This is a genomic window from Streptomyces sp. NPDC001678 (genome assembly GCF_042892945.1).
Lineage (GTDB): Bacteria > Actinomycetota > Actinomycetes > Streptomycetales > Streptomycetaceae > Streptomyces.
On sequence record NZ_JBIAUP010000007.1, the window covers coordinates 1 to 56,495 of the forward strand.

At 73.3% G+C, this 56,495-nt stretch carries 49 protein-coding genes (1 of these 49 running past the window's edge); 29 read left to right on the plus strand and 20 right to left on the minus strand.

The annotated features are described in order from the left end of the window. Window positions 1–140: 140 nt before the first annotated feature. The gene (locus ACFYZR_RS16595) at window positions 141–1,250 is read right to left on the minus strand and encodes a DegT/DnrJ/EryC1/StrS family aminotransferase (RefSeq protein WP_391910720.1); all 1,110 of its coding nucleotides are present in this window, start codon (window positions 1,248–1,250) and stop codon (window positions 141–143) included. Window positions 1,251–1,453: 203 nt separating this feature from the next. On the opposite strand from ACFYZR_RS16595, the gene rfbA reads away from it, so the two are divergent. After that, entirely contained in the window at window positions 1,454–2,353 is a 900-nt protein-coding gene (rfbA, locus tag ACFYZR_RS16600) for a glucose-1-phosphate thymidylyltransferase RfbA (RefSeq protein WP_391910722.1), read from the plus strand. On the opposite strand, the gene ACFYZR_RS16605 is transcribed toward rfbA, so the two are convergent. After that, entirely contained in the window at window positions 2,342–3,067 is a 726-nt protein-coding gene (locus ACFYZR_RS16605) for a class I SAM-dependent methyltransferase (protein ID WP_391910724.1), read from the minus strand. The genes rfbA and ACFYZR_RS16605 overlap by 12 nt on opposite strands. Window positions 3,068–3,243: 176 nt before the next feature. Here ACFYZR_RS16605 and ACFYZR_RS16610 point away from each other — a divergent pair, with 176 nt between their 5' ends. From ACFYZR_RS16610 to rfbB, 5 genes are all read left to right on the plus strand, one after another. Next, a complete protein-coding gene (locus tag ACFYZR_RS16610) occupies window positions 3,244–3,696 on the plus strand; it encodes a nuclear transport factor 2 family protein (protein WP_391910726.1) in 453 nt (150 codons plus the stop codon). 8 nt (window positions 3,697–3,704) lie between these two features. After that, entirely contained in the window at window positions 3,705–4,493 is a 789-nt protein-coding gene (locus ACFYZR_RS16615) for an SDR family NAD(P)-dependent oxidoreductase (RefSeq protein ID WP_391910728.1), read from the plus strand. Window positions 4,494–4,558: 65 nt separating this feature from the next. Further along, window positions 4,559–5,851 (plus strand): P450-derived glycosyltransferase activator, encoded by a 1,293-nt coding sequence (locus tag ACFYZR_RS16620; protein WP_391910730.1) that lies wholly within the window; start codon window positions 4,559–4,561, stop codon window positions 5,849–5,851. Window positions 5,852–5,856: 5 nt separating this feature from the next. Beyond that, window positions 5,857–7,128, plus strand: a complete 1,272-nt coding sequence (locus ACFYZR_RS16625) for an activator-dependent family glycosyltransferase (RefSeq protein WP_391911321.1) — start codon at window positions 5,857–5,859, stop codon at window positions 7,126–7,128. Window positions 7,129–7,205: 77 nt separating this feature from the next. After that, window positions 7,206–8,177, plus strand: coding sequence for a dTDP-glucose 4,6-dehydratase (rfbB, locus tag ACFYZR_RS16630; RefSeq protein WP_391910732.1), 972 nt, complete (start codon window positions 7,206–7,208; stop codon window positions 8,175–8,177). Window positions 8,178–8,311: 134 nt separating this feature from the next. Here the strand turns inward: rfbB and ACFYZR_RS16635 are convergent, their stop codons facing one another. Beyond that, window positions 8,312–9,313 (minus strand): Gfo/Idh/MocA family protein, encoded by a 1,002-nt coding sequence (locus ACFYZR_RS16635; RefSeq protein ID WP_391910734.1) that lies wholly within the window; start codon window positions 9,311–9,313, stop codon window positions 8,312–8,314. Between the two features lie 155 nt (window positions 9,314–9,468). Between ACFYZR_RS16635 and rfbH the strand changes: the two genes are divergently transcribed. After that, the gene (gene rfbH, locus ACFYZR_RS16640; protein WP_391910736.1) at window positions 9,469–10,773 is read left to right on the plus strand and encodes a lipopolysaccharide biosynthesis protein RfbH; all 1,305 of its coding nucleotides are present in this window, start codon (window positions 9,469–9,471) and stop codon (window positions 10,771–10,773) included. Here rfbH and ACFYZR_RS16645 read toward each other — a convergent pair. Beyond that, a complete protein-coding gene (locus ACFYZR_RS16645) occupies window positions 10,754–11,587 on the minus strand; it encodes a BTAD domain-containing putative transcriptional regulator (protein WP_391910738.1) in 834 nt (277 codons plus the stop codon). The two genes, rfbH and ACFYZR_RS16645, sit on opposite strands and share 20 nt — an antisense overlap. Before the next feature lie 328 nt (window positions 11,588–11,915). On the opposite strand from ACFYZR_RS16645, the gene ACFYZR_RS16650 reads away from it, so the two are divergent. Next, window positions 11,916–13,139: a sensor histidine kinase gene (locus tag ACFYZR_RS16650; protein WP_391910740.1), complete on the plus strand. Its 1,224-nt coding sequence runs from the start codon at window positions 11,916–11,918 to the stop codon at window positions 13,137–13,139. Between the two features lie 29 nt (window positions 13,140–13,168). On the opposite strand, the gene ACFYZR_RS16655 is transcribed toward ACFYZR_RS16650, so the two are convergent. Next, window positions 13,169–13,774 carry a DNA-binding response regulator gene (locus tag ACFYZR_RS16655; RefSeq protein WP_391910742.1) on the minus strand — a complete coding sequence of 202 codons (606 nt, stop codon included), beginning with the start codon at window positions 13,772–13,774 and terminating at the stop codon, window positions 13,169–13,171. 268 nt (window positions 13,775–14,042) lie between these two features. Here ACFYZR_RS16655 and ACFYZR_RS16660 point away from each other — a divergent pair, with 268 nt between their 5' ends. Together ACFYZR_RS16660 and lysX are read left to right on the plus strand one after the other, a co-directional pair. Continuing rightward, on the plus strand, window positions 14,043–14,828 hold the full coding sequence (locus tag ACFYZR_RS16660; RefSeq protein ID WP_391910744.1) for an SDR family NAD(P)-dependent oxidoreductase: 786 nt from the start codon (window positions 14,043–14,045) through the stop codon (window positions 14,826–14,828). A gap of 119 nt (window positions 14,829–14,947) precedes the next feature. Further along, window positions 14,948–18,322, plus strand: a complete 3,375-nt coding sequence (lysX, locus tag ACFYZR_RS16665) for a bifunctional lysylphosphatidylglycerol synthetase/lysine--tRNA ligase LysX (RefSeq protein ID WP_391910746.1) — start codon at window positions 14,948–14,950, stop codon at window positions 18,320–18,322. Window positions 18,323–18,353: 31 nt separating this feature from the next. Here the strand turns inward: lysX and ACFYZR_RS16670 are convergent, their stop codons facing one another. The 6 genes from ACFYZR_RS16670 to ACFYZR_RS16695 form a co-directional block, all read right to left on the minus strand. After that, entirely contained in the window at window positions 18,354–21,389 is a 3,036-nt protein-coding gene (locus tag ACFYZR_RS16670; protein ID WP_391910748.1) for an alpha-mannosidase, read from the minus strand. Window positions 21,390–21,425: 36 nt separating this feature from the next. Further along, entirely contained in the window at window positions 21,426–23,489 is a 2,064-nt protein-coding gene (locus ACFYZR_RS16675) for an endo-beta-N-acetylglucosaminidase (RefSeq protein WP_391910750.1), read from the minus strand. Between the two features lie 86 nt (window positions 23,490–23,575). Then, window positions 23,576–24,796, minus strand: coding sequence for a glycosyl hydrolase (locus ACFYZR_RS16680; protein ID WP_391910752.1), 1,221 nt, complete (start codon window positions 24,794–24,796; stop codon window positions 23,576–23,578). A 53-nt stretch (window positions 24,797–24,849) separates the two neighbouring features. Beyond that, window positions 24,850–25,680: a carbohydrate ABC transporter permease gene (locus tag ACFYZR_RS16685; RefSeq protein WP_391910754.1), complete on the minus strand. Its 831-nt coding sequence runs from the start codon at window positions 25,678–25,680 to the stop codon at window positions 24,850–24,852. Next, window positions 25,677–26,594: a carbohydrate ABC transporter permease gene (locus tag ACFYZR_RS16690; protein ID WP_391911323.1), complete on the minus strand. Its 918-nt coding sequence runs from the start codon at window positions 26,592–26,594 to the stop codon at window positions 25,677–25,679. The genes ACFYZR_RS16685 and ACFYZR_RS16690 overlap by 4 nt, the downstream gene beginning before the upstream one ends. 15 nt (window positions 26,595–26,609) lie before the next feature. Then, window positions 26,610–27,887 carry an ABC transporter substrate-binding protein gene (locus ACFYZR_RS16695; protein WP_391910756.1) on the minus strand — a complete coding sequence of 426 codons (1,278 nt, stop codon included), beginning with the start codon at window positions 27,885–27,887 and terminating at the stop codon, window positions 26,610–26,612. 132 nt (window positions 27,888–28,019) lie between these two features. Here ACFYZR_RS16695 and ACFYZR_RS16700 point away from each other — a divergent pair, with 132 nt between their 5' ends. The 3 genes from ACFYZR_RS16700 to ACFYZR_RS16710 all read left to right on the plus strand — a co-directional run bounded on the left by ACFYZR_RS16700 (window position 28,020) and on the right by ACFYZR_RS16710 (window position 34,151). Beyond that, complete coding sequence (locus ACFYZR_RS16700; protein WP_391910758.1) at window positions 28,020–29,069, plus strand: LacI family DNA-binding transcriptional regulator; 1,050 nt, start codon at window positions 28,020–28,022, stop codon at window positions 29,067–29,069. 94 nt (window positions 29,070–29,163) lie between these two features. Next, window positions 29,164–30,162, plus strand: coding sequence for a phospholipase D-like domain-containing protein (locus tag ACFYZR_RS16705; RefSeq protein ID WP_391910760.1), 999 nt, complete (start codon window positions 29,164–29,166; stop codon window positions 30,160–30,162). 167 nt (window positions 30,163–30,329) lie between these two features. Then, the gene (locus ACFYZR_RS16710; RefSeq protein WP_391910762.1) at window positions 30,330–34,151 is read left to right on the plus strand and encodes a helix-turn-helix domain-containing protein; all 3,822 of its coding nucleotides are present in this window, start codon (window positions 30,330–30,332) and stop codon (window positions 34,149–34,151) included. Window positions 34,152–34,220: 69 nt separating this feature from the next. Here the strand turns inward: ACFYZR_RS16710 and ACFYZR_RS16715 are convergent, their stop codons facing one another. Continuing rightward, window positions 34,221–34,670 (minus strand): hypothetical protein, encoded by a 450-nt coding sequence (locus ACFYZR_RS16715; protein ID WP_391910764.1) that lies wholly within the window; start codon window positions 34,668–34,670, stop codon window positions 34,221–34,223. A gap of 234 nt (window positions 34,671–34,904) precedes the next feature. Here ACFYZR_RS16715 and ACFYZR_RS16720 point away from each other — a divergent pair, with 234 nt between their 5' ends. From ACFYZR_RS16720 to ACFYZR_RS16755, 8 genes are read left to right on the plus strand one after another with little or no spacing between them, the layout of a single operon-like run. Next, a complete protein-coding gene (locus ACFYZR_RS16720) occupies window positions 34,905–36,500 on the plus strand; it encodes an ABC transporter substrate-binding protein (RefSeq protein ID WP_391910766.1) in 1,596 nt (531 codons plus the stop codon). Window positions 36,501–36,526: 26 nt separating this feature from the next. After that, on the plus strand, window positions 36,527–37,492 hold the full coding sequence (locus tag ACFYZR_RS16725; RefSeq protein ID WP_391911325.1) for an ABC transporter permease: 966 nt from the start codon (window positions 36,527–36,529) through the stop codon (window positions 37,490–37,492). Beyond that, window positions 37,485–38,312 (plus strand): ABC transporter permease, encoded by an 828-nt coding sequence (locus ACFYZR_RS16730; protein WP_391910768.1) that lies wholly within the window; start codon window positions 37,485–37,487, stop codon window positions 38,310–38,312. The genes ACFYZR_RS16725 and ACFYZR_RS16730 overlap by 8 nt, the downstream gene beginning before the upstream one ends. Before the next feature lie 50 nt (window positions 38,313–38,362). After that, complete coding sequence (locus tag ACFYZR_RS16735) at window positions 38,363–39,280, plus strand: ABC transporter ATP-binding protein (RefSeq protein ID WP_391911327.1); 918 nt, start codon at window positions 38,363–38,365, stop codon at window positions 39,278–39,280. Next, window positions 39,273–39,923: an ABC transporter ATP-binding protein gene (locus ACFYZR_RS16740; protein ID WP_391910770.1), complete on the plus strand. Its 651-nt coding sequence runs from the start codon at window positions 39,273–39,275 to the stop codon at window positions 39,921–39,923. The genes ACFYZR_RS16735 and ACFYZR_RS16740 overlap by 8 nt, the downstream gene beginning before the upstream one ends. Before the next feature lie 44 nt (window positions 39,924–39,967). Continuing rightward, window positions 39,968–40,507, plus strand: coding sequence for a DUF1697 domain-containing protein (locus tag ACFYZR_RS16745; protein ID WP_391910772.1), 540 nt, complete (start codon window positions 39,968–39,970; stop codon window positions 40,505–40,507). Window positions 40,508–40,548: 41 nt separating this feature from the next. Further along, window positions 40,549–43,254, plus strand: a complete 2,706-nt coding sequence (locus ACFYZR_RS16750; RefSeq protein WP_391910774.1) for a CocE/NonD family hydrolase — start codon at window positions 40,549–40,551, stop codon at window positions 43,252–43,254. Further along, window positions 43,251–44,111: an ABC transporter permease gene (locus tag ACFYZR_RS16755; protein ID WP_391910776.1), complete on the plus strand. Its 861-nt coding sequence runs from the start codon at window positions 43,251–43,253 to the stop codon at window positions 44,109–44,111. The genes ACFYZR_RS16750 and ACFYZR_RS16755 overlap by 4 nt, the downstream gene beginning before the upstream one ends. On the opposite strand, the gene ACFYZR_RS16760 is transcribed toward ACFYZR_RS16755, so the two are convergent. From ACFYZR_RS16760 to ACFYZR_RS16770, 3 genes are all read right to left on the minus strand, one after another. Then, window positions 44,112–44,579 carry a flavodoxin family protein gene (locus ACFYZR_RS16760; RefSeq protein WP_391910778.1) on the minus strand — a complete coding sequence of 156 codons (468 nt, stop codon included), beginning with the start codon at window positions 44,577–44,579 and terminating at the stop codon, window positions 44,112–44,114. 82 nt (window positions 44,580–44,661) lie between these two features. After that, a complete protein-coding gene (locus tag ACFYZR_RS16765; RefSeq protein WP_391910780.1) occupies window positions 44,662–45,621 on the minus strand; it encodes an SDR family oxidoreductase in 960 nt (319 codons plus the stop codon). Beyond that, entirely contained in the window at window positions 45,618–46,412 is a 795-nt protein-coding gene (locus ACFYZR_RS16770) for an SDR family oxidoreductase (protein WP_391910782.1), read from the minus strand. The genes ACFYZR_RS16765 and ACFYZR_RS16770 overlap by 4 nt, the downstream gene beginning before the upstream one ends. A gap of 83 nt (window positions 46,413–46,495) precedes the next feature. Between ACFYZR_RS16770 and ACFYZR_RS16775 the strand changes: the two genes are divergently transcribed. From ACFYZR_RS16775 to ACFYZR_RS16795, 5 genes are read left to right on the plus strand one after another with little or no spacing between them, the layout of a single operon-like run. Continuing rightward, window positions 46,496–47,257, plus strand: a complete 762-nt coding sequence (locus ACFYZR_RS16775; RefSeq protein WP_391910784.1) for an enoyl-CoA hydratase family protein — start codon at window positions 46,496–46,498, stop codon at window positions 47,255–47,257. Beyond that, window positions 47,254–48,123: a CoA transferase subunit A gene (locus tag ACFYZR_RS16780; protein ID WP_391910786.1), complete on the plus strand. Its 870-nt coding sequence runs from the start codon at window positions 47,254–47,256 to the stop codon at window positions 48,121–48,123. Before ACFYZR_RS16775 ends, ACFYZR_RS16780 begins: the two co-directional genes overlap by 4 nt. Further along, window positions 48,120–48,887, plus strand: coding sequence for a CoA-transferase subunit beta (locus ACFYZR_RS16785; RefSeq protein ID WP_391910788.1), 768 nt, complete (start codon window positions 48,120–48,122; stop codon window positions 48,885–48,887). The genes ACFYZR_RS16780 and ACFYZR_RS16785 overlap by 4 nt, the downstream gene beginning before the upstream one ends. A gap of 30 nt (window positions 48,888–48,917) precedes the next feature. Beyond that, on the plus strand, window positions 48,918–49,988 hold the full coding sequence (locus ACFYZR_RS16790; protein WP_391910790.1) for an NAD(P)H-dependent flavin oxidoreductase: 1,071 nt from the start codon (window positions 48,918–48,920) through the stop codon (window positions 49,986–49,988). Beyond that, a complete protein-coding gene (locus ACFYZR_RS16795) occupies window positions 49,988–50,839 on the plus strand; it encodes a hypothetical protein (RefSeq protein WP_391910792.1) in 852 nt (283 codons plus the stop codon). The genes ACFYZR_RS16790 and ACFYZR_RS16795 overlap by 1 nt, the downstream gene beginning before the upstream one ends. A gap of 87 nt (window positions 50,840–50,926) precedes the next feature. On the opposite strand, the gene ACFYZR_RS16800 is transcribed toward ACFYZR_RS16795, so the two are convergent. Further along, window positions 50,927–51,256: a branched-chain amino acid transporter permease gene (locus ACFYZR_RS16800; protein ID WP_391910794.1), complete on the minus strand. Its 330-nt coding sequence runs from the start codon at window positions 51,254–51,256 to the stop codon at window positions 50,927–50,929. Next, window positions 51,249–51,998 (minus strand): AzlC family ABC transporter permease, encoded by a 750-nt coding sequence (locus tag ACFYZR_RS16805; RefSeq protein ID WP_391910796.1) that lies wholly within the window; start codon window positions 51,996–51,998, stop codon window positions 51,249–51,251. The genes ACFYZR_RS16800 and ACFYZR_RS16805 overlap by 8 nt, the downstream gene beginning before the upstream one ends. A 79-nt stretch (window positions 51,999–52,077) precedes the next feature. Between ACFYZR_RS16805 and ACFYZR_RS16810 the strand changes: the two genes are divergently transcribed. After that, the gene (locus ACFYZR_RS16810; RefSeq protein WP_391910798.1) at window positions 52,078–52,518 is read left to right on the plus strand and encodes an Lrp/AsnC family transcriptional regulator; all 441 of its coding nucleotides are present in this window, start codon (window positions 52,078–52,080) and stop codon (window positions 52,516–52,518) included. A 6-nt stretch (window positions 52,519–52,524) separates the two neighbouring features. On the opposite strand, the gene ACFYZR_RS16815 is transcribed toward ACFYZR_RS16810, so the two are convergent. From ACFYZR_RS16815 to ACFYZR_RS16825, 3 genes are read right to left on the minus strand one after another with little or no spacing between them, the layout of a single operon-like run. Further along, window positions 52,525–53,682, minus strand: a complete 1,158-nt coding sequence (locus ACFYZR_RS16815; RefSeq protein WP_391910800.1) for an acetyl-CoA C-acetyltransferase — start codon at window positions 53,680–53,682, stop codon at window positions 52,525–52,527. A gap of 8 nt (window positions 53,683–53,690) precedes the next feature. Continuing rightward, window positions 53,691–54,305 carry a TetR/AcrR family transcriptional regulator gene (locus ACFYZR_RS16820; protein ID WP_391910802.1) on the minus strand — a complete coding sequence of 205 codons (615 nt, stop codon included), beginning with the start codon at window positions 54,303–54,305 and terminating at the stop codon, window positions 53,691–53,693. Between the two features lie 14 nt (window positions 54,306–54,319). After that, window positions 54,320–55,120, minus strand: coding sequence for an SDR family oxidoreductase (locus tag ACFYZR_RS16825; protein WP_391910804.1), 801 nt, complete (start codon window positions 55,118–55,120; stop codon window positions 54,320–54,322). A gap of 45 nt (window positions 55,121–55,165) precedes the next feature. On the opposite strand from ACFYZR_RS16825, the gene ACFYZR_RS16830 reads away from it, so the two are divergent. Further along, window positions 55,166–56,035 (plus strand): enoyl-CoA hydratase, encoded by an 870-nt coding sequence (locus ACFYZR_RS16830; protein WP_391910806.1) that lies wholly within the window; start codon window positions 55,166–55,168, stop codon window positions 56,033–56,035. 1 nt (window position 56,036) lies between these two features. After that, a protein-coding gene (locus tag ACFYZR_RS16835) for an acyl-CoA dehydrogenase family protein (protein WP_391910808.1) crosses the window boundary here: on the plus strand, window positions 56,037–56,495 show its 5' portion. It continues 690 nt past the right edge of the window; 459 of the gene's 1,149 nt are visible here — the first part of the coding sequence; the start codon lies at window positions 56,037–56,039; the stop codon falls past the right edge of the window.

Consider the following 56,495-nt stretch of genomic DNA (forward strand, 5'->3'; position numbering starts at 1 on the left):
GGGCCACTCAAAAACCAGCTCCCGCCCCGGGCCGGGCCGGGGGGGCCCCCCCCCCCCCCCCCCGGGCCCCCCCCCCCCCCCCCCCCCCCCCGCGGGGGGGGGCCCCCCCCGCCCGGGGCGGGGCGCCCCGCCTCGGGGGTTCACAGGCCGGCGAGCACCGTGCGGACGGCGCCGATCACCTCGTCCTGCACGCCGGGCGGCAGGGCCGGGTACATCGGCAGCGAGAAGATCTGCCCGGCCAGCTCCTCGGTGACCGGCAACGCGCCCCTGGCGTAGCCGAGGTGGGCGAAGCCGCTCATGGTGTGCACGGGCCAGGGATAGCTGATGTTCAGCTCGATGCCGAACTCCTTGAGCCGCTCGATGATGTCGTCGCGCCGCGGATGACGCACGGTGTAGACGTAGTAGACGTGTTCGTTGCCGGGGACGGTCGCCGGGAGGACGAGAGAGGTGTCGCCGAGGCCCTCCTCGTAGCGGCGGGCGACCGCGCGGCGGTCCTCGATGTACGAGTCGAGGCGGCGCAGCTTGCGGCGCAGGATCTCCGCCTGGACCTCGTCCAGGCGGGAGTTGTGGCCCGGGGTCCGCACGACGTAGTAGCGGTCCTCCATGCCGTAGTAGCGCAGCCGGCGCAGGTCGTGTGCCGTCTTGTCGTCGGAGGTGAGCACCGCGCCGCCGTCGCCGTAGGCGCCGAGCACCTTGGTCGGGTAGAAGGAGAAGGCGGCCGCGTCGCCGAACGTGCCGGCGAGCCGGCCGTGCCGGCGGGCGCCGTGGGCCTGGGCGCAGTCCTCCAGGAGCACCAGCCCGTGCTCGGCCGCGAGGCGCTGGAGCGGTGCCATGTCGACGCACTGGCCGTAGAGGTGGACGGGCAGCAGGCACCGGGTGCGCGGGGTGATGGCCGCCGCGACCTGTTCGGTGTCCATCAGGTAGCTGTCGCGGTGCACGTCGACGAACACCGGTGTGGCGCCGACGGAGTCGATGGCGACCACGGTCGGCGCGGCGGTGTTCGACACGGTGACGACCTCGTCGCCGGGGCCGACGCCCAGCGCCTGGAGGGCCAGTTTGATGGCGTTGGTGCCGTTGTCGACACCGACGCAGTGCCGTGCGCCGTGATGGCCGGCGAACTCCCGCTCGAAGCCGAGCACGCTCTCGCCGAGGACCAGCCGTCCCGAGGCGAAGACCTTCCGCACGGCGTCCAGAATGTCGGCCTGTTCTTTCTCATATTCAGGTAGGTAGTCCCATACGAGAGTGGCCATGACTGCCCTCCGCCTCCCATGCGTTGATGCCGAAATCACAGGGTGTGGGCATCGCCCGACAGCACAGCACATCGCCGCGGGCGGCCACAACCCTTTCCGTCGCTCTATTTCCGCTCGATTCGCCATCGAATGGAATTTGCTTTCCTTGCGCCCCGTCAAATCGTCTCGTTAGCATGAGACCAATTCGAAAGAGGGGGCTTCCCATGAAGGGGATCATTCTCGCGGGCGGCGCCGGAACGAGGCTGCACCCCATCACGATCTCGGTTTCGAAACAGCTTCTTCCGGTCGGCGACAAGCCGATGGTCTACTATCCGCTCTCCACCCTCATGCTCGCGGGCGTCAGGGATGTCCTGATCATTTCCATGCCGCACGACCTGGAGGGCTTCCGCCGGCTGTTCGGCGACGGCTCGCAGCTGGGCATGCGGATCGACTACGCGGCGCAGGACCGGCCCAACGGCCTGGCCGAGGCCTTCGTCATCGGCGCCGACCACGTGGGCGACGACGACGCGGCCCTGGTCCTGGGGGACAACATCTTCCACGGCCACCACTTCTACGACCTGTTGCAGGACGCCGTCCGGGACGTGGACGGCTGTGTCCTGTTCGGCTATCCCGTCGAGGACCCGGAGCGCTACGGCATCGGGGAGACCGACGACCGCGGCCGTCTGATCGCCCTGGAGGAGAAGCCGGCGCGGCCGCGGTCCAACCTCGCCATCACGGGCCTGTACTTCTACGACAACGACGTCGTGGACATCGCCAAGAACCTCCGTCCCTCCGCCCGCGGCGAACTGGAGATCACCGATGTCAACCGGCGGTATCTGGCGCAGGGCCGGGCAAAACTGATCGATCTCGGCCGGGGATTCGCCTGGCTGGACGCCGGGACCCCCGAATCCCTGTTGCAGGCCGGCCAGTACGTCCGGACCCTGGAGGAACGCCAGGGTGTGCGCATCGCCTGCGTCGAGGAAATAGCGCTCCGCATGGGATTCATCGACGCGGAGTCCTGCCACCGGCTCGGCGAGAAACTCGCCTCGGCCGACTACGGGAAATATGTGATGTCGGTGGCCCGGGAATTCGGCGGAAGCGCGGCCGGGCGGTCAGCCGGCTGAGCCGGTGCCGCGGACCCCGACGAAGAGGCCGCGGCCGGTCGGCCCGCCCTCGAGGTACTCGGCGGTGCAGCCGGCGTCCAGGAACGCCGCGGTGTATTCCTCCCGGGTGAAGAGCGTCAGCACGTCGGTCTCGGTGAACTGACGGATGCCCGCGGCGTCCCCCACGGTGAAGCGCACCTCCATGCGGGTGGCCCGGCCCTGGCGGGTGGAGTGCGAGACGCGGGCGACCGTCCGGCCGTCCTCCTGGGCCAGGTCGCCCGCCACGTACCCCTCGATGAACCGCTCCGGGAACCACCAGGGTTCGACGACCAGGACCCCTCCGGGTTCCAGGTGCTGGGCCATCGACCGGACGGCGGCCCGCATGTCCGCCACCGTCTCCAGATAGCCGATGGCGCAGAACATGCAGACGACCGCCGAGTAGGCGCGGCCCAGGGTGAAGTCCCGCATGTCACCGGCGTGCACCGGCGTCCCGGGCAGCCGCTGCCGGGCCAGCCGGCGCATCGGCGCGGCGATCTCCAGCCCCTCGGCCTCGGCGAACAGGGTCCGGAAAGTGCTCAGATGCGCTCCCGTGCCGCAGGCGACGTCGAGCAGCGTGTCCGCGCCGGGGCACCGTTCGCGGACGGTCCGGGCGATGTCCTCGGCCTCCGCTCCCCAGTCCTTGCCCCGGCTGCGGTAGACGCTCTCGTAGACCTCGGCGAGTTCTCGTCCGTACAAAGTGCCTCCTCGGCAGGTGGATGCGGGCCGTCCCGATGCTGGCGAGCGTGGCTGGAGGAGCGTTGGAGCATCGCTGGACGGTTCACCGGGCCACTCGCTCCAGCGGAAATCGACGGGCCGGTGGGACGGTCGGCCCGGAAGCCCGCAGGAGAGAGCGACAGGAGGGGGACGACGTCATGACGACTCTCGCGAACGCCAACGCCAACGCCAACGCCACCGTGGATCGCGACCGCGCCGAGGTCGAGCACTTCTACGCCCGGCAGATGACGCTGCTGGACTCCGGGGAGGCCGACGCCTGGGCGGCCACCTTCACCGAGGACGGCTCGTTCGCGCCGCCCTCGCTCCCGGAGCCGGTGCGCGGCCGGGCGGCGCTGGCCGAGGGGGCGCGCAAGGCGTTCGCTGCCCTGGCCGCCGAGGGGGACACCCACCGCCACTGGGTCGGCATGGTCGCCGTCCGGCCGGGCGAGGACGGCTCCCTGGTGGCCGAGAGCTATGTGCAGGTGGTGGCGGTCCGTGCCGGAGCGGGCCCTCGGCTGCACCTGATGTGCACGTGCACCGATGTGTTCGTGCGCCAGGAAGGCGAATTGCTGGTCCGGGAGCGCGTGGTCACCCGGGACGACCGGAGGTAGCGGGGACCATGAGCGCAGCGGGCGACACGAATACCGCACCGGGCGCGGCCGCACCGCGCGGGGTGATCGTCACCGGCGGTGGCACCGGCATCGGCCGGGCCGTCGCACGGGCCTTCGCCGCCCTCGGGGACGGCGTCCTCGTGGTGGGCCGGACACCGCAGACGCTGGCGGAGACCGCGCACGGGTACGCCACCGTCCGGACCCTGGCCACCGACGTCACCGCGCCCGACGCGCCCCGGCGGATCACCGACGCGGCGCTGGCCGCCTTCGGGCGCGTCGACGTACTGGTCAACAACGCCGCCACGGGTGCCGCCGGGTCCCTGGCCGGCACCGAACCGGACGCCGTACGGGCCCAGTTCGCCACCAACCTGCTGGCGCCGCTGCTCCTGACGCACGGGGCGCTGGACGCCCTGGCGGCCGACGGCGGCGGCACGGTCGTGAACATCACCTCGTCGGGCTCGCTGGGCCGGCGGGCCTGGCCGCACAACGGCGTGTACGGCGCCGCCAAGGCGGCCCTGGACTTCCTGACCCGGACCTGGGCCGTGGAGCTCGCCCCCCGGGGCATCCGGGTGACCGGCCTCGCCCCGGGCGTCGTCGACACCGGCATCGGCGAGCGCATGGGCATGTCCCACGAGGACTACGCCGCCTTCCTGAAGGGGATCGCCGAGCGCGTGCCGACGGGCCGCGTGGGGCGGCCGGAGGACATCGCCTGGTGGGTCGTGCGGCTCGCCGACCCGGGCGCGCAGTACGCCACCGGGACCGTGGTCGCGGTCGACGGCGGCCTGTCACTCACCTGAAGCCGCCGCACGCCGCGGTGCGCGCACACCGAAGAAGGACGGGGACTGTGGCAATCCAACAGACTGTGGAAATCCAACAGACCGACAGCGAACTGGGCCGCCATCTGCTGACCGCCCGGGGCTTCCACTGGATCTACGGCACCGGCGGCGACCCGTACGCATTGACGCTGCGCGCGGAGTCCGACGACCCGCCGGCGCTGGCCCGCCGGATCCGCGAGGAGGGGGCGCTCCACCGGAGCGCCACCGGGGCCTGGGTCACCGGCCGGCACGGCACGGGCGCCGCCGTCCTCGCCGACCCCCGGCTGGGGCTGCGCCACCACGACCTGCCGGGCCCTCAGCGGCACGTCTTCTCGGACGCCTGGAGCGATCCGCGGCTGTGTCACGTCATCCCGCTCGACGACGCCTTCCTCCACCTGGACGGCGCCGACCACGACCGGGTGGCACGGGCCTGCGCGCCCGTGTCCGGGGAGCGCGCGGCGGAGCGCCACCGGGACCTCGTCGAACGCGTCCAGCGGGAGATCGCGGAGAAGCTGGACGACACGTTCGACCTGACGGCCGACTTCGCCCGCCGGGCGGCCGTCGAGGTGGCCGCCGCGCTGCTCGGTGTCCCCGGTGAACTGCGCGACCGCTTCGCGCGGTTGTGCCTCGACGCCGCCCCCGCGCTCGACGCCGTCCTGTGCCCGCAGCCGCTGCCCGTGACGCGCCGCCTGCTCGACGCGGTGGCCGCCCTGCGGGACCTGCTGGGACGGCTCGTCGCCACCCGGCGCACCACCCCGGGGGACGACCTGCTCGGCACGGTGCTCGGTGCCGCGCCGCCGGGACCGGCCGGGGAGGACGACGCCCTGGCGGCCGGCATGCTGACCGCCGTCGTGGGCGTCGAGCTGACGACGGTCCTGATCGGCAACGCCTTCGAGGCGCTGCTGGCCCACCCCGGCCAGTGGCAGCTCCTCGGCGACGGCGAGCGGACGGCGGCCGACGCCGTCGAGGAAGTTCTCCGGTACGCGCCGCCGGTGCGGCTGGAGAGCCGGGTGGCCGCCCAGGACCTCGAGCTCGCCGGCCACGAGGTGCCGGCCGGCGGCCAGGTCGTCGTCCACGTCGGCGCCGCCAACCGGGACCCCGAGGTCTACCTCGCCCCGGACCGCTTCGACATCACGCGCGCCCCGAAGGAGCGCCATCTGTCCCTGGCCGGCCCGCACACCGGCTTCGCCGGGCCGCTCGCCCGGCTCCAGGCCGAGGTCGCGGTGCGCACGCTGCGGGAGCTGCGCCCGGGCCTTGAGTCCGCCGGGGACGCGCCGCGCCGGATGCGCTCCCCCGTGCTGGGCGGCTTCCTGCGGTTCCCCGTGACCACGGCGGGGTGAGCGCGATGCGGGTGCTGGTGACGTCCTTCGCCATGGACGCGCACTTCAACGGCTGTGTGCCGCTGGCCTGGGCGCTGCGCGCGGCGGGGCACGACGTCCGGGTGGCGAGCCAGCCCGCGCTGACGGGCAGCGTCACCGCGGCGGGGCTGACGGCCGTGCCCGTGGGCCGGGACCACCGGCTGGACGCGATCATGAGCGCCGTCGGGGACCGGATCCTGGCGCAGTACGTGGACCAGGAGCTCACCACGGGCGGGTCCCGGCCACCGGACGCGGAGTTCCTCAAGGGGTGGAACACGGTCATGACGGCCACGTTCTTCTCCCAGATCGGCGCGGACCCCGTGGTGGACGACCTGGTGGAGTTCGCCCGCCACTGGCGGCCCGACCTCGTGCTGTGGGAGCCGTTCACCTTCGCCGGGGCGGTGGCCGCCCGGGTGACCGGCGCCGCGCACGCCCGGGTGCTGTCCTTCCCCGACCTGTTCCTCTCCCTGCGCCGGTCCCTGCTCGGCCTGCTGGAACCGGGCCCGGTCCACCACGTCGACGACACCCTGGCGGAGTGGCTGGACTGGACGGCGGGCCGCTACGGGCACTCCTTCGACGAGGAGCTGGTCACGGGCCAGTGGTCGGTCGACCAAGTGCCGCGCGGCGTACGGATCCCGCTGGATGGGCCCACCGTGCCGATGCGGTACGTGCCGTACAACGGCCCCCTGCCCGCGGTCGTCCCGCCCTGGCTGCGCAGGGCGCCGGAGCGGCCCCGGGTCTGTGTGACGCTGGGGCTGACGGCGCGCACCTCGCGCTTTCCCAACGCCGTCCCGGTCGACCGGCTCTTCAAGGCCGTGGAGGACCTGGACGTCGAGGTGGTGGCCACCCTGGACAGGGCCGAGCGCGAGCTGCTGCCCCATGTGCCGGACAACGTCCGGCTGGTCGAGCACGTCGCCCTGGACGTCCTGCTGCCGACGTGCTCGGCGATCGTCCACCACGGCGGCGCGGGCACCTGGTCGACGGCGGTCGCGCACGGCGTCCCGCAGCTCTCGCTGGGCTGGATCTGGGACGCCATCCACCGTGCGCGGCGCACGGAGGAGCTGGGCGCGGGGCTGTACCTGCCCTCCGGCGAGGTCACCGCCGACGGGCTGCGCGAGCGGCTCCTGCGGATCCTGCGGGAGCCGTCCTTCCGCGCGGCGGCCGAACGGCTGCGCTCCGAGGGGGCCGCCGATCCCAGCCCCCACGCGGTGGTGCCCGTGCTGGAGCGGCTCACCGCCCAGCACCGGGCGACGGGCTGACGCCCGCCCCGCCGCCGCCCGAACCGCCACCGTCCGAACCCTTCCCCACCCTTCCCCGCCGGAGGTGCTTCATCAGCATGCGCATCCTGGTCACCGGTGGAGCCGGTTTCATCGGTTCCCACTACGTCCGCTCCCTGCTCGACGGGAGCCTGCCCGGGCCACGGCCGGACCGGGTCACCGTCGTGGACGCCCTCACCTACGCGGGCACCACCAGAAACCTGCCCATGGACCATCCCCGCCTCGCCTTCCACCGGGCCGACATCAGGGAGGCCGAGGCCCTGGAGCGCCTGGTCCCCGGCCATGAGGCGGTCGTCCACTTCGCCGCCGAGTCCCACGTCGACCGGTCGCTCGCGGGCGCCGCGGAATTCGTCCGGACCAATGTGCTCGGCACCCAGCTGCTGCTGGAGACGTGTCTGCGCCACGGGGTGGGGACCTTCGTCCATGTGTCGACGGACGAGGTGTACGGGTCCATCGACGAAGGGACGTGGACCGAGGAGGAGCCGTTGCGCCCGAACTCGCCCTACGCCGCCTCCAAGGCCGGTGCCGACCTGATCGCCCGGTCGTACTGGCGCACCCACGGGCTCGACGTGCGCACCACGCGCTGCGCGAACAACTACGGGCCCCGGCAGCACCCGGAGAAGCTCATCCCGCTGTTCGTCACCCGGCTCCTGGCGGGTCGGACCGTTCCGCTGTACGGGGACGGCGGCAACGTCCGGGAGTGGCTGCACGTCGACGACCACTGCCGGGCCGTGCACGCCGTTCTCACCCGGGGCCGCGCGGGCGAGATCTACAACATAGGCGGCGGCACCCACCTCACCAACCGGGAGATGACCGCCCGGCTGCTGGAGCTGTGCGGCGCGGACTGGTCCTCGGTCCGCCGGGTGCCCGACCGCAAGGGCCACGACCTGCGCTACGCCGTCGACGACACCAAGATCCGCGAGGAGCTGGGCTACGCGCCCCGCTGGTCGCTCGACGAGGGGCTGCGGGACGCGGTCGCCTGGTACCGGCGCAACCCCGGCCACTGGCGGGAGCCGGCCGGACGCGGCTGAGCCCCGTCACCACGCGCCCTCACCACGCGCCCTCACCACACCTCGTCGCCACACCTCGTCGCCACGCCTCGTCACCACGCCGAGGGCCGGCACCCGCCGTACCGGGGGTGCCGGCCCTCGGGGGCGTACGGGTCTCAGCCGCTCACCACCCGCGCCGACTCGCGGACCCGCTCCACCAGCCTGGCCTGCCGGAGCAGCGCGGGCCCGAACGACGGCCGCCCGGCCCCGGCCCCGGACAGACAGGCCCGGGCGAAGGCGTCGAGGGCGTTGCCCACCTGGTGATCGGCGGGCAGGGCCAGTTCGGTGACCTTGTCCTGCTGTTCGATCCGCACCAGCGGCTTGTGCTCACGGGGCGGTGTGAAGGCCCAGCGCACGCCGATCCGCCCCCTGCTGCCCCACAGGGCGTAGGTGGAGCGGTAGCCGTGCTGGAAGCCGAAGTCGAGCAGGGCGGTGACCCCGTCGGCGGTGGACAGCAGCGCGCTGCCGGCGACGTCCACCCCGGTGGACCCGTCGACCCGCAGACAGGCCCCCACCACCTCGAGCTCGCCCCGCAGGTACAGCTGGGCCGCCCGCAGCGGGTACACCCCCACGTCCAGCAGGGCTCCCCCGCCGAGCCGGGCGCTGTGCCGGAACGACTCCGGGCGTGGCATCGGCACCCCGAACGAGCTGGAGAACACGCGGGGTTCGCCGATCTCGCCGTCGCGGACCAGGGACAGCACGGCGGTGTGCTGCGAGTGGTGGAGGAACATGAAGTTCTCGGTGAGCACCAGGCCGAGCCGGTCCGCGAGGGCGACGAGCTCGGCGGTGTGGGCGTAGGCCGTGCTCAGCGGCTTCTCCACCAGGACGTGCTTGCCGGCGACGAGCGCCTCGGCGACCCACTCGTGGTGGAGGCCGGGCGGCAGCGGCACATAGACGGCGTCGACGTCGTCGCGGGCGAGCAGCGCCCGGTAGCCGGTCACCGCGGCGCACCCGAAGCGCGCGGCGGTGTGCTCCGCCCTGGCCCGGTCCCGGCTGGCCACCGCCACCAGCCGGGCCGGCCCGGGCCCGGCGAGGGCCGGCAGGATCCGGCGCACCGCGATGTCGGCACAGCCGAGGACCCCCATCCTCAGTACGGCTCCCGGTCGCTCTTCGGGCATCGGCCACCTCTCCGTGGAAGGACGCGTCCCACCTTCCGCAGAACGGGTCCAGGAACAGTGGAAGGGCGCTGGAGCAGCTGCCGTCACGGACTCCACGCGTCCTCGACCGGCCGCCGTCACCATGACGGGAGGCAACCCGTAGGGAAGGGACGGCTATGACGTCGGACGCCAAGGCACTGGTGCTGGAACAGGTCCGTGAGTACCACCGGGAACAGCGGGCCGGTGCCTTCCGGCCGGGAGAGACGCGCATCCTTTCCTCGGGGGCCGTCCTGGACGAGGAGGACCGTGTCGCGCTCGTGGAGGCGGCGCTGGACCTGCGGATCGCCGCGGGGGCCCGGGCCCGGACCTTCGAGAGCCGGTTCGCCCGTTACTTCGGCCTGCGCAAGGCCCATATGACCAACTCCGGTTCGTCGGCGAACCTGCTGGCGCTCTCCGCCCTGACCTCGCCCCGGCTCGGCGAGCAGCGGCTGCGCCCCGGCGACGAGGTGATCACGGTGGCCGGGGGCTTCCCGACCACCGTGAACCCGATCGTGCAGAACGGCCTGGTGCCGGTCTTCGTGGACGTCGAGCTCGGGACGTACAACACCACGGTGGAGCGGGTCGAGGCGGCGATCTCCGAGCGCACCCGGGCCGTCATGATCGCCCACACGCTCGGCAACCCCTATCCCGTGGCGGAGATCCGGCAGCTCGCCGAGGAGCACGAGCTGTTCCTCGTGGAGGACAACTGCGACGCCGTCGGGTCGACGTACCGGGGCGAGCTGACGGGGACCTTCGGTGATCTGGCCACCGTGAGCTTCTACCCGGCGCACCACATCACCACCGGGGAGGGCGGCTGTGTGCTGACGCGCAGCCTCGAACTGGCGCGGATCGTCGAGTCGTTGCGGGACTGGGGGCGGGACTGCTGGTGCGAGCCCGGGGAGGACGACACCTGCCTCAAGCGCTTCGACTACCAGATGGGCACCCTCCCCAGGGGGTACGACCACAAGTACATCTTCTCGCACGTCGGTTACAACCTGAAGGCGACGGACCTCCAGGGGGCGCTCGCGCTGAGCCAGCTGCGCAAGCTGCCCGAGTTCGGCGCGGCCCGGCGGCGGAACTGGCAGCGGCTGCGGGACGGACTCGCGGACGTCCCGGGCCTGTTGCTGCCGACCGCCACACCGGGCAGCGATCCGAGCTGGTTCGGCTTTGTGATCACGGTGTCGCCGGACGCCGGTTACACCCGGCGCGACCTGGTCGGCTTCCTGGAGGAGCGACGCATCGGCACCCGCCGGCTGTTCGGCGGCAACCTCACCCGGCACCCCGCCTATCTGGACGCGCCGCACCGCGTCGTGGGCGAGCTCACCAACTCGGACGTCATCACCGAGCAGACCTTCTGGATCGGGGTCTACCCGGGGATCACCGAGGAGATGACGGACTACATGGTCGAGTCGGTGCGGGAGTTCACCGCCAAGCACGGCTGAGGCCGGGCGTCCCGGCGCCCGCCGGTGCCGGCGCCTCCCGCTCGTCCAGCACGGGGTCCGCGGCGAGCACCGCCTGCTGCAGCCGCCGCAGCCGCGGGGAGGGCTCCAGGCCCAGCTCCTCCACGAGGCGCCTGCGCAGCCCCTGGTAGACGTCGAGGGCCTGCCAGGGACGGCCCGCCCGGTAGAGGGCGGTCATGCACTGGGCGTGGAGGCCCTCGTGCAGCGGGTGGCGCCCGATCAGCTCGACCAGTTCCGCCAGCAGTTCCACATGGCGGCCGAGCCGCAGATCGGCCTCCAGGCAGCGTTCCAGCACCCCGAGCCGGCTCTCCTCCAGCCGGGCGACCTCGATCCGCAGGACGGGGCCGATCCGGACGTCCACCAGCGCCGGTCCCCGCCACAGCGCCAGCGCCTGACGGAAGCAGCCGGACGCCACTTCGTGGCGGTGCGCCTCGGAGGCGGCGCGGCCGGCGGCGACCAGCGCCTCGTACCGGGTGACGTCGACGGTGCCGGGGGGCGCCTCCCAGCCGTAGCCGCCGTACTTGGTGACGAGGACGTCCTTCGCGCCGACCGGCGCGTCCGGCCCCATCGCGGTGGTCAGCCGGCGGCGCAGCTGAAGGATGTAGGTGTGGAGGGTGGCGAGGGCGCTGTGCGGTGGCTCGGTGTCCCAGATCTCCTCCATCAGGGTCCGGACCGGCAGGACGCGGTTGGCGTGGATGCCCAGTAACGCGAGGATCTGGCGCGGCTTGGCGGCGGTGGGCACGACCGACGCGCCCCGCACTTCAGCCGTCAGCGGTCCCAGCAGGCTGATCTCCAAGGCTTCTCCCCCATCGATCCCACGGGGCGCGTTTTCTCGTTCGTGCGCCCCCTGTCCCCGAGCCTTCCGGGCGGCTCCCGCCGCAGCCAGTGCCATGAACCCGAACGGGCCGTGAATGCTGCCGTGGCCCCCTGTGAAATCCTCACACCCGGGACATGAGGCCGTCACCGCGCTCCCGCGCCGACGACGGACGATGCCCAAGGGGCGGGGCGCGGTCCCGTCAACGGGTGGCGCGCGCTCCACGGCCGGGCATGGCTCAAATCTCGCACTTACGCCCTAGTATCGATACTGCGTTCTCACGAGTGCTGTTCGGCGTACGGGGGAATCGATGCGGAATTCCGACGGCCATGACCTTCCCGCGCACCGGTGCGCGACATGGCGCGGAAGGATCGCCCCGGACCCACCCACGCTGATCGTCACCGCGGTGCTCGGCGGCTTCCTCGCCCTGACCGTCTGCTACGTGATCGCGAGCCGGCCGGAACCGTCGGCGCTCGGCGCCGTGCTGGCCCTGGTGCCACTGGTCTTCGGCGTGCAGCTCCTCCAGTCCCTGCCCCCGCCGGCCGCCCGCCCGGCGCGCCACCGCTACTGGACGCTGGGCTTCCAGGCCTTGCTCACGTATCTGCCGTATCCGGCGTTCGGCGAGGCCTGGCTGGCGATCCCGGGCTTCCTGGCCGGATCCGCGCTGCTGGTCCTGCCCGCCCTGCTCGCGTGGCCGGCGTTCGCGGCGACGGTCGCCTCGGCCACCCTCATGGCGGTGCACAGCGGCTGGGACGCCCACCGGCTGGGCTGGGTGACCAGCACCGCCCTGCTCGTCGGCCTCGTCGTGTACGGGCTCTCCCGGCTGACCGGTCTGATCCATGAAGTGCGGGGTTCGCGCCGGGAGTTCGCGGACGAGGCGGTCGGCCTGGAACGCCAGCGGTTCGCCCGCGACCTCCACGACCTGCTGGGCTACAGCCTGGCCACCATCGCCTACAAGAGCGAGCTGACCCGCCGGCTGCTGCCGGCCAAGAACACCCGGGCCCAGCAGGAGCTGACCGAGATCCTGGAGACCGCGCGACAGGCCCTGTCGGACGTGCGGGCGGTCTCGCACCGCTACCGCGACCTGTCGCTGTACGCGGAGACCGCGGCGGCCGAGTCCACGCTCACCGCGGCGGGCGTCCGCGTCAGCCTGTGCGTGGACCACGTTCCGCTGTCACGGCCGGTGGAGACGGCGCTCGCGACGGTGGTCCGCGAGGGCGTCGCCAACATGCTCCGGCACAGCGGTGTGCGCCGCTGCGCCATCGAGCTCCGCCGGGACGAGCGGTCGGTGCGGCTGAGCATCGCCAACGACGGCGTGGCCAGGCCCGCGCGGGCCCGCTTCGGCGTGGCCGTCTCGGGGGGCAGCGGCATCACCAACCTGCGGACCCGGATGGAGGCGTTCCAGGGGCGGCTGGAGACCGAGGTGCGGGCCGGGGGGTGGTTCCGTCTGTCGGCGACGGTGCCCCTGGGCGCCCCATGGGTGTCGCCCTGCGACGACGCGACCGGAGTGTCGGATTCGGCGACCGTCGCCTGAGCCCGGCCCCCGCGCGCACCGGCCGGCCTTTACAGCCAGCCGGCCTCGCGGGCGATACGGACCGCGTCCATCCTGTTGCGGGCCCCCAGTTTGATCACGGTGCTGCTGAGGTAGTTGCGCACCGTCCCCGGGGACAGGAAGAGCCGGGTGGCGATCCGCACGGGGTCCTCGCCCTGCGCGGCCAGCCTGAGCACCTCGAGTTCCCGGGGGGTGAGCGGCTGCGTCGTCTCCTCCAGGGCCGCCAGCGCCTGCTCCGGGTCGATCACGCGCCGGCCGACCGCGACGTCCCTGATGGCCTGGGCCAGCCGGGCGGGCTCGGTGTCCTTCAGGAGGAACCCCGACACCCGTGCGGCCAGGGCCCGGCGCAGCGTCCCCGGCTGGCAGAGCCCGGTGAGCATCAGGATCCGGCATTCGGGCACCGCCTCGCCCAGCGCGGCGGCGGCCGTGATCCCGTCCACCCCGGGAAGGTCGATGTCGATCACCGCGACGTCCGGGTTCAGCTCGACTGCCATCGGCACTATCTTGTCCCCTCTGGCGAGCTCGGCGACCACCTCCATGTCGGGCTCGAGCGCCATCAGCTCGGCCAGCGCGCGACGGAGGAGCAGCATGTCCTCCGCTATCAGAATCCGTATCATCGCCCCGCCCCCGTATGCCCACCCCACGTGCGGCCTCGCGGAGGTCCGCCTCGCCGATCCCGGCCGTACGGGCACGACACGCCCGTACGTGAACCCCCTTCGAGCATCGTAGAGGGGAGGGAGCGCCGGTCACCGGGTCCACCAGCGGTGTCGGCGCCGGGAATTCGGGCGAGTGGCCCCGGAGCGCCCCTCCATCCGGAGTGGAGCGCCTCGCGAGGTGGCGTTGTCACCGTCGTGGCGTGCACGGCACCGACGACGGGAGAGCACGATGACAGAAACGGAACGGCGGGTCGCGTTCGTCACCGGCGCGTCCAGCGGGATCGGCCTCGCGGTGGCCGAGCTGCTGGCCGGGCGGGGCACGGCGGTGTTCGGGGTGGCGCGGGGGGCCGAGGGCGTGGCCGCCCTGGTCAAGGGCCTGCGCGCGAAGGGTCTGGAGGCGGACGGGACGGTCTGCGACGTGACCTCCCCCGAGCGGGTACGGGACGCGGTGCGCACCGTCGTGGAGCGCTACGGGCGCGTGGACATCCTGGTCAACAACGCGGGCCGGGGCGGCGGCGGGGAGACCGCCGCGCTCGAGGACACCCTCTGGCGGGAGGTGATCGACGCCAACCTCAACGGCGTCTTCCTCGTCACCCGCGAGGTGCTCAGGTCCGGCGGGATGCGGGACGCGGGCTGGGGCCGGATCGTCAACATCGCCTCCACGGGCGGGAAGCAGGGCGTGGAGCTGGCCGCTCCGTATTCGGCCGCCAAGGCCGGGGTCATCGGCTTCACCAAGGCCGTCGGCAAGGAGCTCGCCAAAACCGGGATCACGGTGAACGCCGTCTGCCCCGGCTATGTGGAGACCCCCATGGCACAGCGGGTGCGCCAGGGCTACGCCGCGCACTACGGGGTGAGCGAGGAGCAGATCCTGGAGCGGTTCGAGGCGAAGATCCCGATCGGCCGGTACGCGACGCCCGAGGAGGTCGCGGGCCTGGTCGGCTACCTCGTCACGGACCCAGCCGCCTCGATCACCGCGCAGGCGCTCAACGTCTGCGGCGGACTCGGCACCTACTGAAGCCCGGCACCTGCTGAAACGCCGAAGCGCCCGGCGGGCGCGGGCGCCGCGCGTGACACGCGCCCCCGGCGGGCCGTCCTCGGCGGGCGTACCGCGCGGCGGATGCCTAGGCTGACGGAATGAGCCGCACAGTCCGGGACCGGTCCGCCGCAACGGTGCGGGAGTCGGGGGCGCGCGGGGCGCCGGGGAGCGCGGGGGCCGCCGAACGGGTGAACGCGTGGCAGCGCTTCCTCCACCGGGTGCCCAACGGCTTCGCGCTCTTCTTCGGGCTGCTCGGCGTCTTCTGCGCGCTCACCGCCTTGATCCCGCCGCTGCGGCGGGCGGTGCTGCCGGTGACCCGCGCCCTGGACCTGCTGACGATCCCGACCGCCGCGAACCTCGCCTACGCCGTCTTTCTGCTGCTGCTCGCCGCCGCGACCGCCGCCCGCAAACGGGTCACGCTCTGGTTCGTCCTGGCCTATCTGGCGCTGCTGGTCTTCACCGACGCGGTGCTGCTGGCCGTGGGCTACTGGGACATGATCCCCTCGCTGGCGCTCAGCCTCGCCGCGATGACGCTGCTGGTCCTGGCCCGGCGGGAGTTCTACGCGGCGTCCCGGCGCGGGGCGTTCCTGCGCGCCCTGCTGGTGCTGGCGGCGGGCCTGGCGGTGGCGATCCTGTTCGGCTGGGGGCTGGTGTCGCTGTTCCCCGGCACGCTGGAGCGCGGCGGCGGCAACCGGCTGCTGTTCGTGGCGAACAAGGTGTGCGGCGGTCTGGTCAGCGGGCGGCACTTCGCCGGGCACCCGCCGCACTGGCTGTTCTTCCTCCTCGGCCTGCTCGGCGCGCTGGCTCTGCTCAACGCGGCGATGACGCTCTTCCGCTCGCAGCGTCTGGAGGCGGCCCTCCACGACGACGAGGAGCCGCGCATCCGCGCCCTCCTGGGCCGCTACGGCGGCCGGGACTCCCTCGGCTACTTCGCGACCCGCCGCGACAAGGCCGTCGTCTTCTCCCCCAGCGGCAAGGCCGCCGTCACCTACCGGGTGGAGGCCGGTGTCTGCCTGGCCTCCGGTGACCCGCTGGGCGACCCGGAGGCGTGGGATCCCGCGATCGCGGCCTGGCTGGAGGTCGCGGGCCGCTACGGCTGGCAGCCGGCGGTGATGGGCGCCGGCGAGGAGGGCGCCAGGGCCTACGCCCGCGCGGGGCTGGGCGCGCTCCAGCTGGGTGACGAGGCCATCCTCCAGGTGGCCACGTTCGACCTGGAGGGCCGGGAGATGCGGGTGACCCGGCAGGCCGTCCACCGGGTGGAGCGCACGGGCGCGACCGTGCGCGTACGGCGCCACTCGGCGCTCTCCGACGAGGAGATGGGCGAGGTCATCCGGCGCGCCGACGCCTGGCGGGACACCGAGACCGAGCGCGGTTTCTCGATGGCGCTGGGCCGGCTGGGCGACCCGGCCGACGGGGACTGCCTGCTCGTCGAGGCGTTCGACAGCGAGGGGGCGATGATCGCGCTGCTGTCGTTCGTGCCCTGGGGGTCCGACGGGATCTCGCTGGACGTGATGCGCCGGGACCGGGCGGCGCCCAACGGGGTCATGGAGTTCATGATCACCCGGTTGTGCGCCCAGGCCGGGCGGTTCGGCGTCAAGCACATCTCCTTGAACTTCGCCGTCTTCCGGTCCGCCTTCGAGGAGGGGGCGCGCATCGGCGCGGGCCCGGTGCTGCGGCTGTGGCGCAGGCTCCTGCTGTTCTTCTCCAAGTGGTGGCAGCTGGAGGCGCTCTACCGGTCGAACGTGAAGTACAACCCCGAGTGGCGCCCCCGCTTCCTGTGCTACGCCGACGCGGGCGCCCTGGCCCGGATCGGGCTCGCCGCGGGCATCGCGGAGGGCTTCGTCGCGGTGCCGAGCCTGGGGAAGCTGTGGCGCCGGGGGCGGGCCCGGGGTATCGCCAGCCCCGCCTCCACGGCCGGGCTCCCCTCCCTGTCCGAACTGGGCTTCCTCCCGGGCGAGGGCGCCGGGGCGGCGGAGGCGGACGAGCTCGCGGGCCTGCCCGAGCAGGTGCGGGTGCGGCGGCACAAGCTGGACCGGCTGCGGGAGGCGGGCGTCGACCCGTACCCCGCCGACGCCCGCCGCACCCACACCCTGGCCGCGATCCGCGCCGCCCACCCCGGCCTGCCCCCGGCCTCCCGCACCGGCGAACGGGTGACCGTGGCCGGGCGCGTCCTGCTCGTCCGCGACCACGGCGGCGTCGCCTTCGCCGTGCTCCGCGACTGGTCCGGCGACCTCCAGCTGACCTTCACCCGGGACGGCTCCGGCGAGGAGCTGCTGCGCCGCTTCACCCGCCACGTCGACCTCGGCGACCATCTGGAGGCCGAGGGCGAGGTGGGCACCACCGACCGGGGCGAGTTGACCGTCTTCGTCACCCGGGCCCGGCTCATCGCCAAGTGCCTGCGCCCCCTGCCCGACAAGCGGCGCGGCCTCGCCGACCCCGAGGCCCGGGTCCGGATGCGCTACGTGGACCTCGCGATCAGCCCCGACGCCCGCCGGACCGTACGGGCCCGCAGCGCGGCCGTCCAGGCACTGCGCAAGGGTCTGCTCGACCGGGGCTTCCTGGAGGTGGAGACCCCGATGCTCCAGCAGGTCCACGGCGGCGCCAACGCCCGCCCCTTCACCACCCACATCAACGCCTACGACCTCGACCTGTACCTGCGCATCGCCCCCGAGCTGTACCTCAAACGGCTGTGCGTCGGCGGCATGGAGAAAGTCTTCGAACTGGGCCGGACCTTCCGCAACGAGGGCGTCTCCTACAAGCACAACCCCGAGTTCACGATGCTGGAGGCCTATCAGGCGTTCGCCGACTACGACGTGATGCTCGACCTGACCCGCGAGCTGATCCAGGAGGCCGCCACGGCCGCCCACGGCGCGCCGGTGGCGATCCGGCCGGACGAGCACGGCAGGCCCGTCCGGCACGACATCTCGGGACCGTGGCCCGTGAAGACCGTCTACGGCGCCCTGTCCGAGGCCCTGGGCGAGGAGATCGACGCGAACACGCCCGTCGCGGCGCTGCGCTCCCACTGCGCCATGGCGGGCGTGCCGCACCGGCCGGAGTGCGGACGCGGCGACCTCGTGCTGGAGCTGTACGAACGGCTCGTCGAGGAGCACACCACGCTCCCGGTCTTCTACAAGGACTTCCCCACCGACGTCTCCCCGCTGACCCGCCCCCACCGGGCCGACCCCCGGCTCGCCGAGCGCTGGGACCTCGTCGCCTTCGGCACGGAGCTGGGCACCGCGTACTCCGAGCTCATCGACCCCGTCGAGCAGCGCCGCCGCCTGACGGCCCAGTCACTGCTGGCGGCGGGCGGCGACGCGGAGGCGATGGAGCTGGACGAGGACTTCCTGCGGGCGCTGGAGTACGCGATGCCGCCGACGGGGGGTTTGGGGATCGGGGTTGACCGGCTCGTCATGTTCCTGACGGGGCTGTCGATTCGGGAGACACTCCCGTTCCCGCTGGTACGGCATCGATGACCGGGTGGGAGGATGCCCCGGTCCCGCCCTTTCACCGTTTCCCGGGGCTCCGCCCCGGACCCCGCTCCTCAAACGCCGGAGGGGCTGGATTTACCTGCCGCAGCCGCAGCGTCACGATCTCGAACGGCCGGAGGGACAGACTGGTCGTCGCGGGCGCGACCGGCCGCTCCAGCAGGTCGCAGACCGTCACATCCCCCGCCTCGAACCCCGCCGTCAGGCGGGCCGAAGCCCGTCCGCCCCGCGATTCGTAGACCCGCACGACCACGTCACCGCTCCCGTCGTCCGCCAGCTTCACCGCCGAGACGACGACCGCGTCGTTGTCCACGGACACCAAGGGCTCCACACCCGCCTCACCCGGAACCCGCCGCTCCGGCAGATTGATCCCGTACCCCTCCCGCACCGCGTCCCCCACCGACGCCCCCGGCACCAGCGCGTAGCGGAAGCGGTGGACGCCCTGGTCCGTGCGCGGGTCGGGGAAGCGGGGGGCGCGCAGCAGGGAGAGGCGCAGGGTGGTGGTCGTACCGGACCGCGTCACGTCGTACCCGTACGTCGAGTCGTCGACCAGCGCCACGCCCCACCCCGGCTCCTCCACATGGAGGAACCGGTGCGCGCAGGCCTCGAACTTGGCTGCGTCCCAGCTGGTGTTGGTGTGGGTGGGCCGGTGGAGATGGCCGAACTGGGTCTCGGCCGCCACCCGGTCGGTGTGGACGTCCAGGGGGAAGGCGGCCTTGAGGAACTTCTCCGTCTCGTGCCAGTCGACCTCCGTCTCCACCTCCACCCGGCGCTCCCCCTCCGGCAGCGTGATCCTCTGCTCGACGCGCGAGGAGCCGAAGGTCCGGACGAGCAGGACGGCGCCGTCGTCCGTCCGCTCCAGCGTGTCGACGTCCGTCAGATCGGTGACGGTGTTCCGGTAGAAGCGGTCGACGTCCCACGCGTCCCACATGTTGGGGAAGTCCTGGTGGAGCTGGAGGAGATTCCCGGCGGCTCCCGGTGCCAGGGTCTCGCGTCCGGCCCGCCGGTCGTACACGGAGACGAGCAGCCCGCGCTCGTCGACGACGACCGTCAGCAGGCCGTTGTCCAGCACGAAACCGCCGCCCTCGCGCGGCTCCACGGTGGTGGCCGGCGCCGTCGGCGGCTCCTCGACCGCCGCTCCGAGCGCCGCGACCCCACCGCGCGCGTGGGGTGCCGCGTTGAAGACGACCGTCGCGGAACCGTCACCGGCCAGCGCCCGTAGCGCGTCCGCGATCAGCGACTCCAGTTCGGCGGCCACCTCGGCGTACGTCCGGGCCGCCTCCCGGTGCACCCAGGCGATCGACGTCCCGGGCAGGATGTCGTGGAACTGGTGCAGCAGCACCGTCTTCCACAGCCGGTCCAGCGCCTCGTACGGATACGGGAACCCGCCGCGTACAGCCGCCGTGGCCGCCCACAGCTCCGCCTCGCGCAGCAGGTGCTCACTGCGCCGGTTGCCCTGCTTGGTCCGGGCCTGGCTGGTGAGCGTCGCCCGGTGCAGCTCCAGGTAGAGCTCGCCGGCCCACACCGGGGCGTCGGCGTACTCCGCGTGGGCCTTCTCGAAGAACGCCGACGGTTTCTCGAAGACGACCTTCGCCGAGCCCTCCAGATCCGCCAGCCGCTTCGCCCGCGCCAGCATCTCCCGTGTCGTGCCGCCCCCGCCGTCGCCCCAGCCCGTGGGTGCCAGCGAGCGCGTCGCGCCGCCCTTCTCCCGGAAGTTGCGCACGGCGTGGGCGAGCTCCCGGCCCGAGAGCTGGGAGTTGTAGGTGTCGATGGGCGGGAAGTGGGTGAAGACCCGGGTGCCGTCCAGGCCCTCCCACCAGAAGGTGTGGTGGGGGAAGGTATTGGTCTGGCTCCAGGAGATCTTCTGCGTCAGGAACCACTTCGCACCCGCCAGCTTCACCAGTTGCGGGAGCGCCGCCGAGTAGCCGAAGGAGTCCGGGAGCCACACCTCCTCCGTCTCGATCCCGAACTCCTCCAGGAAGAAGCGCTTGCCGTGCGTGAACTGCCGGGCCAGCGCCTCCGACCCCGGCATGTTCGTGTCGGACTCCACCCACATGCCGCCCACGGGGACGAAGCGGCCTTCGGCGACCGCCTTCTTCACCCGTGCGTACACCTCCGGCCGGTGCTCCTTGATCCACGCGAACTGCTGCGCCTGGGACATGGCGTAGACGAAGTCGGGTTCGTCCTCCAGTAGCGCGGTCATATTGGCGGTCGTCCGGGCCACCTTGCGGACCGTCTCGCGCAGGGGCCACAGCCACGCCGTGTCGATGTGGGCGTGTCCCACGGCGCTGATCCGGTGCGCGGAGGCGTGCGCGGGCGCGGCGAGGACGTCCGTGAGCCGCTCGCGCGCCCGTGCCGCCGTACCGCCGATGTCCTGGAGGTCCGTGGCGTCCAGGGCGCGTTCGACGGCCCGCAGGATCTCCCAGCGGCGGGGGGAGTCCACCGGCAGCTCGTGCATCAGCTGTCCCAGCACGTCGAGGTCCTGGACGAGCTCCCACACCGTCCGGTCGAAGACGGCGAGGTCCATCCGGGTCAGCCGGTAGCGGGGCGCGTCGCCGGCGGTCTCGCGGTCGCCCAGCTCGGTGGGGACGAAGGGGTGGTAGTCGAGGATGACGGGGTTGGCGGCCGCCTCGATGTGCAGCAGCACCGGCTCGCCGCCGGTGGCGCGCTCGGTGATCCGGACCCACTGGTTGCGCGGGTTGAGCGCCTTCACGGGCGAGCCGTCGGGGCGGTAGACCAGGCCCTCGCACTGGAAGCCCGTCATGTTCTCGTCGAAGCCCAGGTCCAGGAGGGCCTCGACCGTACGCCCCGCCCAGGCCTCCGGCACCGCGCCGGACACGGTGAACCAGCTGGTGCCCCACGCCGGGCCCCACTCCGTGCCCACCGCGAACGGCGTGCGCGGCGCCGCCAGCCCCACCGCGACGGGCACGGGCTCGCCGGGCGCGTGCCACACGGAGACCTCCAGCGGCACCGACTCGGGGTGGACGGCCGGGCGGATGCGCTCCTCCAGGACCCGCTTGAGCCGGGCCTCGGTGATGGTGCGGTCGTTGTGCATGCCTCTCCTTGTCCGGGTCCGGGATCGCGAGGGGTGCTACCAGCGGTGGGTGACGGAAGCGGGGGCCGACGCGGTGTACAGCTCGTCCACGGCGCGCACCTCGACGCGGGTGGCTTCCTCGTCGGCCGTGCGGCGCAGCGCCGGGACGTAGTAGGCATGCCCACAGGTGCCGCCGAGGAAGCGGCGCCGGCCGCCGGGCACCACCTGGTGGAGCTCGTAGTGGCGTACGGGGGCGGGGTCCCGGTGCGGGGGGCGACGGGTCTGCCGCCAGGTCAGGCGGAGGGCGGCCGTGCCGTCGGGGTTGCGGGCGGAGGCGGTGACGGCCGGCGCGTCCGGCGGGCCGGGTGGGACGGGCGGGCCGTCGTGCAGCGCGAGCTCGCCCAGCCGCCAGCGGACGTCTCCGCCGTCGGGGGCGGTGAGCCGGATGCCGAGGACGTGGGCGGTGGCGGCGGCCCGGCCGTGGAGGAGGGATGCGAGGCGGAGGGTGGCGGTGGTCCAGCCGCTGCCGCCGGCGGGGAGGGTGCCCACGGGGAGGTAGGTGAAACGATCCGGCTCGTCCAGGGCGACCGCCAGCTCCACGCGGACGGCCGCCGAGCCGGGGTCGGTGCGGTGGGCCAGCTCGGCGACGGTGGTGGGCGACAGCGGAAGCCTCGATGCGTAGAGCTCGACGGTGGTGGGTTCCGCTGTCGCGGCTGTCGCGCCTGTCGCAGCGTCGATGAGGAGGCTGCTGCCGCCGCGCCAGGCGTCGGTGAAGTCGAAGCCGACGGCGGGGCGGGCCCCCGCCGTACGGATCACCCAGCGGCGGCCGGGGAGCCGGTCCTGAAGCCCCAGGTGGTTCCACGGCGTGTCGGCGAGGCGTACGCCCCGCTCGTACCAGCCGAGACCATGACCGGTGTTGAAGGTGGTGGCGAAGGGGAGGGAGGTGAGGGTGGAGCGGTCCGCGACACTGGCCGCCGGGGCGCGCCAGGGTCCGGGGTCGGGGCGGACGGGGTCCAGGGAGGCTCCGGACCAGAAACGGTCGTCGCGCGCGTGGAACGCGGCGGGGCAGCGATCGCTTCCGGGCAGGCTCTTCCAGGTCCACTCGGGGCGGTAGAAGCCGAACGAGGTGAGGTGGGGACGCCCGGCGGGGGCGATCGCGTCCCAGTCGACCCGGGTGTCCCAGCCGTTCGCCTCGACGTCGATCCCCGCCCAGAGCTCGTACGGGCTCCGGCCGAGGCTCCGGGCGAGCTCCCCGGAGGAGGCCAGGCCGGTGCGGCTCCAGTTGAAGTTCAGGAACATGGTGCCGGCGGCGCGGAAGAACGGGGAGTTGCGGTCGTTGAGCTCGTTCTGCCAGGCGATGTCACCGGAGACGGCCATGGCGTCGTACCAGGTGACGCGGAGGGCGGGGCCGCCGCGTTCCCGCAGGTACGCGACGAAGTCCCGCATGTCGGCCCCCAGGCGGGCGTCCCCGCCGCCCGTCTCGGCGTTGAGGAACCAGCCGTCGAAACCGTACGCCCGGGCCACCTCGATCAGCTTGTCGGCGATCGGGAAACCGCCGTCGGCGCCCCGGCGGACGAGGTCGCGGGTCCACTCCAGCCGCCCGCCGTAGGCGGTCGGCGGCAGGAAGACCGTACCGAGCACGGGCACGCCGTTGCGGTGCGCGGCGTCCACGACGGGGGCGTTGGGCGCGAGGATCAGCCCCTCGTCCGAGGAGCCGCCCCAGAAGACGAGTTCGTCGAGGTAGGCCCAGTGGGTGAGGGCGTAGTAGTCGGCGGTGGCCGACCCCTGCGAGGGGTTGCCGGACGTCGGCGCGAACGCGGCGAGCGCGGAAATCCGGGCCTCGTCGCGCCGCGCGGTGGGGTTGGGCGGCGGCGGCGCGAGGCGGGGGGCGAGGGGGACGGTGGCCCTGTTGAAGGGGAGGTCGGGATCGCCGGCCGCGCTCCACGTACGGAGACTGCTGCGGCGGACACCGGGGGGCGGGGTGCCGGGTGGGAGGGTGTCGGGGTACCAGTAGGAGGCGTGGGGCTGGAGGTCGGTGGGGACGGCGGCCACGGCCCTTGCGGGCCGGGCAGCCGTGGCCACCAACGCGGCCGCGAGAGCCTGGCGACGGGTGAGGTTCATGCGTACTCCCGAGAATTCAGCCCCTCCGGCGTTCGAGGAGCGGGGGTTCGGGGGCGGAGCCCCTGAAAGAAACGGGAAGGGGCGGGTCAGGGGAGGACAACCTCCGTGATGCCACGGGCGGCCAGATACCCCGCGTCCCCCGCGCGCTGCGCCGGCACCACCCCCGGCCTCCCCCCGCCGGAGGCGTCCCGCATCCATGCCTCGAAGAACGCTCCGCCCGGCGCGCACACCGCCCGTCCGGGCGCGCCGTCGAGGTCCCCCGCGTCCAGGACCAGCGCGGTCCGCCGCGCCTCCGCCACCGGGTGGCGGCTTCGCGCCGCGTACCGCCCGACCACCTCCCCCACCGGCTTGACCACCCGGTCGTTGGTCAGCAGCCCCAGCCCGTACTCCAGTTCAGGGAAGTCCGCCAGCGCCCGGTCGACGTCGTGCGAGCACCACCAGGTGACGCCCCAGACGTCCGGGCAGTCCAGGACAGCCTCGATCGTCGCTTCCGCGAAGGCCGCCGCGCCCGACGGCGGAATGTGCGGCGCCGGTGCCCCGACCTCCTGGAGCCACACCGGGCGGGCGGGGTCGTCGGCCCAGGCCTTGGACAGCTCGACGGTGTACGCGGCGTGCAGCCCGGTCGCCGCGCCGGCGTGCCCGTGGCGCTGGGCGGTGCCGTCGAAGACCCACGAGTGCACGGTGGTCATGGCGCCGAGCCGGGCCGAGTGGGCGGGGGTGAAGGGGTGGGTGCCGTCGTACCAGGCGGCATTGTAGGAGGCGTGGACGTGGGGCAGGCCGGGGGCTCCCGCCTCGCACGCGGCGAGCATCCGTCGCAGCCACCGGCCGGCCTGTGCTGGGGTGACCGGGTCGGGGTCGGGGTGGGGGCGGCCGGAGAACTGGTTGGTCTCGTTGCCGACGGTCATGCCGAGGAAGCCGGGCCGGCCGGCGAGGGCGGCGGCGAGCGTCGTCAGATAGGCGGCCTGCGCGTCGACGACGTCGGGGTCGGTGAAGATGTTGCGGCGGTGCCAGGTGGTGGTCCAGGAGGGGATGAAGTCGAAGCTGGACAGATGGCCCTGGAGTCCGTCGACGGCGACGTCGAGTCCGCGTTCGGCGGCGGCGTCGGCCAGTCGTACGAGTTGGTCGACGGCGCGGGGGCGGATGAGGGTGCGGTTGGGCTGGAAGAGCGGCCACAGGGGGAAGACGCGGATGTGGTCCAGGCCGAGGGCGGCGATGGAGTCGAGGTCGGCGCGGATGTCGTCGAGGTCGAAGTCGAGCCAGTGGTGGAACCAGCCGCGCGTGGGGGTGTAGTTGACGCCGAAACGCATGACGGTCGGGAATCCCTTCAGCTCTTTCAGCCCTTTCAGCCCTGTCAGCCTCTTCAGCCCTTGACGGCGCCCTCGCCGACACCACGGAAGAAGTACCGCTGGAGGCAGGCGAACATCACGACGAGCGGGGCGACGGCGATGACGGTCCCGGCGGCCACCAGCCGGGGGTTCTGGGCGAACGTGCCGTGGAGGTAGTCGAGTCCGACGGTGAGGGTGAAGCGGTCCTGGTCGGAGAGGACGATCAGCGGCCACAGGAAGTCGTCCCAGGCGCCCATGAAGGCGAAGATCGCGACGACCGCGAGGGTGCCGCGGACGGACGGGAGGGCGATCCGGGTGAAGCGCTGCCAGGCGTTCGCCCCGTCGATGACGGCCGCCTCTTCGGTCTCGTAGGGCAGGGCGGCGAAGGCGTTCCGCATGAGCAGGACGTTCAGGGAGCTCACGGAGCCGGGGAGGACGACGGCGACGAGGGTGTTGTTGAGGTGGAGGTCGCGTACGAGCGTCAACTGGGCGATGACGATGGACTCCACCGGAACGAGCAGGGCCAGCACGAAGGCGAGCCCTGCCGCCCTCCGGCCCCGGAAGCGCAGCCGGGCCAGGGCGTAGCCGGCCATGGCGGCGCCGACGAGGTTGGTGAGTACGGCGGCGGTGGCGACCTTGAGGGAGTTGAGGGCGTAGTCCCAGACGGGGATGGTGTCGGCGACCTCGGCGTAGTTGTGGCCGGTGGGGTGCCGGGGGAGGAAGCGCGGGGGTGAGGTGTAGATGTCCTCGGTGGTGTCCTTGAGGGAGGTGGACAGCTGCCAGAGGAACGGGCCGACGGTGATGGCCAGTACCAGCAGCATCAGCAGATAGCGCAGGGCCTTCTCCCAGGGAGGCGTGCGGGTCATCGGTCGCGCTCCTCCTTCCGCTGGGCGTTGCCGGCGCGCAGGACGAGCAGCATCAGCAGCAGCGCGATGACGAAGACGACGAGGGAGAGCGCGGAGGAGTAGCCGACGCGGCCGTTGAGGCCGGTGCCGGTGCGCTGGACGAGCATCACGAGCGTGGTGTCCTGCCCGGCCGGCCCGCCGGTGGGCCCGGCCATCAGATACACCTCGGAGAAGACCTTGAACGCGGCCACGGCCGACAAGGCAGCGACGAGCACCATCGTCGGCCGTACGGCGGGGAGGGTGACGCTGAGGAAGCGACGCAGGGCCCCGGCGCCGTCGACGGCGGCCGCCTCGTGGAGCTCGCGGGGGACGTTCCCCAGCGCCGCCAGATAAATGATCATGTAGTAGCCGAGGCCCTTCCACACGGTCAGGGCCATGGCGCTGAACAGCAGCAGCCACGCGTCGCCCAGGAAGTCGACGGGTTCGGCGCCGAGGGCGCGCAGGATGCCGTTGACGAGGCCCCGGTCGTCGAGCATCCAGGTCCAGATGAGGGCCACCACGACCACGGAGGCGACGACGGGGGTGTAGTAGGCGGCACGGAAGAAGGTGACGCCGGGGAGCCGCTCGCGCACCAGCAGGGCGAGCAGCAGCGGGAGGAGGACGGTGAAGGGGACGACGAGGAGGACGTAGAGGACGCTGTTGCGCAGGGCGGTCCAGAACTGCTCGTCGTCGAGCATGGCGCGGAAGTTCTCGAGGCCGGTCCACCGGCCGGGGGTGAGGGTGCGGGCGTCGGTGAACGCCTGGTGGGCGGTGGTGAGGAAGGGGTAGAGGCTGAAGACGGCGACGACGGCGAGGGCGGGCAGGAGGAAGAGCCAGGGGCTCAGGACACGGCCGACGCGTCCGGCGCGCCCGGCGCGCGTCTTCACAGCGGGGATCTTCACGACCTCGGCTCAGCTCTGCCGGAGAAGTCTGTCACTCTGCGCGACGGCGTCGTCGAGTGCCTGCTTGGGGGATTTCTTGCCCTGGAGGGCCTTGGCGACCTCGTTCTTGAGGACGGTCTTCATCTCGTCGCTCATCACCACGGGGGTGTAGTTGACGGCGCCCTTCAGCATCCTCGCGGAGGCCACGCGGACCCGGCCCTCGTCGGTGCCGTCGTCCTTCGTCCAGTACGGGTCGTCGAGCGAGCCCCGGGTGCTGGGGAAGACGGCGACCTCGTGGGCGAAGGCCTCCTGGTTCTTCCTGCCGGTGACGTAGTGGGCGAACGCGATCGCGGCCGCCTTGTGCTTGCTCTTCTCGTTGACGGCCACACCCATCACATACATGTTGGGTTTTCCGGTGTTGTTCGGCGCGTCGGTGATGCCGAGGTTGCGGTAGAGGGTGGGGGCGTTCTCCTTGAAGGTGGCCAGGTCGTTGGCGCCGCCGGGGTTCATGGCGACCTTCTGTTCCAGGAACTTCTGGCCGGATTTCTCGGGGGTGTTGGTGAGGGCCTGTGGGTCGAGGCCGCCGCGGTCGTAGAGCTCCTTGTACTTGCCGAGCAGTTCCACGCCCTTGGGCTCGTTGTAGGTGAATTTCGTGGCGTCGTCGTTCATCAGCTTCACGCCGTAGCGGCCGAAGTCCTCGACGGACGGGGTGTTCGCGAGGGTCGCGGTCCGCCCGCCGGAATTCCCGGCCATGGCGAGGGCGGTGGTGAACAGTTCCGCGTAGTTCTTCGGCGGTTTCTCGGGGTCGAGGCCGGCGGAGCGGAAGAGGGCCTTGTTGTAGAAGAGCGGCCCGGTGGTGAGGTACCAGGGGAAGGAGTACGAACCGCCCAGGCCGGGGAGGGTGTTGCCCTGCCAGGCCTCCGCCGTGTACTCGTCCTTGAAGCGCGCGGCGGCCTTCTCCTTGTCGAGATCGACCAGCATTCCCGCTTTGGCGAGCGGATAGGACAGGTCCGGGGAGACGTTGACGACGTCGGGCAGGGTGCCTGCGGCGGCGTCGGCGCTGAGCTTGTCCGCGTAGTGCTCGGCGGGCTGGTCCAGCCAGGTGACCTTGACGCCGGGGTTCTGTTTCTCGAAGTCCCCCACCAGATCTTCGAAGTAGTCCTTGAAGTTCGCGCGGAGGTTCCAGGTCTGGAAGGTGATGCCGCCATTCCCGCTTCCTCCCCCGCCGCCGCCCGAACCGCAGGCGGTGAGCGCCATGGCGGTGGCGAGGGCAAGGGCGAGGGTTCCGAACGTCCGGGATCTGGGCATGACGGACGAACTCCTTCGATCGGGTCGCGACCGGTCGGACGGCCGGCAGGAGGCCGGTCAAAACCTGCACCCGGCAAGGGAGTTCCGTCAATACTGCCGTCGGGCACTAATGCGCTTTAGTGGAAGGCAACGATGCGCCGCAGACCGACCATCAAGGACATCGCGCGGCGCGCGGGCGTCTCGGAGAGCGCGGTGTCCTTCGCGCTCAACGGCCGGCCGGGCGTCTCGGCCGCCACGCGTGAGCGGATCCGCCGTGTCGCCGACCAGCTCGGCTGGCTGCCCAGCACCGCCGCCCGGGCCCTGTCCGGCGAGGGCGCGGCGACCGTCGGCCTGGTGCTGGCCCGTCCCGCCCGTACGCTCGGCGTCGAGTCGTTCTTCCTCCAGCTGGTCTCGGGGGTGCAGGAGGCGCTGGCCGTGCGCCGGCTGGGCCTGCTCTTCCAGGTGGTGGAGGACGTGGCCGCCGAGTGCGCCACCTACCGGCGCTGGTGGGCCGAGCACCGGGTGGACGGGCTCCTCGTCGTCGACCCGCGCGAGGACGATCCGCGCCCGGCGCTCCTGGCGGAGCTGGGGCTGCCCGCGGTGATCGTGGGCGCGCCGGGAGCGGGCGCCGTCCCGCCGGGCGCCGCGATCTCCTGCGTCCGGGCCGACGACGCGGCCGCGATGGCCTCGGTCGTCGGCCACCTCCACGGCCTGGGCCACCGTCGCATCGCGCACATCGCCGGGCTGCCCGGTCTGGCCCACACCCGCCGCCGCATCGCGTCACTCCGCGCGGAGGCCACCCGCCGGGGCCTGCGCGAGGCGACGTCCGTGACCACCGACTACTCCGACGCGCAAGGTGCCGAGGCGACCCGGCGCCTCCTGTCGGGCGAGCGCCCGCCCACCGCGATCGTCTTCGACAACGACGTGATGGCGGTGGCGGGCCTGGCGATGGCGGCGGAACGCGGTGTGCCCGTACCGGGCGCGCTGTCGATCGTCGCGTGGGACGACTCGGCGCTCTGCCGCAACACCCATCCCGCCCTCGCCGCGCTCGCCCGGGACACGGCCGCGTTCGGGCGGCACGCGGCGGAGGAGTTGATCGCCCTGCTGGACGGGGGCCCGGCGCGGTGGGTGGAGGACGCGGCGCCCCGGCTGGTGGCGCGCGAGTCGACGGCACCGCCGGGGAGCCACGAGCGATTGTCGTGACACCGACAAAAATTCACCTGCAGCACCTCCCCGCGTAAACACCGGCGGTCACACCATGGGGGTCGAAACACACCCCTCACGACCGGAGTTCAGCATGCGCGTTCCCCATCCCCTCCGCCGGATCGCCGTCACCGCCGGCGCCCTCCTCCTCTCCTCGATGTCGCTACTGGCCACCCCGGGCACCGCCCAGGCGGCCCCCGGCACGTACTCCCTGCTCGTCTTCCCGGACCGGAGCCACGACGCGGTCCGCGACCTCATACGCTCGGCCGCCAAGTCGGTGGACGTGACCATGTACGAACTGGACGACACCGAGATCGTGAACGCGCTGGTGGACCGCGAGAGAGCCGGGGTGGCCGTCCGAGTGATCCTCGACGCCAAGCACCCCTCGGTGAACGAGGCGGCCTACCAGGCCCTCGGCGCCGCGGGCGTCGGCGTGGTGTACTCCTCGCCCGACTTCGTCTACACCCACCAGAAGACCATCACCGTGGACCGCGCGAAGTCGCTGATCCTGACGGGCAACCTGGACGCGAAGTACTACGCGACCGGCCGCGACTACGGCGTCGTCGACACCGACGCGGCCGACGTCGCCGCCATAGAGCAGACCTTCGACGCCGACTACGCCCACACCGCCGTCACCCCCTCCGACGGCGACAATCTCCTCTGGTCGCCCACCGACTCCCAGGACCGCCTGCTCGCCCTGATCAACGGAGCCCGGCACTCGCTCGACCTGGAGCAACTGGAGTTCGGCGACAGCGCGCTGGTGAACGCGGTGACGGCGGCCCGGAACCGCGGCGTCACGGTGAGGGTCGTCGGCATGAACCCGGAGCGGTACGGCAGCTACTTCGACCAGGTCAAGGAGGCCGGCGGCACGATCGTCACCTTCTCCTCGACGGAGGGCCTCTTCATCCACGCCAAGGCGATCGTCGCCGACTACGGGACGCCGTCGGCGAAGGTCTTCGCGGGTTCGCAGAACTTCTCCAACAATTCCCTCAACAACAACCGCGAGCTCGGCCTGATCGTCAACGACACGGGCGTGCTCAACGGCATCGAGTCGACCTTCGCGACCGACTTCGCGAACGGCACGCCGTACTGACCGCCGTCGCGGGTACGACAGGGTCGCACCCCGAGGGCCGCCCACCCCCTCGGGTCTCCATTCTTCACGCTCAACACCTGATGAGATGATTCCTCCCGAATATCGACAGGCGTCCACTCTCCGGCGGATGTGCGACGGCCCTGGTCATCGGGAAAGGCCAAGAGACAGTGACGGATGGGGCAACGCGGCCCGGTGAGCTGCTGCGCCGGCTGCGGCGGGAGCAAGGAGTGTCGCTCGTACAGCTCTCGCGGCTCGCCTTCTACAGCAAGGGGTATCTGAGCCGCGTCGAGAACGGCGAGAAGCCGCTGACCCTGGGTCTGGCCCAGGCGTGCGACCGGGCGCTCGGCACCGACGGGACGCTGGAGCGCCTCGCGCGGGCGGCGGACGCCGCGTCGTCCCGGAAGTCCGCGTCGTCGGACACCGGCGTCTGCCCCTACCGCGGGTTGTCGTCCTTCGGGCCCGACGAGGCCCAGTGGTTCTTCGGCCGCGACGAGGCCGTGGCCGACCTCGTCGCGCGGCTGGCCGAGCGGCTCGTGGGCGGTGCCGGGGGGCCGTTGATGGTCGTGGCCCCTTCCGGGGCCGGCAAGTCCTCGCTGCTGCGGGCCGGTCTGCTGCCGGCGCTGGCGCGGGGCGCGCTGCCGGCGCCCGGCGCGCACGCCTGGCCCACGGTGGTCCTCACCCCTGGTGAACGCCCTCTGGAGGCGCTGCTCGTTCAGCTGGCCGCCGTGAGCGGCGTCGCCCACACGGCGCTCGCCGACGCGTGGGAGGAAGGCCCGGAGGCGTTCGTCAAGGAGGTGCGGTCCGGGCCGGCCGGCCTGGTGCTCGTGGTCGATCAGTTCGAGGAGGCGTTCACGCTCTGTCAGGACGACGAGGAGCGAGCCGCTTTCGTCACCGCGCTGCTTACGCTGTCCGTCGACACATCACCTGCCGACAGCGGCCCACCCGCCCTGGTCGTCCTCGGCGTACGGGCGGACTTCTACCACCACTGCCTCACCCACCCCGGGCTGGCGCTCTCCCTCCAGCGGGGGCATGTGGCCCTGGCGCCGATGAACGAGGCGCAGCTGCGCGATGTCATCACCGGTCCGGCGCGACGGTCCGGGCTGACCGTGGAGGCCGGGCTGGTGGAGATCCTCCTGCGCGACGTGGGTATCGCACCGGACGGTGGCGCCCCGCGCCCCGGTGCGCTCCCCCTCCTGTCCCACGCCCTGCTGTGCACCTGGCAGCACCGCGACGGAGCGGCCCTGACCGTGGCCGGCTACCGGCTGACCGGGGGCATATCGGGTGCGGTGGCGTCCACGGCGGAGCGCGCGTATCTGTCCCTCACGCCTCCTCAGCGGGAAGCGGCCCGTCGTGTCCTGCTCCAGCTGGTGAACGTCGCCGGGGAAGGGGAACGGGAGACCGGCCGTCCCGCCCGCCGGGCCGATCTGCTGGAACTCGTACAGGAACTGGATCTCGCACAGGAAACGGACACCGGCCCCGAGAACACCGCCACCGTCCTGGAGGTGTTCACCAGGGCCCGGCTGCTGACCCACGACGCCGATCGCGTGGAGCTGGCCCACGAGGTGCTGCTGTGCACGTGGCCCCGGCTGCGCCGCTGGGTCGACGACGACCGCGCGGGGCTCCACGTCCATCAGCGGCTGGCGGAGACGGCCGCCGCGTGGGCGGCGGAGGGCCGTGACAGCGGGCTGCTCTACCGCGGCGGCCGGCTGGCCGCGGCGCGGGAGTGGGCTGCCGCTCCGGGCCGCCACACCGTGCTCGGCTCCGCGACACGGGCGTTCCTGGACGCCAGCGTGCATCACGACGACGCGAAGAGACGGGCGAAGAGGCGCGCTGTGAAGCGGCTGAGAACGCTGGCGTCGGTGCTCGCCACGCTCCTCGTCCTGGCCCTGACCGCCGGTACCGTGGCCTTCCAGCAGTGGCGGTCGGCCAAGAGCAACCACCGGCTCGCCCTCTCGCGCGAGTCCGCGGCCCGGGCGGATCTGCTCGCCCGGGAGTCCCCCGAGGCGGCGATGCTCTCCGCGCTGACGGCCTATCGTCACGCGCCCACCGCCGAGGCCCGCAGCAGTCTGCTGAGCGCGTACGCCCGGCACCGGGCCGACGACCTCGACGGTCACCGGGGCGCCGTCAACAACATCGTGTACTCCCCCGACGGGCGCACCCTCGCCACCGCGGGCGACGATCACACGGTGAAGCTCTGGGACGCCGGTTCGGGGGAGGTCCTGGCGACGCTCCGGGGGCACGTCAACAGCGTCAACGCGCTCGCGTTCTCGCCCGACGGGCGGACGCTCGCCTCCGCCAGCCACGACCGCAGCGTCAAGCTGTGGGACGTGGCGACGCGCAGGCTGCTCGGCACCCTCAAAGGCCATCAGGGCGGTGTCCTCGGCGTGGCCTTCAGCCCCGACGGACGCACCCTGGCCACCGCCGGGCACGACCGTACGATCAGGCTGTGGGACGCCGCCACGTACCGGCAGACGGCCGAGCTGGCCGGGCACGAGCAGCAGGTGATGAACCTCGCGTTCTCCCCCGACGGGCGGACGCTGGCCTCGGCGTGCAACGACCACACGGTCAAGCTGTGGGACACCGGGACCCTCAAGGAAACCGCGACGCTCGAAGGGCACACCGCCTCGGTGATGTCCGTGGCCTTCTCCCCGGACGGCCGGACGCTGGCCACGGCGAGCGCGGACCGCACCGCGCGGCTGTGGGACGTGGCGGGCCGCCGCCCGCTCGCCACGCTCACCGGCCACACCGGGGTGGTGGCCCGGGCCGCGTTCCTCCCCGACGGCCGCACCCTCGCCACCGCGAGCCACGACCGCACCGTCCGTCTGTGGGACGCCACCACCCATGAGACGACCGCCACCCTCACCAGCGAGCTGCCCGTCAACGGACTGCACGTCAGCCCCGACGGCCGGAGCGTCGCCACCGTGGCGCTCGACCCGCCCCGGGCGGACCTGGTCGCGGGCACCTCCGGCGAAGCGCCGGGCGCCGGTGTCCCGGCCGGCATCTGGGACGTGGCGGCGGGCCGGATGACGACGCCGCTCGGCGTGCGGCGGACGCCCCGTCAGGTGGCCTTCTCCCCGGACGGCCGGACGCTCGCCATCGGTGACGCCAACGGCGTGGTGAGTCTCTGGGACGCCGACGGCCGGCGGCGCCTCGCCACCCTCGCCGGGCCTTCCCAGGCCGTCACCGGGCTGGCCTTCTCCCCCGACGGCCGGACGCTGGCCGGCGCCGGCGCGGACGGGGCCGTACGCCTGTGGGACGTGGCCTCCCGGCGCACGGAGGCCACCCTCACGGGCCACACCCAGTCCGTCCTCGCCCTCGCGTTCAGCCCCGACGGCCGTTTCCTCGCCACGGCGGGCGAGGACCGTACGACGCGGCTGTGGGACACCAGGTCGCGGAGCTCGGAGACCGTCGCCACCGGGGACACCGACGAGACGGTCACGCTGGCCTTCAGCCCCGACGGCCGCACCCTGGCCAAGGGCAACGCCAATGGCTCGGTGCGGCTCGTGGACGTGACCTCCCGTCGTGTCGTCGCGGTCCTCCCCGGGCAGTCGGCCACCACCTGGGCGGTGGCGTTCAGCCCGGACGGCCGCCTCCTCGCCACGGCGGGCTCCGACGGGGACGTACGCCTGTGGGACACCGCGACGCGTCGCCGGATCCGGACCCTCACGGGCCACACCGGGGTCGTCAAGGCCCTGGCGTTCTCACCCGACGGCCGCACCCTGGCCAGCGGGAGCGCCGACCGCACGGTCCGCCTGTGGGACACCGGTGGTCAGCGGACGACCGCCGTCCTGACGGGCCACGAGGACACCGTCGTCTCCCTCGCCTTCCCGCCCGACGGGCGTGTGCTGGCCACGGCGAGCCTGGACCGGACGAGCCGGCTGTGGGAGCTCGACGCCGACGACATCGCGTCCCGCGTCTGTGCCCTGAGCAGCACCCAGGAATGGCACAGCCTCCTGACCGACCTGCCTCCCGGAGCGCCCTGCCCCTGACGCCGGACGGCCGGTCCGCTCCCCACGTGCCGGACCGGCCGCCCGCGCAGGGCGGTGGAGCCGCCCCCGTCAGCCGATGCCGACCGGCGGAGTGCCCGCGCCCGGCTTCATGGTCTTCTCCGCCATGGGCACCTGAAGCTCGCCGCTCTTGTCGTGGAGCGACAGGGCGGCACGCGCGGGGGTGTCCATGCGGAGGGTGTTGTGCGTCCACTCGACGAAGTCCGTGTGCCGCGCGCCGTCGCACCGCAGGTCCCGCTTGGCCTTCGTCGCCTTCAGGTACGTGGCGCCGGCGGGAGGAGCCGGAAAGGCGGTGAGCGTGATGTCGAGGCGCTCGGTCGCCGCCGTACAGGCGTAGTCGAAGGAGACGAGCACCGACGGGATGCTCCCCCGCCCGATGAAGATCTTGTCGACGCCCACGAACGGCGCCTTGGCGGCGGCCGTCGCGGGAGCGGCAGCTCCGAGGGCGGCGGCCGAGACCAGGAGGGCGACCCCTGCGGCGCGGAGGGAGGTGAGCTTCACTGACGTGCTCCTCGAAAGAGTCATACAGAACGGAGCCGGCACGGACCGGCACACCCGAGTCCATCCCGGCCGCGAACCGCCGTCGAGGGGTTGCCCTGTTTACCGTTCGAGCGGGAAACCAAATAATCGCGACATACCGCCCGACAACACCCCCGGATCATGCCCACTCTTTGACCTCCTGTTTAATTGCGCTTTGTTCGCAATAGCAAGAGATCTTGAGTAAGAGGTGTGGGCATGACGGCCCGGTCCATACGGGGAGTGGCCGCCACGGCCATGGCAGGCGTCCTCGCGACAGGCGCGGTGGCCTGTTCGACGCCCGGCGGCGACAAGGCCGGAAGCGGCGGGAAGGACTCCCTCGTCGTGGGTCTCGCCAACGAGCCCGAGACGCTCAGCCCGCTCCTCGGCTACGGCAAGGACGGCAACTCCAAGATCTTCGACGGACTGCTCCGCCGCGACTCCGCCATGAAGCTGGAGCCGGCCCTGGCCGCCGGGCTGCCGGAGGTCACCGACGACGGGCGGACGTACACGTACAGGCTCCGCAAGGGCGTGACGTTCAGCGACGGCAAGCCGTTCTCCGCCCGGGACGTGGTCTTCACCTACCGGACCATCCTCGACGAGAAGACGAACAACGCCGCCAAGGGCGAGCTCGCCGCGATCGACAAGGTCACCGCCGCCGGTGACGACACCGTCGTCTTCGCGCTCAAGTACCGCTACGCGCCCTTCGCCGAGCGGACCGTCCTGCCGATCGTGCCCGAGCACGCGGCCAAGGGGCAGGACGTCAACACCGGCTCGTTCAACACGGCGCCCGTCGGCACCGGGCCGTACGTCCTCACCGGCTGGAGCAAGGGCGAGAAGCTGACCTTCAAGGCCAACCCCGCCTACTGGGGCGGCGAGCCGAAGGTCAAGAAGCTCACCATGGCGATCATCAAGGACGACGACGTGCGCGCCACCCGGCTGCGCTCCGGCGACCTCGACGGCGCGATCCTCCCGCCGAACCTGGTGAAGGGCTTCAAGGGCGACAAGTCCAAGGTCACCCTCACCGCCCGGACCACCGACTTCCGCGGGGTGACGCTGCCGACCGCGAACAAGGTCACCGGCGATCCCGCCGTGCGCCGCGCCCTCGATCTCGCCGTCGACCGCGACGCCATGGTCGACAAGCTGCTGGAGGGCGCGGGCCGGGCCGGTTACGGGCCCGTCCCCACCGACAGCGAGTGGTTCGCGAAGGGCACCGAGCGGCCGCACGACCTGGACAGGGCGAAGAAGCTGCTGGACGACGCGGGCTGGAAGCCCGGCGGCGACGGCGTCCGGGAGAAGGACGGGCAGCGCGCCGCCTTCACCCTCTGGTTCCCCGCCGGTGACAAGCTCCGCGAGGAGCACGCCCTGGCCTTCGCCTCGGACGCCAAGAAGGCGGGCGTCGACGTCAAGGTGCAGAGCGGCACCTGGGAGGTCATCGAGCCGCGGATGAAGCAGGACGCGGTCCTCGCCGGCGGCGGCAACCCCGCCGACCCCGACTTCGACCTCTACAACCTGCTCCACTCCTCCCTCGCCCTCGACGGCTTCAACAACATGGCCGCCTACAGCAACCCGGACGTCGACAAGGCCCTCGAGGAGGGCCGGCGCGGCGGTGACAAGGCCGCCCGCAAGGCCGCCTACGACGCGGTGCAGCGCGCTCTCGCCGACAACCCCGGCTATGTCTTCCTCACCCACGTCGACCACCTCTACGTGATGAACGGCGACCGGAAGGGCCTGACCACCCAGGTCGAGCCGCACGACCACGGCCTGGGCGCCGGCCCGTGGTGGAACGTCGAGGACTGGCAGACGGAGAAGTGACGCACCGGTCCCTCCCCTGGGGGCCGATGGCCCGCATGGCGGGGCGGCGGCTACTGGCCGCCGTCCCCCTGCTCGCCGTCGTGACCTTCGGGGTCTTCGCCCTCGCCGCGGCCTCGCCCTTCGACCCGGCCAAGGCGTACGCCGGATCCGCCGGGCTCGGCGCCGGCCGGGACGTACTGGACCAGCTGCGCGCGAACCTCGGCGCCGACGAGCCGTTCGTCACCCGCTGGTGGGACTGGCTGGGTGCCGCGCTCACCGGTGACCTCGGCGAGTCGACGGCGCTGCGCCAGCCCGTTTCCCAGATCATCGGGGAGCGCGTCGGGTGGTCCGTGCTGTTGTGCGGCGTCGCCTTCGCCGTGGCCGTGAGCCTGGGTACGACTCTGGGCGTCCTCGCCGCCCGGCGGCGCGGCGGGTGGTTCGACCGGGCCGTCACCGGGCTCGCCTACACGCTGGAGGCGGCGCCGCCGTTCTGGCTGGGGCTGCTGGCCGTCTGGTTCTTCTCCGTCAAGCTCGGCGCGCTGCCGGCCGGCGGGCTCACCGACACCGGCACCGACGTCGCCACGGCCGGCCAGGTCGCCCCGCACCTCGTGCTGCCGGCGGCCGTCCTCGCCGCCACCCAGTTGCCGTGGTTCGTGCTGTACGTGCGCCAGGGCGTCGGGGACGCGCTGGCGGAGGACCCCGTGCGCGGCGCCCGCGCCCGGGGGCTGCGCGAGCGGACGGTCCTCCTCGGCCACGCGCTGCGGTCCGGGCTGCTGCCCGTCCTCACCCTGATCGGTTCCCGGGTGCCCGAGCTCATCACCGGCGCGCTGCTGGTGGAGACCGTCTTCAGCTGGCCGGGCATCGCCTCGGCGACGGTCGAGGCGGCCACCAAGGTCGACTTCCCGCTGCTCGCGGCCCTGACCGTGCTCGCCACGGCGGCCGTGCTGGTGGGCAATCTCCTGGCCGATCTGCTGTACGGGCTGGTCGATCCGAGGATCGGTTTCGATGGGTAGCCGCACCTGGGCCCTGCGGGTCTCCGCCGCCGTCATGGCCGCCGTCGTCCTCGCCGTCATCGTCGTACCGCTCGCCGTGCCGCTGGACGAGCAGGCCGTCGACCTCAGCGCGAAGCTGCTGCCGCCGGGCCCGGCGCGCCCCTTCGGCACCGACGAGGTCGGCCGCGACCTGCTGCTGCGCTGTGTGTACGGGCTGCGCGTCTCCCTGCTCGTGGGCGTGGTGGCCGCGCTCGTCGCGACCGTCGTGGGCACGGCGGCCGGGACGCTCGCGGGCGCGCTCGGCGGCCGGACCGACCGGTTGCTGATGCGGCTCGTCGACCTCTTCTCGTCCGTGCCGCACCTGCTGCTCGGCATCTTCGTCGTCGCCCTGTTCCGGCCCGGGATCTGGCCGGTGGTCGCCTCGGTGGCGGTCACCCACTGGCTGTCGACGGCGCGCGTCGTGCGGGCCGAGGTGCTGTCGCTGCGCTCCCGGCCGTACATCGACGCGGCCGTCTCCGGTGGCGCGTCGCGTTGGCGGGTGACCGTACGGCACCTGCTGCCGGCGGTGCTGCCGCAGGCGGGGCTCGCGGCGGTCCTGATGGTGCCGCACGCGATCTGGCACGAGTCGGCGCTGTCCTTCCTGGGCCTGGGCCTGCCCACCCACCGGGCGAGCCTGGGCAACATGGTCAACAGCGCCCGGGGCTCACTGCTCGCGGGCGACTGGTGGCCCACGCTCTTCCCCGGTTTGTTCATCATCGTCCCTACCCTCGCCCTCGCGGGCCTGGCCGGCGCCTGGCGCGCGCGGCTCAACCCCCGGCACCGATCGGAGCTGACGCTGTGACGGCCGTGCCCTCCGTGTTGTCCGTACGCGGGCTGTCCGTACGGTTCCGGATGCCCGGCGGCAGGCATGTCGCCGCCGTCGGCGACGCCTCGTTCGAGCTGGCCCCCGGGGAGTGCCTCGCCCTCGTCGGCGAGAGCGGCTGCGGCAAGTCCGTCCTGGCCTCGGCGCTGCTCGGGCTGCTGCCCGGCAACGCCGAGACGTCCGGGGAGGCGCGCCTCGGCGACGGCCTGGAGCTGCTCTCCGCCGACGAGCGGACGCTGGCCCGTACCGTCCGGGGCCGCCGCATCGGGCTCGTACCGCAGAGCCCGGCCGCGCACCTGACGCCCGTACGGACCGTGCGCGCGCAACTGGCGGAGACCGTGCGGGAGCTGACCGGTGTGCGAGGGGCCGCGCTGGCGGAGGCCGTGGAGGCGGCCGCCGCGCGGGCGGCGTTCCCGGCCGGTCACCTGGACCGGTATCCGCACCAGCTCTCCGGCGGCCTGGCGCAGCGCGCGGCCACCGCGCTCGCGCTCGTCGGCGACGCGCCGTTGCTGCTGGCCGACGAGCCGACGACCGGCCTGGACCGTGAGCTCGTCGACCGCACGGCCGACGAACTGCGCCGTCACGCGGACGCGGGCCACGCGCTGCTGATGATCACGCATGACCTCGCGGCGGCCGAGCGGATCTCCGACCGCGTGGCCGTGATGTACGCGGGCCGGATCGTCGAGATCGCGGACGCGGCGGTGTTCTTCGGTGCCGCCGGGCCTCGGCACCCGTATGCGCGGGGGCTGCTGGACGCGCTGCCCGAGCGGGCGTTCACCCCCATTCCGGGCATGCCGCCGGAGCTCGGCGCGCTGCCCTCGGGCTGCGCCTTCGCGGCGCGCTGCGGCACGCCGAAGGAGGCGTGCGGGGTCGTGCCGGCGCTGGTCGACGGGGTGGCCTGCCACCATCCGCACCGCCCGCTCACCGAGGAGGCTTCCCGTGCTTGAGCTGCGTGGCATCACCGCCGGCTACGACCCGCGCGAGCCCGTCGTCCGTGAGGTGTCGCTGACCATCGGCGACGGCGAGGCCGTGGGGCTGCTCGGTCCCAGCGGCTGCGGCAAGTCCACGCTGGCGCGCGTGGCCGCGCTGCTGCACCGGCCGGACGCCGGGAGCGTCGTCATCGACGGCGAGCCCGCCCGCGGCTGGCGGCACCGCGCGCCGCGCGAGCAGCGCACCGCGTTCGGGGTCGTCTTCCAGCAGCCCCGGCAGTCGGCCGATCCCCGGCTGCGGCTGCGCGATCTGATCGCCGAGCCGCTGCGGGCGACGGGCCGTCGTGCCGAGGCCGACGCCCGGGTGGGCGGGCTGGCGCCGGTCGTCGGCCTGTCGGACGAGCTCCTGGCGCGCCGCCCGCACGAGGTGAGCGACGGGCAGCTCCAGCGGGCGTGCGTGGCACGGGCGCTGGTGCTGCGGCCGCGGTGGCTGATCTGCGACGAGATGACGGCGATGCTGGACGCGTCGACGACGGCGGCGCTGGTGGGGGTCGTCGAGGCGTACCGGCGGGAGAGCGGGGCTGGGCTGCTCGCCGTCGGGCACGACGCGGTGCTGCTGGAGCGGTGGTGCGACCGGACGGTGCGGTGGGAACGCCCCTGACCCTTGTCAGTACCTCTGTCAGTACCTCCCCTTATGGTGACCGCGTGACAACGTATGTGGCGCTGCTGCGCGGTATCAACGTCGGCGGCAAGAAGCGCGTCCCCATGCAGACCCTGCGGGAGCTGCTGGCCGGCATGGGGTGCGAATCCGTCCGGACCCATCTCAACAGCGGCAATGCCGTCTTCACCCACCCCGGCGCCGACGAGGCGACGCTGGCCGCCCGTCTGGAGGAGGCCATCGAGCGGGAGCTGGGGTTCTCCGTGACCTGTCTCGTGCGCGAGGCGGGTGAGATACGCCGTGTCGTCGACGCCAATCCGTTCGCCGGGCAGGAGGTCGACCCCGCGCGGTTCGTCGTGACCTTCCTCGCCGGCCCTGCCGACCCGGCCACGGTCGCGGATCTCGACCCGGCGGAGTACGCGCCCGAGGCGTTCGCGCTGGGTGAGCGCGAGGTGTACGCGCACCACGCGAACGGCATCCGGGACTCCCGGCTGGCGAAGGTGCTCACCGAGCGGCGGCTCGGCACGGCGGGCACCGCGCGCAACTGGAACACCGTCACAAGGCTGGCGGACATGGCCGGGGAGTGACCCGCGCTCAGCCGGATACCGGCTCCGCTTAGCATTCGAACATGAAGCTGCGTCTCCCCCGCCCGCGCGGGCGGCGGCTGTTCGCCGCCGTGGCCGCGGTCGTCGTGCTCGGCGGTGCCGGCACCTGGACGGTCGCGTCGGCCACCGGCGGCGATCCCCCCGTACACCGCGAGGACCGGTCGATCACCATGCCCGAGGGTCCGGGCGGGGGCGAGGACACCGTCCGGATCGACACGTCCTTCTTCACGTCCGGGCCCGCCGGCGAGCGCCGCCCGGCGGTGCTGCTCGCGCACGGCTTCGGCGGCAGCAAGGACGATCTGCGGTCCGAGGCGGAGGAGCTGGCCCGTTCCGGCTACGCCGTGCTGACGTGGTCCGCGCGGGGTTTCGGGCACTCCACCGGCCGGATCGGCCTCAACGACCCGGACCGCGAGGTCGCCGACGTCAGCCGTCTGATCGACTGGCTCGCCCGGCGCCCCGAGGTGCGCCTCGACGCGGCCGGGGACCCACGGGTCGGCATCGCGGGCGGCTCGTACGGCGGTGCGATCGCGCTGCTCGCCGCCGGGTACGACAAGCGCGTCGACGCCATCGCCCCGCAGATCACCTACTGGAACCTCGCCGACTCCCTCTTCCCCGGCGACGTCTTCAAGAAGCTCTGGGCCGGGATCTTCTTCACCACCGGCTCGACTTCCGCCGGCTCGACCCCGGCCGTCAAGGGCGCCCCGGCCGCCTCCGGCTGCGGGCGGTTCGAGCGGAACCTGTGCGAGATGTACGAGCGGGTGGCCGTCGCCGGGAAGCCGGACGCGGAGGCGCGGAAGCTGCTGGAGCGCCGCAGCCCCTCCGCCGTCGCGGACCGGATCAAGGTGCCCGCCCTCATCGTCCAGGGGCAGAACGACTCCCTCTTCCCCCTCGACCAGTCCGACGCCGCTGCCGCCGCGATCCGCCGCAACGGGGCGCCCGTGGCCGTCGACTGGATCTCCGGCGGGCACGACACCGGCGTCGCGAACGAGCAGGACCGCACCGAGCGGCGCACGCGCGCGTGGTTCGACCGCTACCTCAAGGGCGACGAGGCCACGGACACCGGACCGGCCTTCCGCGTCAGCCGCACCGGCGGCATCGACACCACCGACGGCAAGGCACGGCTGCGCCCGGCGACCGGCACCCGCTATCCCGGGCTGCGGTCCGACGCGCGGACCGTGCCCCTGACCGGCCGCGCGCAGTCCTTCGCCAACCCCGCGGGCGCCGCTCCCCCGGCCGTCTCCGCCGTGCCCGGCGTCGGGGGCGGCCTGTCCCAGCTGTCGGGGCTCGGCCTCGGGGTGTCCCTCGACTTCCCCGGCCAGTACGCCCGTTTCGACTCCGCCCCGCTGACCGAGGGCGTCCGCGTCACCGGCACGCCGACCGCGAAGGTGAAGGTCGCCTCCGACACCGGTGAGGCGGTCCTCTTCGCCAAGGTCTACGACGTCGGCCCCGGCGGTCAGCAGCAGCTGCCCGGACAGCTCGTGGCCCCGCTGCGCGTCGACGACGCCAAGGACGGCAGAACGGTCGAGCTGCGACTGCCCGCGATCGACCACACCTTCGAGGCCGGGCACCGGATGCGGCTCGTGCTCTCCGCCACCGACCTCGGCTACGCGTCACCGGTGCGCCCCGCCGCCTACACGGTCTCCCTCACGGACGGCGGGCTGAGCGTCCCGACCGCCCCCGGCGTCCGGACCGGCTCGTCCGGCCTGCCCTGGTGGACGTGGGGGCTGCCGGCCGGCGGTGTGCTCGTGGCGGCGGCCCTGCTGCTCACCGGGCGGCACCGCACCACCGCCCCCGCGCCCGACCCGGAGCTGGCCGACGTGCCGCTGCGGATCGGCGGGCTGAGCAAGCGGTACGCCAAGTCGGCGGACCGGTACGCCGTGCGCGACCTGTCGTTCCAGGTCGAACGCGGACAGGTGGTGGGGCTGCTGGGGCCCAACGGCGCGGGCAAGACCACGACGCTGCGGATGCTCATGGGTCTCATCCGGCCCGACGCCGGGGAGATCCGGGTCTTCGGGCACGCGATCCGGCCGGGCTCGCCCGTGCTGTCGCGGGTCGGCGCGTTCGTCGAGGGCGCGGGCTTCCTGCCGCACCTGTCCGGGCGGGCCAACCTGGACCTGTACTGGCGGGCCACCGGCCGTCCCGCCGAGGACGCCCACCTGGAGGAGGCCCTGGAGATCGCCGGGCTGGGCTCCGCGCTGGACCGGGCCGTCCGCACCTACTCCCAGGGCATGCGGCAGCGCCTCGCCATCGCCCAGGCCATGCTGGGCCTGCCGGATCTGCTGATCCTCGACGAACCGGCCAACGGGCTGGACCCGCCGCAGATCCGGGAGATGCGGGAGGTGATGATCCGTTACGCGGCGGCCGGCCGCACGGTGATCGTCTCCAGCCATCTCCTCGCCGAGGTCGAGCAGTCCTGCACCCATCTGGTCGTCATGGACCGGGGGCGGCTGGTCGGCTCCGGCCCGGTGTCGGACATCGTCGGCTCGGGCGACACCCTGCTGGTGGGCGTCGAGGGCCGGCTGTCGGAGGTGATGGTGGACAAGGTGGCCGCCCTGCCCGGCGTGGCCTCGGCCGTACGGGCCGACGAGGGGCTGCTGGTGCGGCTCGACGGCGCGACCGTGCCGGAACTGCTGGTGGAACTGGTCCGGCTGGAGGTGCCGGTGGCGAGCGTGGGCCCGCACCGGCGGCTGGAGGACGCGTTCCTGACCCTGATCGGAGGCTCCGCGTGAGCAGCACCACGGCCGTCGAATCCGCGCCCGGCTACCGGGCCGGCCGCACCCTGCCGTTGCGCGTGGAGGCGGCGCGGCAACTGCGGCGCCGCCGCACGCTGGTGATGGGCGCCGTGCTCGCGGTGCTGCCGTTCGTCCTGATCGCGGCCTTCGCGATCGGCGGCGACCGGCAGGGCCGTGACGGGCGGGTGACCCTGATGGACACCGCCACCGCCTCCGGCGCGAACTTCGCCGCCACCGCGCTGTTCGTCTCGGCGGGTTTCCTGCTGGTGGTGCCGGTGGCGCTGTTCTGCGGTGACTCGGTGGCCTCGGAGGCGAGCTGGTCGTCGCTGCGGTACCTGCTGGCCGCGCCCGTGCCGCGCGCCCGGCTGCTGTGGGTCAAGCTGGTCGTGGCGCTGGCCTTCAGCGCGGCGGCGATGGTGCTGCTGCCGCTGGTGGCGCTCGTGGCGGGCACGGCCGCCTACGGCTGGGGGCCGTTGCGGATCCCCGCCGGGGGCTCCCTGGACGCGGGGACGGCGACGGGCCGCCTCGCCCTCTGCGTGGCCTTCGTGTTCGTCGGCCAGCTGGTGACGGCGGCGCTGGCGTTCTGGCTGTCGACGGTCACGGACGCGCCGCTGGGCGCGGTGGGCGGCGCGATGGGCCTGACGATCGTCGGCAACGTCCTCGACGCGGTCACGGCGCTGGGCGACTGGCGGGACCTGCTGCCGGCCCACTGGCAGTACGCGTGGGCCGACGCGCTCCAGCCGCGCCCGGAGTACGGCGGGATGGTGAAGGGGACGGCGGTGTCGGTCGCGTACGCGGTGGTGTTCTTCGCGCTGGCGTTCCGGCACTTCCGGGGCAAGGACGTGGTGTCCTGATCAGGACAGTGTCCTGACCCTCAGCCCCTCGGCGAAGGCCCGCGCCGCCTGGAGATCGGTGGCGTCGGGCCGCCCCTTCCTGATCCCGCCGACGAGCTTGAACGGCAGCCAGGTGTCGTGCCCGCGGCACTGGAAGATGTCGTTCACGTCGAAGCCCTTCCGCTCCAGAAGCCGCGCGAGGGAGCGGGTGTGGGGCCGGAACGGCGGTTCGGGCAGTCCGCTGGTGGTGAAGACGAACGCCTTGCGGTACCGGCCCTCCGGCAGCGACTCGGCGAACCGGCGCAGCCGCGGGTGGACGTTCTGCGTGAAGATGCCCGAGCCGAATCCCACCAGGTCGTAGGCGGCGAGTTCGGCCGTGTCGATCTGTTCGGGCTCGACGACCCGGGCCTTCAGGACCTCGCCCATGACGTCGGCGATCCTCTTGGTGTTGCCGTGGGAGACGGAGGTGCACACGATGACGGCCCTCATGATGTCGCTCCTTTCGTTGCGGCTCGTACCGTGAGGACACCGCCCGGGCGGCGGGCGTGACAGGAGGCGGATGTGGCGGTGATCACAGCCCTTGTCCGGGCCGGCCCGCCCCGTACACCGGCCCCTCCGCCCGCGCCCGTGCCAGCAGTCCCCGTACCGCCCTCCCCGCTTCGCCCGGCGTCCAGCGGTCGCCCTTGTCGGTCGTGGGGCCCGGGTGCCAGCCCTCCATGACCGTGATGCGGCCCGCCTCCGCCTCGAAGACCCGGCCCGTGACGCCGGCCGCGTCCGCCGACGACAGCCAGACCACGAGCGGCGAGACGTTGGCCGGGGCCATCGCGTCGAATCCGTCGTCCTCCGGCGCGGCCATCGCCTCGGCGAAGACCCGTTCGGTCATCCGGGTGCGGGCGGCCGGGGCGACGGCGTTGACCTGGACGCCGTAGCGGGCCAGTTCGGCGGCGGCCACGAGCGTGAGGCCGACGACGCCGGCCTTGGCGGCGGCGTAGTTGGCCTGGCCGACGCTGCCCAGCAGGCCCGCGCCGGACGTGGTGTTGACGACGCGGGCCTCGGGCGTACGCCCTTCCTTCGCCAGCGCCCGCCAGTGTGCGGCGGCGTGGCGCAGGGGGAGGAAGTGGCCCTTGAGGTGGACGCGGACGACCGCGTCCCAGTCGTCCTCGCCGAGGCCGACGAGCATGCGGTCCCGCAGGAACCCCGCGTTGTTGACGAGCGCGTCGAGGCGTCCGTAGGTCTCCAGGGCGGTGGTGACGAGCGAGCGGGCGCCTTCGTCGGTGGCGATGTCGCCGCCGTGGGCGACGGCTTCGCCGCCCCGGGCGCGGATCTCCTCGACGACCAGCCGGGCCGGGTCCGCCGAGGCGCCCTCGCCGCCGGGCCCCGCGCCCAGGTCGTTGACGACGACCTGGGCACCCTCGGCGGCGAGCGCCAGCGCGTGGGCGCGGCCGAGGCCCCGGCCGGCGCCGGTGACGACGGCGACGCGTCCCGCGCAGATCCCGGTCGTGCGGATCCCGGTCATGCGGATCCCGGTCATGTCATCCCTCCATGGGCGGCGGCGAGGAAGGCCGGGGCCTCGCCGCCGCCGTGGACGAGGAGGCCGGCCCCGGTGATGTAGGCGGCCCGGTCCGAGGCGAGGAAGACGGCGGCCTCGCCGATCTCGTCGGGCTCGGCGAGCCGTCCCGCCGGTACGGTCCGGCCGACGGCGGCGAGGCCCGCGTCGCCGCCGTAGTGCGCCCGCGCGGCCGGGGTGGCGACCATGCCGAGGACGAGGGTGTTGACCCGGATGTGCGGGGCCCACTCGACGGCCATGGTGCGGGCCAGGTTCGCAAGCCCGGCCTTGGCGGCGCCGTAGGCGGCGGTGCCGGGCGAGGGGCGGGTGCCGCTGACGCTGCCGATCATCACGATCGCGCCGGCCCCCGGGCCGGGCCGCGCCCGCAGCAGGGGGCGGGCGGCGAGCGAGACGGCGAGGGGGACGAGGAGGTTGAGCTCCAGGACGCGGGCGTGCCGGGCCGGGTCCGCCGCGTCGAGCGGCCGGTGGGGCGTGCCGCCGGCGTTGTTGACGAGGACGTCGAGCCGGCCGTACTCGGCGGCGAGCCAGCTGAAAACCTCCTGGACAGCCACCGTTTCCCTAAGGTCCGCGCTGTGGAAGCGGGCCGTCCGTCCCGCCGCCGCGACCGGCCCGTCGGGCGGCCGGCGGGCGCACACCACGACGTCCGCGCCCGTGCGCAGGAAGGCCCGCGCGATGCCCGCGCCGACGCCCCGGGTGCCGCCGGTGACGAGGACGACCCGGCGGCCGTCCGCTTCCGGTGCGGGAGTTCCGTTCATGCGACGCCTCCCCCGGCGAACGGTCCGCTGCTACCGTCGACAACGGACCGATACCTAACAAACGTTTGGTGGAAAGGTAGCCGATGGGCATCTCCACCGCACGCCCCGAACCGGGCATCGCCGTCGTCACCGTGGACGTCCCACCCGTCAACGCCCTGCCCGTGAGCGGCTGGTACGCGCTGGCGGACGCGCTCCGCGCGGCGGGCGCCGACCCGGACTCCCGCTGCGTTCTGCTCACCGCCACCGGGCGCGGCTTCAACGCCGGTGTGGATCTGAAGGAGTTGATCGGCACACCGGGACACCAAGCCCTCGTCGACGTCAACCACGCCTGCGCCGAGGCATTTTCCGCCGTCTACGACTGCCCCGTCCCGGTCGTCGCCGCCGTGCACGGCCACTGCCTGGGCGGCGGCGTCGGTCTCGTGGGCAACGCCGACGCGGTCGTCGCCGCCGACGACGCGGTGTTCGGGCTGCCCGAGCTCGACCGGGGCGCGCTGGGCGCCGCCACCCACCTCTCCCGTCTCGTGCCCCAGCACCTGATGCGCACCCTCTTCTACACCTCCCGCACCGTCACGGCCGCCGAGCTCCACCGGCACGGCTCGGTCTGGCGCGTCACGTCCCGGCCCGGGCTCGCCGGGGCGGCCCTGGAGCTGGCGCGGGAGATCGCGGCGAAGGACGGCGCGCTGCTGCGCATGGCCAAGGCCGCGCTCAACGGCATCGACCCCGTCGACGTCCGCCGGGGCTACCGCTACGAACAGGGCTTCACCTTCGAGGCCGCCCTCAGCGGCGTCGGCGACCGGCACCGCGCCGCCTTCGCCGCCGGCCGGCCGGGAAGGGAGCGGTCATGACGGCCGACAAGAGGATGACCGCCGACGAGGCCGTGGCCCGCCTGTCGGACGGCATGACGATCGGCATCGGCGGCTGGGGGTCGCGCCGCAAACCGATGGCGCTGGTCAGGGCCGTGCTGCGGGCCGGGCTGACCGATCTGACGGTCGTCTCCTACGGCGGCCCGGACATCGGCCTGCTGGTGGCGGCGGGCCGGATCCGCAAGCTGGTGACGGCCTTCGTCTCCCTCGACTCGATCCCCCTCGAACCGCACTTCCGCGCCGCCCGGCAGCGGGGCGGGCTGGAGCTGGTGGAGCTCGACGAGTCGATGGTGATGTGGGGCCTGACGGCCGCCGCGCACCGGCTGCCGTTCCTGCCCGTGCGGGCGGGGCTCGGCTCGGACGTCATGACGCTCAACCCGGAGCTGCGGACGGTCACCTCGCCGTACGAGGACGGGGAGGAGCTGGTCGCCGTGCCCGCGCTCGCCCTCGACGCGGCCCTGGTCCACCTCAACCGCGCGGACGCGGGCGGCAACGCCCAGTACCTGGGCCCGGACCCGTACTTCGACGACCTGTTCTGCGAGGCGGCCAAGGAGGCGTACGTCTCCTGCGAACGGATCGTCGGCAGCGAGGAGTTCGCCGACGGGGGCGGGCCGCAGACGCTGCTCGTCCAGCGGCACTGCGTGAGCGGGGTCGTCGAGGCGCCGGGCGGCGCGCACTTCACCTCGTGCGCGCCGGACTACGGGCGCGACGAGGCGTTCCAGGCGGCGTACGCGCGGGCCGCCGCCGACCCGGCGGCCTGGCGGGAGTTCGTGGCGCGCTTCCTGTCCGGCGACGAGGCCGAGTACCGGGCGGCGGTCGCGGCGTTCCGCACCCGGGCGGCGTCATGAGGGGATCCGTGGGCGCGAGCAGGGCCGAGGTCTGCGCCGTGGCGTGCGCGGAGGTCTGGCGCGGCGACGGGGAGATCCTGGCGAGCCCGATGGGCACGGTCCCCACGATCGGGGCCCGGCTGGCCCGGCTGACGTTCGCCCCGGAGCTGCTGCTGACGGACGGCGAGGCGATGCTGATCGCGGATGTGCCGGCGCTGGGCCGCACGGCGCGGGTGGTCGAGGGCTGGCTGCCGTTCCGCCGTCATCTGGCGCTGGTCACCGGGGGCAGACGGCATGTGATGATGGGCGCGAGCCAGCTCGACCGGTACGGCAACCAGAACATCAGCCGCATCGGCGGCGACGCCCGCCGTCCCGGCCGGCAGCTGCTGGGCGTGCGCGGCGCGCCCGTCAACTCCCTCAACCATCCGGTCAGTTACTGGATCCCCCGGCACTCCCCCCGGGTCCTGGTCGAGCGCGTCGACATGGTCTGCGGCGTCGGCTACGACCGGGCGGCCGCCGCCGGGCCCGCCGCCACGCGCTTCCACGGCGTCCGGCGCGTCGTCACCGATCTCGCGGTGCTGGACTTCGAGACGCCGGAGCGCACGCTACGGGTCCGCTCGCTGCACCCCGGCGTCACGGCCGAGGAGGTACGGGCGGCCACCGGCTTCCCCCTCGACGTGCCGGCGGACGTGCCGCGCACCCGGCAGCCGACGGCGGAGGAACTGCGGCTGATCCGGGAGGTCGTCGACCCGGACGGCCTGCGCGACCGCGAGGTACAGGCGTGAGGGGGGTACGGGCGTGAGGGGGGTACGGGCGTGAGGACGGCCCTCACCGAGCTCGTGGGCGTCCGGCACCCCGTCGTGCAGACCGGCATGGGCTGGGTGGCGGGCCCCCGGCTGGTGACGGCCGTCGCCGCCGCCGGAGGCCTGGGCATCCTGGGCGCGGCCACCATGACGCCGGAGCGGCTGCGGGCCGCCGTCCGGGAGGTGAAGTCCCGTACCGACCGGCCCTTCGGCGTCAACCTGCGCGCGGACGCGGGCGACGCCGCCGAACGCGCGGCGATCCTGGTGGCGGAGGGGGTGCGGGTGGCGTCGTTCGCGCTGGCCCCCTCACGGGAGCTGATCGCCCGGCTCAAGGACGCGGGTGTGGTCGTCATCCCCTCCGTCGGCGCCCGGCGGCACGCCGAGAAGGTCACGGCGTGGGGCGCGGACGCGGTGATCGTGCAGGGCGGCGAGGGCGGCGGTCACACGGGCGAGGTCGCGACGTCGGTGCTGCTGCCGCAGGTGATCGACGCGGTCGGCGTCCCGGTCGTCGCGGCGGGCGGCTTCCGCGACGGCCGGGGCCTGGTCGCCGCCCTTGCCTACGGGGCGGCGGGCATCGCCATGGGCACCCGTTTCCTGCTCACGTCCGACAGCACGGTCCCGGCGGCCGTGAAGGCCGCGTACCTCGCCGCGTCCGTCAAGGACGTCACCGTCACCGATCGCGTCGACGGCCTCCCCCACCGGATGCTGCGCACCCCCTTCGTCACCGGTCTGGAGCGCGCGGGCCGGACGGTCTCGCTCGTCCGGGCCGTGCGGCACGCGGCGTCGTTCCGGGCGCTGTCGGGGATGACGTGGCGCCAGATGCTGCGCGACGGGCGGGCCCTGCGGCACGGCGGGGAACTCGGCTGGGGCCGGGTGCTGCTGGCCGCGAACACGCCGATGCTGCTGAAGGCGGCGATGGTCGACGGCCGTACGGACCTGGGGGTGATGGCCGCCGGGCAGGTGGCGGGGGTCATCGAGGACCTGCCCTCCTGCGCGGCGCTGATCGAACGGATCATGGCGGAGGCGGAGGGGGTGCTGCGAGGATTGGGCCGCCACCTGGCGGATGATCGGAGGTCCGGGTAATGAACGACACGGCTGGCGCTGCGGCCCGTGAGATGTGGAAGCTCTTCGAACCCGTCCACGCCGTCACCTACTTCGCCCCGGAGGCGCTGACCGCCTTCGAGGAGGCGGGCCTGCGGGGCTGGCGGCGCGGCTACTTCGCCGGACGGGCGGCACCGCTCGGGCCGGTGGGCCCGGAGCCGGTCACGGCGGCGTTCTTCGGCTTCGCGCCGGGGACGGTCGCCCGGGCGCTGCCGTCGGTCTGGGACATCACCCCGCCCGCGCGGGCCCTGGAGATCCGGCGCGCGGGAGCGCGGGCGGCGCTGGAACGGCTGCTGGCGGGCCGGGAGAAGGAGGCGGCACGGGCGGGGCGGCTGCTCGCCGACGTCGCGCTCCGGCTGGACCACGGCGGGCGCGTCCTGTCCGCCGCGAACGCGGCGACGGCCTGGCCCGACGACCCTCTTGAGCGCCTGTGGCACGCGGCGACGCTGCTGCGCGAGCACCGGGGCGACGGCCATGTGGCGGCCCTCGTCGCCGCCGGGCTCGACGGCTGCGAGGCGCTGGTGCTGCGGTCGGGCATCGACGTGCCGCGCTCGGAGCTTCAGCCCTATCGGGGCTGGACGGACGAGGAGTGGGAGGCGGCGGGGGCGCGGCTGGTGGAGAGGGGGCTGCTGGAGCCCGGGGGCACGGCGACGGACGAGGGCCGACGTGTTCTCGCGGTGGCGGAGGAGGCGACGGATCGTGCGGCGGGGCGGGTCTGGGCCGGGCTCGACACCGAGGAACCGCGTGCGCTGCTCGCGCCGTTGGCGGCGGCGTGTGCGGGAGCGCTGCGGTTCCCGAACCCGATCGGGCTGCCCCGGGGTGGGCAGGAGTAGGGAGGCCCCGGTCCCGCCCTTTCACCGTTTCCCGGGGGCTCCGCCCCCGGACCCCCGGTCCTCAAGCGCCGGACGGGCTGAATTCGTTCAGCCGTGACTGAAGACCGTGCTCGCCAAGGCCACATGAATCGCCGTGCCGCCCAGTACGCTCAGCACCGCGTTGCGGCGCCACAGGTGGAGGCCGAGCGTGGCTGCGAGGGCCAGGGCGACGGGTGGGGCGGTCGTGAGGGAGACGTCGCGGAGGGTGTACACGGTGAGGATCACCATCACGCCGACCGGCATGTGCACGCTGAGGTAGCGCAGGGTGTCGCTCGCCCGCAGGGGTGCCAGCGCGGCGAAGGGCAGGCAGCGCAGCGCCCAGGTGACGGCGGCGGAGATGGCGACGGCGGCGGCGACGTAGGCCGTGTTGTCAGGCACGGGCCGTCTCCCCTCGCGGCGCGAAGGCGCGGCGGGCCAGGAGCCCGGCGGTGAACAGGCCCAGCGCGGCGAGCAGCATCTGCCCCGGCAGCACGAAACGGGCCACCAGCGCGCACACCAGGGCGAGGACGGGGGTGGGGATGTCGCGCTTGGCGAGGTAGGCGTCGACGGCCAGGACGACGAACAGGGCGGTCAGCGCGAAGTCCAGACCGGCCAGTTCCGCGGGGACCAGCGCGCCGAAGAGCGCGCCGAGGGTGGCGCCGGCGACCCAGTAGACCTGGCACAGCGCCTGGAGCCAGACGATCCGCCGGCCGCTCCAGCTGTGCGCCGACTCCCCGGTGGTCAGGGCGTAGGCCTCGTCGGTCAGCGTGTAGGTGCTGTAGACCTTGCCGGCACGGCTCCTGACGCGGTGCAGCGGGAAGGACAGGGCGTAGAAGACGTGCCGGAAGTTCACCAGGAACGCCGTGAGCGCGACCTGGGCCAGCGGTGTCGCCGCGACGACGAGGCCGACGAGGAGGAACTCCAGCGAGCCCGCGTACACGAAGGCGGTGATCGCGGACGCCCACCACCAGGCCAGCCCCGCGTGGACGACGAGCACGCCGAAGGCTATCCCCAGCGGGAACAGGGCCAGGCCCACGGAGCTGGAGTCCTTGAGGGCCGACCGGAAGTCGGACGTGGTGGGAGGGGGTGCGGTGGTGTCCTGGTGCTCGCGGCCCATGGCCACGTCCGGCGGGGCGTTCATGCGGCAATTTTAGGTTTTTCGCCGCGTAATTTGGTTTCCGATCATTCCTTTGATTCTGCGCTGTGGGAAACTTTATTACATGGACAGCACTGACCGGGAAATTTTGTTCCATCTGCGCCAGGACGGTCGTCTGACCAACGTCGAGCTGGCCAAACGGGTCGGCCTCACGCCGCCGCCCTGTCTGCGCCGGGTCAAGCGCCTGGAGGACGAGGGGATCATCACCGGCTACCGGGCCCGTATCGACCCGACGGCGGCCGGCCGGAACTTCGAGGTGATGGCCGCCGTGGAGATCGGCGTCAACGACCTCCAGACGGTCGAGGAGCTGGAGTCCGCGATCGCCTCCTACGACGAGGTCGTCGAGTTCCACCGCCTCTTCGGCCGGCCCGACTATTTCATCCGCGTCGCCGTCGAGGACCACGCGGCGTACGAGACGTTCCTGACCACCAAGCTGATCGGGCTGCGGGCCGTCACCCGGGTCGACTCCCACCTGGTCATGAAGAAGATCAAGACGGACGACTGAGGGCTCTCACAGACGCTCGACGATCGTCACGTTCGCCTGCCCGCCCCCCTCGCACATCACCTGCAATCCGAAGCGCCCGCCCACCCGCTCCAGCTCCCCCACCAGCGTCGTCATCAGTCTCGCCCCCGTCGCCCCCAGCGGGTGCCCGAGCGCTATCGCGCCGCCGTTGACGTTGACGCGGTCCGGGTCGGCGCCCGTCTCCTCGATCCAGGCGAGGACCACGGGGGCGAAGGCCTCGTTGACCTCGAAGAGGTCGATGTCCGCCACGCCCAGGCCCGCCCGGCGCAGCGCGTGGGCCGTCGCCGGGATGGGGGCGGTGAGCATGCGGATGGGGTCCTCGCCGCGCACGGAGAGGTGGTGGATCCGGGCGCGGGGCGTCAGCCCGTGGTCGTGGACGGCGCGTTCGTTCGCGATCAGCAGGGCCGCGGCGCCGTCCGAGACCTGGGAGGAGACGGCGGCGGTCAGCCGCCCGCCCGGGACGACGGGCTCGAGGGCGGCCATGCGGGCGAGGGACGTATCGCGGCGCGGGCCCTCGTCGGCCGTCACGTCCCCGTACGGCACGGTCTCCCGGGTGAAACGGCCCTCGTCGGCGGCGCGCACCGCCCGTTCGTGGGAGCGCAGCGCGTACTCCTCCATCGCCTCGCGGGTGATGCCCCACTTGTCGGCGACGATCTCGGCGCCGTGGAACTGGTTGACGGGCCGGTCGCCGTAGCGGGCCCGCCAGCCGTGGGAGCCGGCGAAGGGGCCCCGGGTGAGGCCGAGGGGCTCGGCGGCCCGGTGGAAGGCGTAGCCGATGGGGATCTGCGACATGCTCTGGGTGCCGCCCGCCACGACGAGGTCCTGGGTGCCGGAGAGCACGGCCTGGGCGGCGAAGTGGACGGCCTGCTGGCCGGAGCCGCACTGCCGGTCGACGGTGACGCCGGGGACCTCCTCGGGGAGGCCGGCGGCCAGCCAGCTGGTGCGGGCGATGTCCCCGGCCTGCGGCCCGACGGTGTCGAGGCAGCCGAGGACGACGTCGTCGACGGCCGCCGGGTCGACGCCCGTGCGCCGGATCAGTTCGGCGATGACGTGGGCGCCCAGGTCGGCGGGGTGGGCGGTGGCGAGGCCGCCGCCGCGGCGGCCGACGGGGGTGCGTACCGCTTCGACGATGAACGCTTCGGCCATGACGACTCCTAGGGTCGTGGGGCGATGCCGTCCAGGACCATGGACAGGTACTGCCGGGAGATCTCCTCCGGGCTGTGCGTCCCGCCGGGCCGGTACCAGGACGCGGCCACCCAGACGGTGTCGCGCAGGAAGCGGTAGGCGAGGCGGATGTCGAGGTCGGCGCGGAAGGACCGGTCGGCCACGCCGCGCCGGAGGACGCCCAGCCACATCTCCTCGAACCTCCGCCGGGAGTCGGCGAGGTAGGAGAAGCGGGGGTTCTCGGCGAGGTGCGGGGTTTCCCTCTGGTAGAGGGCGACCGCCGCCCGGTGGCGGTCGATCTCGCGGAAGGATTCGGTCACGAGCTCCGTGACGGTCTCGCGGGGGCCGAGCCCGGCGGCGAGCACGGCGTCGTAGCGGGCCCACAGGTCGTCGAGGAAGCCGGTGAGGATCTCGTCGAGCATCGACTCCTTGGAGTCGAAGTGGTAGTAGAGGCTTCCGGCGAGCATGCCCGCCTCGTCGGCGATCCGGCGGACGGTGGTGGCCCGGTAGCCGTGCTCGGCGAAGACCTCGGCGGCCGTGGCGAGCAGTTCGGCGCGCCGCGCGGGGGCCGCCTTGTCGGGGGTGGTCTTCTTGCTGGTCGGCACGGTGCCATTGTCGTTCACGCGCGCTGGCTGCTGACGGCGACGGTCTCCCCGGTCATGTACGAGGAGTAGTCGCTGGCGAGGAAGACGATGACGTTGGCGACCTCCCAGGGCTCGGCCGCGCGGCCGAACGCCTCCCGTTCCGCGAGCCGTTGCAGCAGCTCCGGGGTGGTGACCCGGGCGAGGTGGGGGTGGGCGGCGAGGCTGGGGGCGACGGCGTTGACGCGTACGCCGATCTCGGCGGCCTCCAGGGCCGCGCAGCGGGTGAGGGCCATGACGCCGGCCTTGGCGGCGGCGTAGTGGGCCTGGCCGCGCTGGGCGCGCCAGCCGAGGACGGAGGCATTGTTGACGACGGCACCGCCGGTGCCGCGCGCCCGCATCCGGCGCAGGGCGGCGCGGGTGCAGCGGAAGGTGCCGGTGAGGGTGGTGTCGAGGACCCGGTGCCACTGGTCGTCGGTCATGTCGGCGAGTTCGGCGGTGCCGCCGAGGCCCGCGTTGTTGACGAGGACGTCGAGGGTGCCGTGGCGTTCCTCGGCGAGGTCGAGGAGGGCGGCGACGCGGGCCTCGTCGGTGACGTCGCAGGGCGTCCCGGAGACGCGGTCCGCCCCGAACTCCCCCGCGAGTCCTTCCACCACATGTGCGAGGCGGGACGCGTGGGCGTCGCCCAGGACCACGTTCGCGCCCTCCTCCAGGAAGCGGCGGGCGGTGGCGCCGCCGATGCCGGTGCCGGCGGCGGCGGTGATGACGGCGGTGCGGCCGGTCAGCAGGTCGTGGCCGGGTGGCGGGGGCGGCGGGCCGGAGCTCTCGACGCTGCTCATGGCCCCACGCTAACCTACCAAACACTTGTTAGGGAAGGATGGTTGATGACCACTGACCCGACCACTGACCCTGTCGTGCGCTACGAGAGCGACGGCCCCGTCGCGACGGTCACCATGAACCGGCCCGCGTACCGCAACGCGCAGAACTCCACGATGACCTACGCCCTGGATGCGGCCTTCGCCGAGGCGGCGGCCGACGACGACGTCCGGGTCGTCGTCCTGGCCGGGGCGGGCGAGCACTTCTCGGCGGGGCACGACATCGGCTCGCCCGGCCGTGACGCGCATCTGCCGTTCCCCCGGCGGGCCGGGCTGTGGTGGGACCACTGCGGCAAGCCGGGCGCCGAGCAGCGGTTCGCCCGCGAGTCCGAGGTGTACCTCGGGATGTGCCGGCGCTGGCGCGAGCTGCCCAAACCCCTGATCGCGAGCGTGCAAGGGGCGTGTGTGGCGGGCGGGTTGATGCTGGCCTGGGTGTGCGACCTGATCGTGGCGAGCGAGGACGCGTTCTTCGCCGACCCGGTCGTACGGATGGGCGTCCCCGGCGTCGAGTACTTCGCCCACCCGTGGGTGATGCCGCCCCGGATCGCCAAGGAACTCCTCTACACCGGCGACCGGATGAGCGCGCGGCGCGCGTACGAGGTGGGGATGGTCAACCGTGTGGTGCCGCGGGACGGGCTGGCCGCCGAGACCCGTGCCCTGGCGGGGCGGATCGCCCGGATGCCCCGGATGGGCCTGGCGCTGACGAAACGGGCGGTCAATCAGGCCGAGGACCTCCAGGGGCTGCACAGCGGCCTGGATGCGGCCTTCGCCCTCCACCACCTCGCGCACGCGCACAACGCGGAGACGTCCGGGGATCCGCTCGCCGGGATGGACGCCAGGAGCATGAAAGACGCCGGAAGCACGAGAGCGGAGTCCTGAGGTGGACCTCGACCTCACTCCCGAGGAGACCGCCTTCCGCGCGGAGGTGCGGGCCTGGCTGGCGGAGCACGTGCCCGCCGTCCCCCTCGAACCGCCGGAGACCGCGCGGGGCTTCGCCGAGCACCGGGCGTGGGAGCGGACGCTGTACGAGGGCCGCTGGTCGGCGGTCTCCTGGCCGGTCGTCTACGGGGGCCGGGGCGCCTCGCCCGTGGAGTCGCTGGTCTTCGAGGAGGAGTACCACGCGGCGGGCGCGCCCGTCCGGATCTCCCAGAACGGCGTCGCCCTGCTCGCCCCCACCCTTCTCGCGCACGGCACCGAGGAGCAGCGGGCCCGGATCCTGCCGCCGATGGCGCGCGGCGAGGCGGTCTGGGCCCAGGCGTGGTCCGAGCCGGAGGCAGGCTCCGACCTCGCGGCGCTGCGCTCCGTCGCCGTCCGCACGGACGGCGGGTGGCTGCTCAGC

Excerpts from the sequence above, each read along its gene's own strand:
- ACFYZR_RS16685 (WP_391910754.1), bottom strand. The coding sequence starts at position 25,680 with ATGACCCGCACGCCTCCCTGGGAGAAGGCCCTGCGCTATCTGCTGATG.
- ACFYZR_RS16660 (WP_391910744.1), top strand. The coding sequence starts at position 14,043 with ATGACAGAAACGGAACGGCGGGTCGCGTTCGTCACCGGCGCGTCCAGC.
- ACFYZR_RS16705 (WP_391910760.1), top strand. The coding sequence starts at position 29,164 with ATGCGCGTTCCCCATCCCCTCCGCCGGATCGCCGTCACCGCCGGCGCC.
- ACFYZR_RS16595 (WP_391910720.1), bottom strand. The coding sequence starts at position 1,250 with ATGGCCACTCTCGTATGGGACTACCTACCTGAATATGAGAAAGAACAG.
- ACFYZR_RS16670 (WP_391910748.1), bottom strand. The coding sequence starts at position 21,389 with ATGCACAACGACCGCACCATCACCGAGGCCCGGCTCAAGCGGGTCCTG.
- ACFYZR_RS16610 (WP_391910726.1), top strand. The coding sequence starts at position 3,244 with ATGACGACTCTCGCGAACGCCAACGCCAACGCCAACGCCACCGTGGAT.
- ACFYZR_RS16650 (WP_391910740.1), top strand. The coding sequence starts at position 11,916 with ATGCGGAATTCCGACGGCCATGACCTTCCCGCGCACCGGTGCGCGACA.
- ACFYZR_RS16680 (WP_391910752.1), bottom strand. The coding sequence starts at position 24,796 with ATGCGTTTCGGCGTCAACTACACCCCCACGCGCGGCTGGTTCCACCAC.
- ACFYZR_RS16735 (WP_391911327.1), top strand. The coding sequence starts at position 38,363 with ATGCCCGGCGGCAGGCATGTCGCCGCCGTCGGCGACGCCTCGTTCGAG.
- ACFYZR_RS16700 (WP_391910758.1), top strand. The coding sequence starts at position 28,020 with ATGCGCCGCAGACCGACCATCAAGGACATCGCGCGGCGCGCGGGCGTC.
- ACFYZR_RS16815 (WP_391910800.1), bottom strand. The coding sequence starts at position 53,682 with ATGGCCGAAGCGTTCATCGTCGAAGCGGTACGCACCCCCGTCGGCCGC.
- ACFYZR_RS16625 (WP_391911321.1), top strand. The coding sequence starts at position 5,857 with ATGCGGGTGCTGGTGACGTCCTTCGCCATGGACGCGCACTTCAACGGC.
- rfbB (WP_391910732.1), top strand. The coding sequence starts at position 7,206 with ATGCGCATCCTGGTCACCGGTGGAGCCGGTTTCATCGGTTCCCACTAC.
- ACFYZR_RS16770 (WP_391910782.1), bottom strand. The coding sequence starts at position 46,412 with ATGAACGGAACTCCCGCACCGGAAGCGGACGGCCGCCGGGTCGTCCTC.
- ACFYZR_RS16725 (WP_391911325.1), top strand. The coding sequence starts at position 36,527 with ATGGCCCGCATGGCGGGGCGGCGGCTACTGGCCGCCGTCCCCCTGCTC.
- ACFYZR_RS16780 (WP_391910786.1), top strand. The coding sequence starts at position 47,254 with ATGACGGCCGACAAGAGGATGACCGCCGACGAGGCCGTGGCCCGCCTG.
- ACFYZR_RS16720 (WP_391910766.1), top strand. The coding sequence starts at position 34,905 with ATGACGGCCCGGTCCATACGGGGAGTGGCCGCCACGGCCATGGCAGGC.
- rfbA (WP_391910722.1), top strand. The coding sequence starts at position 1,454 with ATGAAGGGGATCATTCTCGCGGGCGGCGCCGGAACGAGGCTGCACCCC.
- ACFYZR_RS16775 (WP_391910784.1), top strand. The coding sequence starts at position 46,496 with ATGGGCATCTCCACCGCACGCCCCGAACCGGGCATCGCCGTCGTCACC.
- ACFYZR_RS16675 (WP_391910750.1), bottom strand. The coding sequence starts at position 23,489 with ATGAACCTCACCCGTCGCCAGGCTCTCGCGGCCGCGTTGGTGGCCACG.
- ACFYZR_RS16825 (WP_391910804.1), bottom strand. The coding sequence starts at position 55,120 with ATGAGCAGCGTCGAGAGCTCCGGCCCGCCGCCCCCGCCACCCGGCCAC.
- ACFYZR_RS16830 (WP_391910806.1), top strand. The coding sequence starts at position 55,166 with ATGACCACTGACCCGACCACTGACCCTGTCGTGCGCTACGAGAGCGAC.
- ACFYZR_RS16655 (WP_391910742.1), bottom strand. The coding sequence starts at position 13,774 with ATGATACGGATTCTGATAGCGGAGGACATGCTGCTCCTCCGTCGCGCG.
- ACFYZR_RS16805 (WP_391910796.1), bottom strand. The coding sequence starts at position 51,998 with ATGAACGCCCCGCCGGACGTGGCCATGGGCCGCGAGCACCAGGACACC.
- ACFYZR_RS16730 (WP_391910768.1), top strand. The coding sequence starts at position 37,485 with ATGGGTAGCCGCACCTGGGCCCTGCGGGTCTCCGCCGCCGTCATGGCC.
- lysX (WP_391910746.1), top strand. The coding sequence starts at position 14,948 with ATGAGCCGCACAGTCCGGGACCGGTCCGCCGCAACGGTGCGGGAGTCG.
- ACFYZR_RS16765 (WP_391910780.1), bottom strand. The coding sequence starts at position 45,621 with ATGACCGGGATCCGCATGACCGGGATCCGCACGACCGGGATCTGCGCG.
- ACFYZR_RS16615 (WP_391910728.1), top strand. The coding sequence starts at position 3,705 with ATGAGCGCAGCGGGCGACACGAATACCGCACCGGGCGCGGCCGCACCG.
- ACFYZR_RS16695 (WP_391910756.1), bottom strand. The coding sequence starts at position 27,887 with ATGCCCAGATCCCGGACGTTCGGAACCCTCGCCCTTGCCCTCGCCACC.
- ACFYZR_RS16635 (WP_391910734.1), bottom strand. The coding sequence starts at position 9,313 with ATGCCCGAAGAGCGACCGGGAGCCGTACTGAGGATGGGGGTCCTCGGC.
- rfbH (WP_391910736.1), top strand. The coding sequence starts at position 9,469 with ATGACGTCGGACGCCAAGGCACTGGTGCTGGAACAGGTCCGTGAGTAC.
- ACFYZR_RS16750 (WP_391910774.1), top strand. The coding sequence starts at position 40,549 with ATGAAGCTGCGTCTCCCCCGCCCGCGCGGGCGGCGGCTGTTCGCCGCC.
- ACFYZR_RS16810 (WP_391910798.1), top strand. The coding sequence starts at position 52,078 with ATGGACAGCACTGACCGGGAAATTTTGTTCCATCTGCGCCAGGACGGT.
- ACFYZR_RS16795 (WP_391910792.1), top strand. The coding sequence starts at position 49,988 with ATGAACGACACGGCTGGCGCTGCGGCCCGTGAGATGTGGAAGCTCTTC.
- ACFYZR_RS16760 (WP_391910778.1), bottom strand. The coding sequence starts at position 44,579 with ATGAGGGCCGTCATCGTGTGCACCTCCGTCTCCCACGGCAACACCAAG.
- ACFYZR_RS16785 (WP_391910788.1), top strand. The coding sequence starts at position 48,120 with ATGAGGGGATCCGTGGGCGCGAGCAGGGCCGAGGTCTGCGCCGTGGCG.